This window comes from Streptomyces caatingaensis, assembly GCF_001187435.1.
GTDB classification, from domain to species: domain Bacteria; phylum Actinomycetota; class Actinomycetes; order Streptomycetales; family Streptomycetaceae; genus Streptomyces; species Streptomyces caatingaensis.
This window is the reverse complement of record NZ_LFXA01000007.1, coordinates 283,497-339,240: the sequence shown is the minus strand read 5'-3', so window position 1 is coordinate 339,240 and position 55,744 is coordinate 283,497. Positions and strand designations below refer to the sequence as shown.

At 74.4% G+C, this 55,744-nt stretch carries 51 protein-coding genes (2 of these 51 only partly in view); 30 read left to right on the top strand and 21 right to left on the bottom strand.

What is annotated here, in order from left to right; all coding sequences use genetic code 11:
- Positions 1-635, bottom strand: partial view of an MFS transporter gene (locus tag AC230_RS12670; protein ID WP_049716242.1) — the beginning only. It extends 985 nt beyond the left edge of the window; only the first 635 of its 1,620 coding nucleotides appear in the window; the start codon lies at positions 633-635; its stop codon lies beyond the left edge, outside the window.
- 312 nt (positions 636-947) lie between these two features.
- Between AC230_RS12670 and gndA the strand changes: the two genes are divergently transcribed.
- From gndA to AC230_RS12655, 3 genes are all read left to right on the top strand, one after another.
- On the top strand, positions 948-2,408 hold the full coding sequence (gene gndA, locus AC230_RS12665) for an NADP-dependent phosphogluconate dehydrogenase (RefSeq protein WP_049716241.1): 1,461 nt from the start codon (positions 948-950) through the stop codon (positions 2,406-2,408).
- Positions 2,409-2,438: 30 nt separating this feature from the next.
- Positions 2,439-3,665: a MalY/PatB family protein gene (locus AC230_RS12660; RefSeq protein WP_049716240.1), complete on the top strand. Its 1,227-nt coding sequence runs from the start codon at positions 2,439-2,441 to the stop codon at positions 3,663-3,665.
- A gap of 64 nt (positions 3,666-3,729) precedes the next feature.
- Positions 3,730-4,353, top strand: coding sequence for a 50S ribosomal protein L25/general stress protein Ctc (locus tag AC230_RS12655; RefSeq protein WP_049716239.1), 624 nt, complete (start codon positions 3,730-3,732; stop codon positions 4,351-4,353).
- A gap of 218 nt (positions 4,354-4,571) precedes the next feature.
- Here AC230_RS12655 and AC230_RS12650 read toward each other — a convergent pair whose 3' ends face one another.
- Positions 4,572-4,847: a helix-turn-helix domain-containing protein gene (locus AC230_RS12650; RefSeq protein ID WP_049716238.1), complete on the bottom strand. Its 276-nt coding sequence runs from the start codon at positions 4,845-4,847 to the stop codon at positions 4,572-4,574.
- An 88-nt stretch (positions 4,848-4,935) separates the two neighbouring features.
- Here AC230_RS12650 and map point away from each other — a divergent pair, with 88 nt between their 5' ends.
- Positions 4,936-5,703, top strand: a complete 768-nt coding sequence (gene map, locus AC230_RS12645) for a type I methionyl aminopeptidase (protein ID WP_049716237.1) — start codon at positions 4,936-4,938, stop codon at positions 5,701-5,703.
- On the opposite strand, the gene AC230_RS12640 is transcribed toward map, so the two are convergent.
- Positions 5,690-6,427, bottom strand: a complete 738-nt coding sequence (locus AC230_RS12640) for a Mut7-C RNAse domain-containing protein (RefSeq protein WP_049716236.1) — start codon at positions 6,425-6,427, stop codon at positions 5,690-5,692. The genes map and AC230_RS12640 overlap by 14 nt on opposite strands.
- 152 nt (positions 6,428-6,579) lie before the next feature.
- Here AC230_RS12640 and AC230_RS33670 point away from each other — a divergent pair, with 152 nt between their 5' ends.
- The 4 genes from AC230_RS33670 (at position 6,580) to AC230_RS12620 (ending at position 10,162) form a co-directional block, all read left to right on the top strand.
- A complete protein-coding gene (locus tag AC230_RS33670) occupies positions 6,580-7,125 on the top strand; it encodes a hypothetical protein (RefSeq protein ID WP_049716235.1) in 546 nt (181 codons plus the stop codon).
- Between the two features lie 181 nt (positions 7,126-7,306).
- Positions 7,307-8,494 (top strand): LCP family protein, encoded by a 1,188-nt coding sequence (locus AC230_RS33665; protein ID WP_241833202.1) that lies wholly within the window; start codon positions 7,307-7,309, stop codon positions 8,492-8,494.
- A gap of 77 nt (positions 8,495-8,571) precedes the next feature.
- On the top strand, positions 8,572-9,243 hold the full coding sequence (locus AC230_RS12625; RefSeq protein WP_049716234.1) for a transglycosylase SLT domain-containing protein: 672 nt from the start codon (positions 8,572-8,574) through the stop codon (positions 9,241-9,243).
- A gap of 91 nt (positions 9,244-9,334) precedes the next feature.
- On the top strand, positions 9,335-10,162 hold the full coding sequence (locus AC230_RS12620; RefSeq protein WP_107082123.1) for a Tellurium resistance: 828 nt from the start codon (positions 9,335-9,337) through the stop codon (positions 10,160-10,162).
- Between the two features lie 42 nt (positions 10,163-10,204).
- Here the strand turns inward: AC230_RS12620 and AC230_RS12615 are convergent, their stop codons facing one another.
- The gene (locus AC230_RS12615) at positions 10,205-10,777 is read right to left on the bottom strand and encodes a CGNR zinc finger domain-containing protein (protein WP_049716281.1); all 573 of its coding nucleotides are present in this window, start codon (positions 10,775-10,777) and stop codon (positions 10,205-10,207) included.
- 169 nt (positions 10,778-10,946) lie between these two features.
- On the opposite strand from AC230_RS12615, the gene AC230_RS12610 reads away from it, so the two are divergent.
- Together AC230_RS12610 and AC230_RS12605 are read left to right on the top strand one after the other, a co-directional pair.
- On the top strand, positions 10,947-11,834 hold the full coding sequence (locus tag AC230_RS12610; RefSeq protein WP_049716233.1) for a phosphotriesterase family protein: 888 nt from the start codon (positions 10,947-10,949) through the stop codon (positions 11,832-11,834).
- Between the two features lie 196 nt (positions 11,835-12,030).
- Positions 12,031-13,107, top strand: a complete 1,077-nt coding sequence (locus AC230_RS12605; RefSeq protein WP_049716232.1) for a terpene synthase family protein — start codon at positions 12,031-12,033, stop codon at positions 13,105-13,107.
- Between the two features lie 33 nt (positions 13,108-13,140).
- On the opposite strand, the gene AC230_RS12600 is transcribed toward AC230_RS12605, so the two are convergent.
- The gene (locus AC230_RS12600) at positions 13,141-13,728 is read right to left on the bottom strand and encodes a CAP domain-containing protein (protein ID WP_049716231.1); all 588 of its coding nucleotides are present in this window, start codon (positions 13,726-13,728) and stop codon (positions 13,141-13,143) included.
- 195 nt (positions 13,729-13,923) lie between these two features.
- Between AC230_RS12600 and AC230_RS12595 the strand changes: the two genes are divergently transcribed.
- A complete protein-coding gene (locus tag AC230_RS12595) occupies positions 13,924-14,175 on the top strand; it encodes a hypothetical protein (protein ID WP_157868561.1) in 252 nt (83 codons plus the stop codon).
- A gap of 101 nt (positions 14,176-14,276) precedes the next feature.
- On the opposite strand, the gene AC230_RS12590 is transcribed toward AC230_RS12595, so the two are convergent.
- The 3 genes from AC230_RS12590 to AC230_RS12580 form a co-directional block, all read right to left on the bottom strand.
- Entirely contained in the window at positions 14,277-15,056 is a 780-nt protein-coding gene (locus AC230_RS12590) for an ABC transporter permease (protein ID WP_049716229.1), read from the bottom strand.
- The gene (locus AC230_RS12585) at positions 15,053-15,907 is read right to left on the bottom strand and encodes an ABC transporter ATP-binding protein (protein ID WP_078871199.1); all 855 of its coding nucleotides are present in this window, start codon (positions 15,905-15,907) and stop codon (positions 15,053-15,055) included. Before AC230_RS12585 ends, AC230_RS12590 begins: the two co-directional genes overlap by 4 nt.
- Positions 15,908-16,069: 162 nt before the next feature.
- A complete protein-coding gene (locus tag AC230_RS12580) occupies positions 16,070-17,131 on the bottom strand; it encodes a polyprenyl synthetase family protein (protein WP_049716228.1) in 1,062 nt (353 codons plus the stop codon).
- A gap of 504 nt (positions 17,132-17,635) precedes the next feature.
- Between AC230_RS12580 and AC230_RS12575 the strand changes: the two genes are divergently transcribed.
- Together AC230_RS12575 and AC230_RS30320 are read left to right on the top strand one after the other, a co-directional pair.
- A complete protein-coding gene (locus AC230_RS12575; RefSeq protein ID WP_049716227.1) occupies positions 17,636-18,421 on the top strand; it encodes a hypothetical protein in 786 nt (261 codons plus the stop codon).
- Between the two features lie 186 nt (positions 18,422-18,607).
- Positions 18,608-19,231 carry a DUF4142 domain-containing protein gene (locus AC230_RS30320; protein ID WP_078871182.1) on the top strand — a complete coding sequence of 208 codons (624 nt, stop codon included), beginning with the start codon at positions 18,608-18,610 and terminating at the stop codon, positions 19,229-19,231.
- A gap of 22 nt (positions 19,232-19,253) precedes the next feature.
- Here AC230_RS30320 and AC230_RS12565 read toward each other — a convergent pair whose 3' ends face one another.
- On the bottom strand, positions 19,254-21,017 hold the full coding sequence (locus tag AC230_RS12565; RefSeq protein WP_078871181.1) for an LCP family protein: 1,764 nt from the start codon (positions 21,015-21,017) through the stop codon (positions 19,254-19,256).
- A 279-nt stretch (positions 21,018-21,296) separates the two neighbouring features.
- Here AC230_RS12565 and AC230_RS12560 point away from each other — a divergent pair, with 279 nt between their 5' ends.
- Positions 21,297-22,721: an MFS transporter gene (locus AC230_RS12560; protein WP_049716226.1), complete on the top strand. Its 1,425-nt coding sequence runs from the start codon at positions 21,297-21,299 to the stop codon at positions 22,719-22,721.
- Between the two features lie 137 nt (positions 22,722-22,858).
- Here AC230_RS12560 and AC230_RS12555 read toward each other — a convergent pair whose 3' ends face one another.
- Positions 22,859-23,242, bottom strand: a complete 384-nt coding sequence (locus tag AC230_RS12555; RefSeq protein ID WP_049716225.1) for an RNA-binding S4 domain-containing protein — start codon at positions 23,240-23,242, stop codon at positions 22,859-22,861.
- A 151-nt stretch (positions 23,243-23,393) separates the two neighbouring features.
- Here AC230_RS12555 and AC230_RS12550 point away from each other — a divergent pair, with 151 nt between their 5' ends.
- The 4 genes from AC230_RS12550 (at position 23,394) to AC230_RS12535 (ending at position 27,490) form a co-directional block, all read left to right on the top strand.
- Positions 23,394-24,083: an IclR family transcriptional regulator gene (locus tag AC230_RS12550; protein WP_241833201.1), complete on the top strand. Its 690-nt coding sequence runs from the start codon at positions 23,394-23,396 to the stop codon at positions 24,081-24,083.
- A 78-nt stretch (positions 24,084-24,161) separates the two neighbouring features.
- Positions 24,162-25,271 (top strand): PP2C family protein-serine/threonine phosphatase, encoded by a 1,110-nt coding sequence (locus tag AC230_RS12545; protein ID WP_049716224.1) that lies wholly within the window; start codon positions 24,162-24,164, stop codon positions 25,269-25,271.
- Positions 25,272-25,376: 105 nt separating this feature from the next.
- Positions 25,377-26,855, top strand: a complete 1,479-nt coding sequence (locus AC230_RS12540) for an MFS transporter (RefSeq protein ID WP_078871180.1) — start codon at positions 25,377-25,379, stop codon at positions 26,853-26,855.
- A gap of 176 nt (positions 26,856-27,031) precedes the next feature.
- Positions 27,032-27,490 (top strand): MarR family winged helix-turn-helix transcriptional regulator, encoded by a 459-nt coding sequence (locus AC230_RS12535; protein ID WP_049716275.1) that lies wholly within the window; start codon positions 27,032-27,034, stop codon positions 27,488-27,490.
- Positions 27,491-27,560: 70 nt separating this feature from the next.
- Here AC230_RS12535 and AC230_RS12530 read toward each other — a convergent pair whose 3' ends face one another.
- The gene (locus AC230_RS12530; protein WP_049716223.1) at positions 27,561-28,565 is read right to left on the bottom strand and encodes an NAD-dependent epimerase/dehydratase family protein; all 1,005 of its coding nucleotides are present in this window, start codon (positions 28,563-28,565) and stop codon (positions 27,561-27,563) included.
- A 184-nt stretch (positions 28,566-28,749) separates the two neighbouring features.
- On the opposite strand from AC230_RS12530, the gene AC230_RS12525 reads away from it, so the two are divergent.
- The 3 genes from AC230_RS12525 to AC230_RS12515 all read left to right on the top strand — a co-directional run bounded on the left by AC230_RS12525 (position 28,750) and on the right by AC230_RS12515 (position 32,361).
- Positions 28,750-30,219 (top strand): FAD/NAD(P)-binding protein, encoded by a 1,470-nt coding sequence (locus AC230_RS12525; protein ID WP_198535505.1) that lies wholly within the window; start codon positions 28,750-28,752, stop codon positions 30,217-30,219.
- A 73-nt stretch (positions 30,220-30,292) separates the two neighbouring features.
- Complete coding sequence (locus AC230_RS12520) at positions 30,293-31,270, top strand: hypothetical protein (RefSeq protein ID WP_049716221.1); 978 nt, start codon at positions 30,293-30,295, stop codon at positions 31,268-31,270.
- A gap of 164 nt (positions 31,271-31,434) precedes the next feature.
- Entirely contained in the window at positions 31,435-32,361 is a 927-nt protein-coding gene (locus AC230_RS12515) for an exonuclease domain-containing protein (RefSeq protein ID WP_049716220.1), read from the top strand.
- Between the two features lie 917 nt (positions 32,362-33,278).
- Here the strand turns inward: AC230_RS12515 and AC230_RS12510 are convergent.
- Entirely contained in the window at positions 33,279-34,778 is a 1,500-nt protein-coding gene (locus AC230_RS12510) for an MFS transporter (protein WP_241833200.1), read from the bottom strand.
- A 32-nt stretch (positions 34,779-34,810) separates the two neighbouring features.
- Entirely contained in the window at positions 34,811-35,461 is a 651-nt protein-coding gene (locus AC230_RS12505; RefSeq protein ID WP_049716218.1) for a response regulator, read from the bottom strand.
- 279 nt (positions 35,462-35,740) lie between these two features.
- Here AC230_RS12505 and AC230_RS12500 point away from each other — a divergent pair, with 279 nt between their 5' ends.
- A complete protein-coding gene (locus AC230_RS12500; RefSeq protein ID WP_049716217.1) occupies positions 35,741-36,298 on the top strand; it encodes a universal stress protein in 558 nt (185 codons plus the stop codon).
- A gap of 129 nt (positions 36,299-36,427) precedes the next feature.
- Entirely contained in the window at positions 36,428-36,919 is a 492-nt protein-coding gene (locus tag AC230_RS12495; RefSeq protein ID WP_049716216.1) for a universal stress protein, read from the top strand.
- A gap of 17 nt (positions 36,920-36,936) precedes the next feature.
- On the opposite strand, the gene AC230_RS12490 is transcribed toward AC230_RS12495, so the two are convergent.
- Positions 36,937-38,235, bottom strand: a complete 1,299-nt coding sequence (locus AC230_RS12490; protein ID WP_049716215.1) for a hypothetical protein — start codon at positions 38,233-38,235, stop codon at positions 36,937-36,939.
- Between the two features lie 149 nt (positions 38,236-38,384).
- Here AC230_RS12490 and AC230_RS12485 point away from each other — a divergent pair, with 149 nt between their 5' ends.
- Positions 38,385-39,284, top strand: a complete 900-nt coding sequence (locus AC230_RS12485; RefSeq protein ID WP_049716214.1) for a LysR family transcriptional regulator — start codon at positions 38,385-38,387, stop codon at positions 39,282-39,284.
- A 32-nt stretch (positions 39,285-39,316) separates the two neighbouring features.
- On the opposite strand, the gene AC230_RS12480 is transcribed toward AC230_RS12485, so the two are convergent.
- Positions 39,317-39,541, bottom strand: coding sequence for a hypothetical protein (locus AC230_RS12480; RefSeq protein ID WP_049716213.1), 225 nt, complete (start codon positions 39,539-39,541; stop codon positions 39,317-39,319).
- A 425-nt stretch (positions 39,542-39,966) separates the two neighbouring features.
- Here AC230_RS12480 and AC230_RS12475 point away from each other — a divergent pair, with 425 nt between their 5' ends.
- The 4 genes from AC230_RS12475 to AC230_RS12460 all read left to right on the top strand — a co-directional run bounded on the left by AC230_RS12475 (position 39,967) and on the right by AC230_RS12460 (position 43,488).
- The gene (locus tag AC230_RS12475) at positions 39,967-40,494 is read left to right on the top strand and encodes a universal stress protein (RefSeq protein WP_049716212.1); all 528 of its coding nucleotides are present in this window, start codon (positions 39,967-39,969) and stop codon (positions 40,492-40,494) included.
- Between the two features lie 108 nt (positions 40,495-40,602).
- Positions 40,603-41,289 carry a hypothetical protein gene (locus AC230_RS12470; protein WP_049716211.1) on the top strand — a complete coding sequence of 229 codons (687 nt, stop codon included), beginning with the start codon at positions 40,603-40,605 and terminating at the stop codon, positions 41,287-41,289.
- Entirely contained in the window at positions 41,286-43,295 is a 2,010-nt protein-coding gene (locus AC230_RS12465; protein ID WP_049716210.1) for a SpoIIE family protein phosphatase, read from the top strand. Before AC230_RS12470 ends, AC230_RS12465 begins: the two co-directional genes overlap by 4 nt.
- 10 nt (positions 43,296-43,305) lie before the next feature.
- Complete coding sequence (locus tag AC230_RS12460) at positions 43,306-43,488, top strand: hypothetical protein (RefSeq protein ID WP_049716209.1); 183 nt, start codon at positions 43,306-43,308, stop codon at positions 43,486-43,488.
- 15 nt (positions 43,489-43,503) lie between these two features.
- On the opposite strand, the gene AC230_RS12455 is transcribed toward AC230_RS12460, so the two are convergent.
- A complete protein-coding gene (locus tag AC230_RS12455; protein ID WP_049716208.1) occupies positions 43,504-46,026 on the bottom strand; it encodes a bifunctional lysylphosphatidylglycerol flippase/synthetase MprF in 2,523 nt (840 codons plus the stop codon).
- Positions 46,023-47,354, bottom strand: coding sequence for an alpha/beta hydrolase (locus tag AC230_RS12450; RefSeq protein WP_049716207.1), 1,332 nt, complete (start codon positions 47,352-47,354; stop codon positions 46,023-46,025). The genes AC230_RS12455 and AC230_RS12450 overlap by 4 nt, the downstream gene beginning before the upstream one ends.
- Before the next feature lie 227 nt (positions 47,355-47,581).
- Between AC230_RS12450 and AC230_RS12445 the strand changes: the two genes are divergently transcribed.
- Positions 47,582-49,717, top strand: coding sequence for a beta-galactosidase trimerization domain-containing protein (locus AC230_RS12445; protein ID WP_241833199.1), 2,136 nt, complete (start codon positions 47,582-47,584; stop codon positions 49,715-49,717).
- A gap of 161 nt (positions 49,718-49,878) precedes the next feature.
- On the opposite strand, the gene AC230_RS12440 is transcribed toward AC230_RS12445, so the two are convergent.
- The 4 genes from AC230_RS12440 to AC230_RS12425 all read right to left on the bottom strand — a co-directional run bounded on the left by AC230_RS12440 (position 49,879) and on the right by AC230_RS12425 (position 55,518).
- Positions 49,879-51,546, bottom strand: coding sequence for an FG-GAP-like repeat-containing protein (locus tag AC230_RS12440; protein ID WP_049716206.1), 1,668 nt, complete (start codon positions 51,544-51,546; stop codon positions 49,879-49,881).
- Between the two features lie 151 nt (positions 51,547-51,697).
- On the bottom strand, positions 51,698-52,876 hold the full coding sequence (locus tag AC230_RS34305; RefSeq protein ID WP_049716205.1) for a transglycosylase family protein: 1,179 nt from the start codon (positions 52,874-52,876) through the stop codon (positions 51,698-51,700).
- A gap of 124 nt (positions 52,877-53,000) precedes the next feature.
- Complete coding sequence (locus AC230_RS12430; RefSeq protein ID WP_049716204.1) at positions 53,001-54,338, bottom strand: FG-GAP repeat domain-containing protein; 1,338 nt, start codon at positions 54,336-54,338, stop codon at positions 53,001-53,003.
- A gap of 559 nt (positions 54,339-54,897) precedes the next feature.
- Positions 54,898-55,518: a TetR/AcrR family transcriptional regulator gene (locus AC230_RS12425; RefSeq protein ID WP_049716203.1), complete on the bottom strand. Its 621-nt coding sequence runs from the start codon at positions 55,516-55,518 to the stop codon at positions 54,898-54,900.
- Between the two features lie 167 nt (positions 55,519-55,685).
- Between AC230_RS12425 and AC230_RS12420 the strand changes: the two genes are divergently transcribed.
- Positions 55,686-55,744: the 5' portion of a UDP-N-acetylglucosamine--N-acetylmuramyl-(pentapeptide) pyrophosphoryl-undecaprenol N-acetylglucosamine transferase gene (locus AC230_RS12420; RefSeq protein WP_049716273.1), read on the top strand. 1,108 nt of this gene lie beyond the right edge of the window; the window shows 59 of its 1,167 coding nt (coding positions 1-59); the start codon lies at positions 55,686-55,688; its stop codon lies beyond the right edge, outside the window.

The window sequence follows — 55,744 nt, the reverse complement described above, 5'->3', positions numbered from 1 at the left end:
CCGCCGACGTAGTCGATCCGGCCCATGCCCCCGGCCCTGGACGGCGGCACCAGGAGCAGCGCGCCGATGACGCCGAGGAGCGCGAGGGGGACGTTCATGAGGAAGGTGGAGCCCCAGGCGTGGTCCTCCAGCAGCCAGCCGGCGGCCACCGGCCCGGCGGCGATGGCGAGACCGGAGGTGGCGCTCCAGGCCGTGACGGCCTTGGCGCGCTCCGCCCTGGGGAAGACCGCGACCAGCAGCGACAGGGTGGCCGGCATGACGACGGCCGCACCGACGCCCATGATCGCCCGGGAGATGATCACCAGATTGGTCCCGTCGGCCAGGCCGCCCGTCACCGAACCGCCCGCGAAGATCAGCAGGCCCAGGACGAGTGCGCCGCGGCGGCTGTATTTGTCGCCGATCGCGCCCAGGACGAGCATCAGCGCGGCGTACGGGACGGTGTAGCCGTCGATGACCCACTGCAGGTCACTGCTGGACAGCCCCAGGTCCTTCGTGAGGTCCGGAGCGGCCACGACGAGCGACGTGTTCGCCATGACCACGATCAGCAGGCTCAGGCAGAGCACCAGCAGGGCCCACCAGCGTCGTGGATAGGGCCCGGTCATCTTCTCGGCAGGCGTGTTCACAAAGAGCGGCATCGAAAGCTCCTCGACGGGAGGCGAAGCGGGGGGGCGGATCGGTGTGAGCGGGGCGGCCGTGGACCGGCGAGGCACCGCGAGCAGTTAATTGCCCATTGGCGTGCAGGTTAGTTCATTGCACACCGACGTGCAAGTATCGAGTCCTCGCCCCACCGAGTCGCCCCGTCGACCGACGCGCGCGCCCAGCCACCCTCGAACGCCGCGTGTCACGATGGCCGGGCGATGCCCGGCTGCCCCCGGAAGGTCTCCGGACCCCGTGGTGTTGACGTTCGCACCAGCCTTCGACGCACAGGACAGGAGTGGACCACCGCCATGCCCAGCACACCCGCCACCCAGCCCACCGCCCAGATCGGCGTCACCGGCCTCGCCGTCATGGGCAGCAACCTCGCCCGCAACTTCGCCCGCCACGGCCACACCGTCGCCGTCCACAACCGCACAACCGCCAGGACCACAGCCCTCATCGACGAGCACGGGCACGAAGGAAACTTCGTCCCCGCCGAGATCGCCGAGGAGTTCGTCGCCGCCCTCCAGAAGCCCCGGCGCATCGTCATCATGGTCAAGGCCGGCGACCCGACCGACGCCGTCATCGACGAGTTCGCACCCCTCCTCGACGAAGGGGACATGATCATCGACGGCGGCAACGCCCACTTCCTCGACACCCGCCGCCGCGAGAAGAAGCTCCGCGAGCGCGGCATCCACTTCGTCGGCACCGGCATCAGCGGCGGCGAGGAGGGCGCGCTCCACGGCCCGTCCATCATGCCCGGCGGATCCGCCGAGTCCTACGAAGCCCTCGGCCCCCTCCTCGAATCGATCGCGGCCAAGGCCCCCGACGGGACGCCCTGTTGCACGCACATCGGCCCCGACGCCGCCGGGCACTTCGTCAAGATGGTCCACAACGGCATCGAATACGCCGACATGCAGCTCATCGCCGAGGCGTACGACCTGCTGCGCACCGTCGCGGGGTACGAACCGGCGCGGATCGCCGAGGTCTTCCGCGGCTGGAACACCGGGCGGCTCGACTCCTACCTCATCGAGATCACCGCCGAGGTGCTGGCGCACACCGACGCCGCGACCGGGCGGCCCTTCGTGGACGTCGTCGCGGACGCCGCCGAGCAGAAGGGGACGGGGCGGTGGACCGTGCAGACGGCGCTGGACCTGGGGGTTCCGGTATCGGGGATCGGGGAGGCGGTGTTCGCGCGGTCGTTGTCGGGGAGCACGGGGCTGCGGGCGGCGGCGCGGGGGCTGCCGGGACCGGAGGGGGCGGCGCTGTCGGGCGAGGAGGCCGAGGCGTTCGCGGCGCGGGTGGAGGAGGCGCTGTACGCGTCGAAGGTCGTCTCGTACGCGCAGGGCTGGAACATGATCAGCGCGGCGGGCGCGGAGTACGGCTGGGACATCGACCTGGGTGGGGTGGCGGCGATCTGGCGCGGCGGGTGCATCATCCGGGCCGCGTTCCTGGACCGCATCCGGGCCGCGTTCGCCGCCGATCCGGCGCTGCCGACGCTGCTGGCGGACAAGGGGTTCGCGGAGGAGGTGGGCCGGGCCCAGGACGCCTGGCGCGAGGTGGTGGCGACGGCCGTGCGGCACGGGGTGCCGACGCCGGGGTTCTCGGCGGCGCTCGCCTACTACGACGCGCTGCGCGCCGAGCGGCTGCCGGCCGCGCTGACGCAGGGGCAGCGGGACTTCTTCGGGGCGCACACCTACCGGCGCACCGACCGTGAGGGGTCGTTCCACACGCTGTGGGGCGGTGACCGTTCCGAGGAGCGCACGGCCTGACCTCTCCAACTCCGGTCCGCGCGGCGCACAATGGCCCGTATGCCGTACGAGCAGAACGCGCGGACCGACCCGTTGTGCCGGCTGTCGCTCGCCGAGCTGCGGCTCCGTACGAGCGCGAAGTGGCGCGTCCACCCGCCGGACGTCCTGCCGTTGTGGGTGGCGGAGATGGACGTGCCGCTCGCGGAACCGGTCGTGCGGGCGCTGACGGAGGCGGTGGCGCTCGGGGACGCGGGGTACGCGACGGGCGCCGGGTACGCCGAGGCCATGGCGGACTTCGCGCGGCGGCGCTGGAGTTGGGACGGCGTCGCCGTGGAGCGCACGGCGGTGGTGGCGGACGTGATGACGGGCGCGGCCGAGCTGCTGCGGCTGGTGACGGGGGACGGGGACGCGGTGGTCGTCAACTCGCCCGTGTACCCGCCGTTCTACGCCTTCGTGCGGAACAACCGCCGCCGCGTCGTGGAGGCTCCGCTCGGCGCGGACGGGCGGCTGGACCTCGGTGTGCTGGAGGCGGCGTACGGCCGGGCCGCGGGCGGCGGGCGGCGGGCGGCGCATCTGCTGTGCAGCCCGCAGAATCCGACGGGGGCGGTGCACACGTACGCGGAGCTGACGGCGGTGGCGGCGCTGGCCCGGCGGTACGGGGTGCGGGTGGTGGCGGACGAGGTGCATGCGCCGCTGGTGCTGCCGGGGGCCGCGTTCGTGCCGTATCTGTCGGTGCCGGGCGCGGAGGACGCCTTCGCGCTGCTGTCCGCGTCCAAGGGCTGGAACCTGGCGGGGGTCAAGGCGGCCCTGGCCGTCGCCGGCCCCGCGGCGGCCGGCGACCTGGCCCGGCTGCCGGCGGAGGTGAGCCACGGCCCGAGCCACTTCGGGGTGATCGCGCACACGGCCGCCCTGCGGGAGGGCGGGGGCTGGCTCGACGAGGTGCTCACCGGCCTCGACGCGAACCGGCGGCTGCTCGCGGACCTGCTGGCCCGCCACCTCCCGCGGGTCCGTCACCGGCCGCCGGAGGGGACGTACCTGGCGTGGCTGGACTGCCGGGAGGCCGGGCCGGGCGACGATCCGGCCGCGGTGTTCCTGGAGCGCGGGCGGGTGGCCCTGGCTCCCGGGGCGGCGTTCGGGACGGGCGGGGCCGGACACGTCCGGCTGACGCTGGCGACCTCGCCGGAGGTGCTCGCGGAGGCGGTGCGGCGGATGGCGGGGGCGGCCGGGGACGCCGGGCGGCCCGGCGGGGCCGTTGCTCCACCCGGAGCAGGGCGCTGATCGGCCGCCTCCCCGAGTGGATACCTGTGGCCTGACGACCACAGGACATTCGAGGAGAGCAGTCATGGCCGAGGTCAAGCTGACCGCCGAGTCGCGCACCGAGTTCGGCAAGGGGGCCGCCCGCCGCATCCGCCGGGAGAACAAGGTGCCCGGGGTCATCTACGGCCATGGGGCCGAGCCCAAGCACATCGTCGTCGACGGCCACGCGCTGATGATGGCCCTCAAGACGCCCAACGTGCTGTTGCGGATGGACATCGACGGCAAGGGCGAGCTGGCCATTCCCAAGGAGGTGCAGCGCGATCCGCTCAAGGGCTTCCTCGTGCACGCGGACTTCCTGGCGGTGAAGCGGGGCGAGAAGGTCACCGTCGAGGTGCCGGTGCACACGGAGGGCACGCTCGCCCCGGGCGGGAACCTGCTGGAGTACATCCTCAACGCGCTGCCCGTCGAGGCGGAGGCCACGCACATCCCGGAGGGCTTCACCGTGTCGATCGAGGGCCTGGAGGCCGGGCACACCGTACGGGCGGGGGACATCGAGCTGCCGCGCGGGGTGTCCCTGGCCGTCGAGGACGACGCGGCCGTCCTCCAGGTCGTCACCGCCCAGGCGGAGGCGCTGCCGGAGGAGGAGGAAGCGGAGGAGGCCGCGGAGGCGCCCGCCGCCGAGGGCGGGGCGCCGGCGGGCGAGGGCTGACGGCTCGCGGGGCCGAGGCCGAGCGCCGGCCCCGGGCCGGCGTCCGCTCCAGGCCGCCGCCCGGCCCCCGTACGCCCCGGCCACCGGGCCGGCGTCCGGCGCTCGCGGGCCACTCCCCCGTCACCGCACCCGCCCCAGGGGCGCCAACTCGCCGAGGACAGCGGCGGGTTGACCGCCGGACCGGTCACGGCGAGCCGCCGCCCGAGGCCACGCGCGGCTCAGGCCGTCAGCGGCTCCTGCCAGGAGTCCGCCTCCGAGGCGCAGGTCGCGGCCAGCTCGTCCAGGGAGAGGCCCAGCGCGGCGGCGAGGGCCGCCACGGTGAAGAAGGCCGGGGTCGGGGCCCGGCCGGTTTCGATCTTGCGGAGGGTCTCGGCGGAGACGCCGGCCGCGGCGGCGACCTCCACCATGCTGCGGTCTCCGCGGGCCCGGCGGATCAGGGCGCCGAAGAGCTCGCCGCGCTGCCGCTCCCAGGGGGTCAGAGGGGTCCTCACCATGCCCGCCATCCTAGCCCGCCGGACCGTGATACTAATACCGGTATAAGAATTGGCCCCGCGGAGGGCCCGGCGAGGGGAGCGTCAGCACATGGTGGAGATCAAGACGGACGGGGAGCTGGACGCGATGCGCGAGGCGGGCCGTGTCGTGGCCCGCGCGCTCGCGGCGACACGGAAGGCGGCCGAAGTCGGCGTGCGCCTGCGGGAGTTGGACGAGGTGGCGCGCGGGGTGCTGGACGAGGCGGGGGCCACCTCACCGTTCCTCGGCTACCGCCCGTCCTTCGCCCCCTCCCCGTTCCCCGGCGTCATCTGCGCCTCGGTCAACGACGCGGTCGTGCACGGCATACCCGGCGATTACCGGCTGCGCGACGGCGACCTCGTCAGCGTCGACTGCGGCGCGCGGCTGGACGGCTGGACGGGCGACGCGGCGATCAGCTTCATCGTCGGCACCCCGCGCCCGGCCGACGTCGCCCTGGTGGACGCCACGCGGCGGGCGCTGGACGCCGGCATCGCCGCCGCCCGCGCCGGCCACCGCATGGGGGACGTCTCGCACGCCATCGGCTCGGTCGCGGCGGCGGCGCGCTGCGGCATGCCGGCCGACTTCGGCGGCCACGGCATCGGCCGCACCATGCACGAGGACCCGCACGTCCCCAACCGCGGCCGCCCGGGCCGCGGTTTCCCGCTGCGCCACGGGCTGGTGCTCGCCATCGAGCCGATGCTGATGGCCGGCGGCAGCGACGACTACCGCACCGACGCCGACGGCTGGACGCTGCGCACCGCCGACGGCAGCCGGGCCGCGCACATCGAGCACACCGTGGCGGTCACGGAGGACGGGCCCAGGATCCTCACCCTGCCGTGACGCCGCCGAACTCCCGCAGGGCGTCCTGGACGATGGCCTCCAGGCGGGCGTGGTGGGCGCCGCGCCAGTAGACGCGGTCGCAGGACGCGCACTGGGCGAAGACGTCGTACGTGCTGCGGGTGCCGTGCTCCAGCAGGTCGCCCACCGTGTCCTTGTCGGCGTCGCGGAGCTCCCCGTTGCAGGCGGTGCAGCGCGTCCACGGGGCGAGGACGGGTGCGAACCGGCCCAGGACGTCGCGCAGTTGCTCGTCGGGCTTGTCGCTGTAGACGAAGGCGCCGGCCCACAGCTCGCGGCGGCGCAGCAGGCCGCGGTCGCGGGAGAGCATCACGCGGCGTTCAGCTGCGGAGCGGGCGGCGAGGGCCGGATCCCCGATGTCCTCGCTCTCGTACGCGGCGTCGACGCCGAGCAGGCGCAGCCGGCGCGCCAGCGTCCCGAGGTGGACGTCGAGCAGGAACCGCAGGGGCGCCCCGGGCACGGTCTGCGGCCGCTCGACGGCGCACACCTCGACGGCCTCGCCCTCGGCCGGGACGTGGGCCGCCGGCACCTCACGGCCGTCGACCAGCAGCCGGCCGGCCTCGGTGAGCGGGATGCCGAGCGACTCCACCACGTGTCCGAGGGATGACGATCCGTCGGTCCGGACGGCCAGCCGCCCGGCCCGCCGTTCGGAGGGCAGGAAGATCTGCAGCTCGGGGGCGAAAGTCACGTCGATCACGGGTCCGTTCACCCGTTCAGCATGCCATGGGCCGCCGGGACGCCGTCCGTCGGCCGTGCGTCGGAGCCGCACGGCTTTTCAAAGTTGCGCAATCGTGCAACCAAAAGGGCGTCCGGGCCGTCAAACGGACCAGAGGACCGTACGACGACCGAAGGCACGCAGTCATGGCTGAACACCGGGCAACCGCTCCCGCGGCGTCCCGCATCCCCGCGTCCCGCGCCCGCCTCGCCGGGGGTGGTTCCACCGCCGCGGCGCTCCTGCTCCCGGCCGCGCTCGGCGCGGGCGCGGACGCCGCGCGGGGTGCCGGTCCCGGCTGGGGCATCGCGGTGGGCGCGGTGGCCGGGGCGGTGTGGGCGACCGCCCTCGCGGCGGCGCGCGGCGGGCTCGGCTGGGTGGTCCCGGCGCCGCCCCTGGTGGTGGCCGCGGCGACGGTGGCCGTCTCACCTCCGCCGGGCGACGGCCCGCCGGCGGCGGAGGCGGTGCGCTGGGCGCTGGACGGCTTCCCCGCGATGGCGGCGGCGGAGGGTGCGGTGCTGGCCGTGCTCGCCGCCCGTGCCGTCGCCCGCGCCCTGGCGGGGCGGCGGGCGGGCGCCCGGTCGATGCGCGGGGCGGGCGCCTCGGGCACGTACGAGGCCGGCGCCTCGGGCGAAGTCTGCCCACCCGGCGTCCGCGGGGCACGGCGCACCGGCGGGAAGGACCTCCGTGACTGAGTCCCGCGAGTCCCCCGAGTCCCTTGAGCCCCTTGAGCCCCCGGGGTCCGCCGGTGAGCCCGTTGGATCCGCTGCATCCCCTGAGCCCCGTCGCGCCGGGCGCCCCGGTCGCGCGCGTCACCGCCGGCACCGCCGACGGCGGCAGCGCGCGCCCCTGCCGGTCCGGGCGCTGCGCTCGGCCGTGTGGGCCGCGTCGGCCGTCGTGCTGATCGCCTCGGGCGCCACGTGGGCGGCCTACCGCACCGTCACCGACGGCCTCACCACCTCCGACGCGCTCGACGCGGCGCGCCGGCACGCGCCCCGGCATCTGGACAGCTCGGTCAACCTGCTGCTGATCGGCCTGGATTCGCGCAAGGACATGGACGGGAACGACCTGCCGAAGGAGTTCGTCCAGGACCAACTGCACGCCGGTTCCAGCGAGATCGGCTACTACAACACCAACACGCTGATCCTCATGCACATCCCGGCCGGCGGCGGCAAGGTCACCGCCTTCTCCGTGCCCCGGGACGACTACGTCGAGACCCTCTACGGCGACGGCACCTCGCAGGGCCATCACAAGATCAAGGAGGCGTACTCCTTCGGCTACACCAAGGCCCACGACGCCCTCTCGGCCGAGGGCGTGAAGGGCCCGGAGCTGGAGCACCGCAGCCGGGAGGCGGGACGGGAGGCGACGCTGACGACCGTGCAGCGCTTCCTGGGCGTGCCGGTCGACCACTTCGCCGAGGTCAACCTGCTCGGCTTCTACGACATCGCCAAGGTGCTCCAGCCGGTCGAGGTCTGCCTCAGGCACCCGGTGCGCGACCGGTACTCGGGGGCGGACTTCCCGGCCGGCCCGCAGAAGCTGGACCCGAAGCAGGCGCTCGCGTTCGTACGGCAGCGGCACGGCCTGGACGGCGGCGACCTGGACCGGACCCGCCGTCAGCAGGCGTTCCTCGCGTCGGTGACGCACCGGCTGAAGTCGCGGGGCGTCTTCGACGACCTGGGCAAGCTGCGGGAGCTGTTCGACGTCGTGAAGAAGGACCTCGTCCTGGACAGTTCCTGGGACGTCCTCGACTTCGCCCGGCGGGCGCCCGATCTCACCTCGGGCCACGTGGAGTTCCACACGCTGCCCGTCAGCGGGTTCGCGACGCGCGGCGGCGAGTCGGTGAACCTCGTCGATCCGGAGCGGATCCGGCGCACGGTGGCGGAACTGACCGGTGGCGCCTCCCCGTCCCCGGAGCCCTCGACGTCCGCCGGCGCGAAGCCGCCGGCGACGAGGAAGAAGGACGCTCAGCCCTCCCCCGGCGCACCGGCCGCATCCGGCACGGGCGGCACGTCCGACGCGTCCGACACCCCGGTGACGGCGGGCGGCGTGCCCTGCGTCGACTGACGCGGGGACGGCCGCGTACGGCACGCTGTGTACCGTCGGTCGAGCGCGTCAGGCGCGTCGGTGTCAGGAGGAAGAACGTGAGGAACCAGCGCAGGGCCGCCCCGCGGCTCGCCGCGGCGGTCGCCCTGGCGGCCGTCGCGCTCACCGCGTGCGGAGGCGGCGGCGCGGGCGGCACGGGCGGCGCGGCGGACAAGCCGGCGGCCTCCGGCACCGCGACGCCGCACGCGCCGGGCAGGACCGGTAAGCCGGCCGACGGCTCGTCCGGCAACGACCCGGCCCGCTTCGCCCCGCAGGTGAAGCGGTACGCCCGCGAGGCCGGTGTGGATCCGGTCCTGGTGATGGCGATCCTCTACAACGAGGCGTACAAGCCGCACGACCCGGGGTTCGAGCGCTCCTGGCAGAAGATCAAGCCGGACTCCGCGTTCGGCATCGCCAACATGCACCGGGCCGCCTTCGACGAGACCAAGTCCGGCCGCCCGTTCGCCGACAGGAGCTGGTTCGACCTCCCCGACGATCCGGCGCTGGCCGTCCGGGCGGCGGCCTGGTACCTGCACGACCTCTCCCGGCAGCTCCCGCGGCGGGTGCCCGACGGCTACACCCGCGACGAGCTGCTCGCCCTCGGCTACAACGCCGGCGCGGGCAACATGGCGGCCTTCGCCCGCGGCGTGCGCCCGGGCCCGCAGGCCTCGGCGTACCTGGAGAAACTGCGCGGGAACCGGGACAAGGCCGCGGAGGCGCTCAAAGGCTGAGCCGCGCCCATGACCCCCGGCCGCCCTCCGCCGTTGAGCGGGGTGGGCCCGTCCGTCGGCCCGCCCCGCCGCCGAGAGGGAGTACGCCAGGATGCGCCGACGTCCGCACCGGTCCCGCCGCCCCGAGCAGGACCGTACGACCCCGTCCGCCGGGCTGCCGTCCCCGCGCACGCCCGTGGACGACGGCAGCCTGTGGGCCTATCTGCGCGGCGGGGCGCTCCGCCGCGAGGAGGCCCGGCACGGCTTCGAGTGGGCCACCCCGCACCACAAGCGCCTCTCCAAGGCCCACCCCACCGACTGGCTCACCAACCACGGGACCACCGGCGGCACCCTGCGGGTCAACCTCACCTGGAGCATGCACACCGGCCCGGTCGGGGACCGCCGGGCGGGGCTGCTGCGCACCCTGTTCTCCCCGCTGGGCTCGTCGGTGCAGATGCACGGCCCGGCCGTGGTCTCCGTCGATCTGGACCTGGCCTGTCTCTACGAGCTGACCGACGGCACCAAGGGCGTCGTCCAGCCGCTCGGCGACTTCCACGGGGATCTCTACCGTCCGCCCTACATCTCCCTCAGCGGGGACAGCCGGTTCGGCGGTCCGACGGGCGAGACCCTCTTCATCAACCTGGACAAGCGGGACGAGTTCCGCAGGATGCTGGTCTTCGTCTACAACGTGGACCGCACCCCGGTCTTCGGCCGGATCGACAGCGTCCTGACCTTCTACCTCCCGGACGGCCACCAGTTCGCCGTCGAGCTCAACGAGCGCATGCCGCAGGCCCGTTCGTGTGCCGTGGCGCTCATCGAGAACCGGCACGGGCACCTGACGGTGCGGCGCGAGGCGACGTACGTGTACGGCTACCAGTCGGACCTGGACCGGCTCTACGGGTGGGGGATGCGCTGGGCCCGCGGCCACAAGCGGGGATGACGCCACCGGCAACCCTTGGTGAAGACAGCGTGGGCCCCGCCCTCACCGCTGTCCGGTCCCCGTCCGCCGCCGCTCCCGCAGGGCCCGGACGCGGCCCCGGCTCGCGCACGCCGGCGAGGGGCACCAGCGGCGTCGGCCGGTGGGGTTGGCGAAGACGCCGCGGCAGTCGTGTTCGGGGCAGACGGCGAGCGCCTGCCGTTCGGGGCCGGTGAGGTGGTCGACGGCCTGGCGGACGACGCGGGCCAGGGCGGCGCCCGTGGTGGGCGGCGGTTCGCGCAGCAGCCGGCCGGCGGCGGTGAGGCGGACGGGGTCGGGCTGCGCGTCGAGGAAGCGGGCGATGTCCGCGGCGGCGCGGGCCGGCGGCGGCGCGCCCTCGACGACGGCGAGGGCGAGGGCGCGCAGCGTCTCGCGCAGGGCCACGGCCTGCCGCAGGTCGTCCTCGTCCGGCGGCCGGACGGGCGTCAGTTCGCTGCGGTCCAGCCACTCGGCCAGGCGCTCGGGCGTGGCGATGCGTTCGACCGGGTGCGCGCCGAAGGTGCGGCCGCTGGTCGCGAGCAGGTTGAGCCAGGTCGCTCCGCAGTCGAAGCGGAAGGCGAGGCGTTCGTCGTCACCCATGATCGCCATCGTAACGCCTCATGCGTTACATTGAGCCGGACCGAAGACGTAACGGCTCACCCGTTACAGGCTCACGAAGGGGGACACCGACCATGGATCCGCGGAAGGCGCGGTTCGACCGCGCCACGGAGTGCCGGCCGCTGGAGGAGCTCCGGGACGAGGGGGCACGGTGAGCGGCACGGTACGGACCGTTCTCGGCGAGGTGCCGGTCGCGCGCCTCGGCGTGGTCGACGCGCACGACCACCTCTTCCTGCGCAGCCCCGCCCTGCCCGGCGAGGAGCTGGCCGAACTCCCCCCGGCACAGGCCGAGTTGGCCGCCTTCCGGGAGGCGGGCGGCGGGGCGGTCGTCCAGTGGACGCCGCGCGGCATGGGGCGGCGGCTCGCGGACGTCGTCGCCGCGTCCCGGGCGACGGGCGTCCACGTCGTCGCGGCGACCGGCCTGCACCAGGCGGTGCACTACGAACCCGCCTTCCTGGAACGGACGATGGGCCGGCTCGCCGAGCTCTTCGTCCAGGATCTGACCACCGCTCCCGTCCGCGCCGGCCTCATCAAGGTCGCCAGCGGATTCCACGGCCTCGACGCGCACGCGCGGCACACGATGGCCGCGGCGGCCGAGGCCCACCACGCCACCGGAGCGCCCGTCGCCGTCCATCTGGAGCTGGGAACCGGCGCGTTGGACGTGCTGGACCTGCTCTGCGGCGCCCTCGGGGTACCGTCCCCCTCCGTCGTCCTCGGCCATCTCGGCCGGTCGCCGGACATCCGCGTCCAGCTCGCGGCCGCCCGCTCGGGCGCGTTCCTCGCCTTCGACGGGCCGTCGCGGCGTCACCACGCCACGGACTGGCGGCTGTTCGACCAGCTGACGGCCCTGGTGGAGGCGGGGCACGCGGGGAAGATCCTGCTGGGCGGGGACACGACGACGGCGGGGGCACGGCGTGAGGGCCCCGGACCCGCCTTTCTCGTAGGGGACTTGATGCCGCGCGTCGAGCGGGAGTTCGGGGCGGACGTGGCGCGAGCGGTGTTCGTGGAGAATCCCGGGCGGGCGTTCGGACGGTGGTGAACCCGCGGTCGGGCACCGCCGTGCGCGGCGTCCGCCGTGCCGTCCGGCCGGAAGAACGCTGGGGCTTGCGCGGCGGATCGTCTGCAAATTGATCTTTTCAGGGGTTTTTGCCGCCAACGCAGCGGATGTGCGGAGACGCGGGAAGGCCCGGGTCCGACCATGTGAGGGCTCATCCCCCCAGGAAAAGGACCCGCCCATGGGACTGGCCGTCACCGAGGCCGATCTGCCCGACCTCTACTGCCCCCTGGAGTCAGCGATCAACAGACGGGTGCGGGAGGTCGAACTCGGGGCAGCGCGGTGGATCCGCGACAGCGGCATGTGCGCCTCCGGGGACGAGACCGCCTGGGTGCTGGCCACGCACAGCGGGGACTTCTTCGGCCGGTTCGCCCCGACCGCCGACGAGGACCGCCTCCTGGCCACCTCCCTGTGGGTCTACTGGGGCTTCGCCTTCGACGACGCCCGGTGCGACAACGGCCCGTTGAGCACCCGGCCCGCCCAGTTCAACGCGCTCGCGGGGCGGGTGCAGCGGGCGGCCGAGGCCCCTTCGGCGGACGACAACGGCGAACGGTTCGTCCGCCCGCTGCAGAACATCGTCGGCCTCTTCCGCTCCTTCGGCACACCCACCCAGGTGCGCCGCTTCCTCCACGCCCACCGCGCCTGGCTGTCGGGCGTCGCCTGGCAGATCGGGAACCAGGCGCGGGGCCACATGCCCGGTCTGGACGACTACTTGGCCATGCGGCTCCTGTCCTGCGGCGGCGAACCGACCTTCGCCATGCTGGAGCTGGCCACCGGCGCCGAGGTGGCGGACGGGGAACTGCACCGGCCCGCCGTGCGCGCCCTGACCGAGATGGCCATCATGGTGGCGGGGCTCGACAACGACCGGCACTCCTTGCGCAAGGAGTTGTCCCACGGGCACACGGACCAGAACATCTACAGCGTCCTCATGCACCACCGCCAGATGTCCCTCCAGGAGGCGGTGGAGGAGGCCACCCGGATCAGGGACCGCATCCTGGTCCGCTTCCTGGAACTGCACGACCGGGTGCGGCCCGGCGCCGGCGCGGCGCTGGGCGGATACCTCCAGGGGCTGCGCCACGGCATCCGGGGCAACGCCGAGTGGGGGCTGCGGGTACCGCGCTACCTCAGCCTCGGCCGGCTGCCCGACCCCGCGGAGGACGCCCCGCTGACCTGGGCGCAGGCCCCGTCGGACAGCAGCGCCCGTCCCCTTCCGGGGGCTCCGTCGCTGGCCTGGTGGTGGGACCGCGACCTGGCGTAACCGGGCGGACCGCCCGGCCGCGGCGTCCGGTCGTCAGCGTGGCACGGCCAGCAGCAGCGTCCACCAGGGGCCGCGCGCCCCCTCGCTCCGGCCGACGCCGGCGTCCCGGAAGGCACAGGTCAGCAGGGAACGGCGGTGCGGGGGGCTGCCCATCCAGGCCCGCACGACGCCGCCCGGCGTCCGCGGACCGGCGACGATCTCCTCGCCCGCCCTGCCGAAGCGGTAGCCGGCCCGGGTGATCCGGCGGCCCGGATCCGATCCGGCCCGCCCCGTGTGCGACAGCCGCTGGGCGTGCGCCATGAACGCGCTGTGGTCCTGCGCCGCCCGGTCCAGCGCCCGCCGCCCGTGCACGGCGGGGCAACCGGCGTTGTGCCGTTCCCTGTTGAGCAGTTCGATCAGCGCGCCCCGGAAGCCGCCCCGTTCGCGCGGCCGGCTACCGGGTCCGGGCCGGGCGGGTGCTCCGTTCCCCGGTCCGGGGGACGGCCATTGCGGCACGGCGGACGGGCTCCAGGCGGGCGGCGCCGACGGCGCGTACTGCCACGGGGGCGGCGGTGCGGGGGCGGCGGCCGCCGGGCCGGCGAGCGCCAGGAGAAGAGCGACGGCCGGGACGCTGTGTCTCATGCGGGCACCGTACCGTCGGGGCCGGGAAATCCCGCCCTCTCCGAATTCCTCTTGCGCAGGCCGGTGTTCATTGAACCGCCAAGTGGTCGATGCGCTGCCCTCCTTCGAGGTAACGCACGTATTTCTGAACACGGCCGACATACCGGCTAGTTAGTGTGTGCCGTGTCTCGGATGTCTCCTGGATGGGAGTTAGTGATGTCGTTCCTCCGTCGCGCGATGGTCGTTTCGCTCACGGCAATCGCGCTCGCCGCCGGCGGTGGCTCCGCCGCCGCCGCGCCCCAGGCGCCGTCAGCGGCGGCCTTCCACGACGACGACGGGTTCGAGGGGCACCCGGGTTTCCACCACCGGGCGCGCCCCATCCACTTCGGCCCGTTCGAGATTCCGCACAGCGGAGGGTTCAGCGGCGGTTTCCAATGGGGCACCTCGGGCGGCGGGTTCGGGATGTAGCCGGGGAATTCGCGCCCCCGTACACGACGGCGGGTGGGGTACGGCAGCGGCCGTGCCCCACCCGCCGTCGTGCGGCCGGAATTTCGTCAGCGCTGGAATCCTCAGCGCTTGAACGTGGCGGCGCTCGCCATCAGGACGCCGATGACGCACAGCAGGACCACGACGGCGTCCCGGACGAAGACGCCCGTGACGCCCTCGTGGGTGGCCGCCTCCCGGGCGGCCTGGACGGCGTAGGTCATGGGCATCATCCCGGCCAGGACGTCGAGGGCGCCGCTCATCTCGTCCCTCGGCACGAACAGTCCGCACACCAGGAACTGGGGCAGGATGCCGGCGGGGAGGAACTGGACGGCCTGGAACTCGTTGCGGGCGAAGGCGCTGACGAGCAGGCCCAGGGCCAGGCCGAGCAGGGCGCCCAGCATCGCGACGACCATCAGCAGGAACGCCGGCCCCTTGATGTGCAGCCCGAGCGGGCCGACCGCCAGCAGCGTCGCCAGGACCGCCTGCAGCAGGGCGAGGAAGGCGAAGGCCAGGCTGTAGCCGAGGACGATGTCGAGCCGTTGCACCGGCATCGTCAGCAGCCGCTCGGCGGTTCCCGAGGTGCGCTCGCGCAGGGTGGACACGGACGCCACCAGGTACATGACGACGAGGGGGAAGATCCCGAAGACCTGGGTGCCCACGCGCTCGAAGGTGCTCTCGACGTCCCTGAACATCAGCTTCAGCAGCAGCATGAGCATGCAGGGGATGACGAGCATCAGCGCGGTGCTGCCGTGGTCCCGCGAGATCTGCTGGAGCACGCGGCGCGCGGTGGCCAGGGTGATACCGGGCGAGAAGGGGAGCCGGCGGCCCGTCAGCCGGGGCGCGGCGGTGAAGTCGTGGCTCACAGGCGGGCTTTCGTGGCGAAGTACGACGACCGGCCCTGGTCGGGGAGGACGTCGGTGAGCAGGGGGCCCGGGGCGCGGTCGGCGCGTGCCGGGCGCGGCGCGGCCTCGGCCCTGGCCGCCGCGGTCACCAGGCGCATGAAGGCCTCCTCGACGCTGCCGCAGCCGGTGTGGCAGAGGACCTGGTCGCGGCGGGCCGAGGCGAGCAGCCGGCCGCCGCGCATGAGCAGCAGCCGGTCGCAGCGGTCGGCCTCGTCCATGACGTGGCTGGAGACGAGCAGCGTCGTCCCCTCGTCGGCCAACCTCCGGAAGACTCCCCACAGTTCACGTCGCACGAGGGGGTCGAGGCCGACGGTGGGTTCGTCCATCACCAGCAGCTCGGGCGCGCCGAGCAGCGCGACGGCCAGCGAGACGCGGGAGTACTGGCCGCCGGAGAGGCGGGCGACGTGCTTGTCGGCGTAGTCGGCCAGGTCGACGTCCTTCACCACGCGGACCACGGCGTTCTCCCGCCGCCATCCGCGCAGGCCGAGCGCCGCCGCGAAGTAGTGGAGGTTCTCCAGGACGGTGAGGTCGGGGTAGACCGAGGGGGCCTGGGTGACGTACCCGATCCGGGAGCAGAGGGCGGGGGAACCGGCCGGGAAGCCGAGCACCTGCACGTGGCCCGCCGCGGCGGGCTGGATCCCCAGCACCGACCGCAGCAGCGTGGTCTTCCCGCAGCCGCTGGGGCCCAGCAGTCCGACGATGACGCCCCGGGGGACGGTGAAGGTGATGTCGTGCAGCAGCATGTGCTTCCCGCGGGTCACGTGCAGGCCGTACGCGCTGACGGCCGCCGGGCCGTGGTCCCGCCCGCTCATGTGCAGATCCTCCGGCTTCACGTGCATCGTTCCCGTCGGTGGCGCCGCGGCCCGGCGCGCCGCCGCCCGCTTCTCCGCGGAGAACCTGGTGACGTCCCGATTGGTTACGGGCCCGCCACCGGTCGCGCGGTCGTCGCGCCGGCGCGCGCGTCGGTGCTCGCGTCAGTGGTCGCGGCCGGTGAGCAGGGCGGCGATCTCCTGCATCTGCCGGTAGACCTCCGCGGCGGGCTCGGCCCGTGTCAGGGCGCGCATGGCCGCCGAGGTCTGCCGCTGCACCTGCTGTTCGGTCCGCTCGCGGCCGCCCGCTTCCTCGATCAGCGTTGTCGCCAGCGCGATCTCGGCCTCGCCGAAGGGATCGGCCTGTGCGTACAGGGCGGCGAGGCGGCGGCCGGCCGGGCCGTCGTCGGCCAGGGCCGCGACCACGGGCAGCGACTTCTTGCGCGCCGCCAGGTCGGCCCCCACGGGCTTGCCGCTGCGGCCGCTCGTGCCCCAGATGCCCAGCAGGTCGTCCACGCACTGGAAGGCGACGCCCAGGCAGCGGCCGAAGTCCCGCAGTCCGGCGACCCGGTCTTCCCGGGCCCCGCCCAGCAGTCCCCCGAGGGCGCAGGCGCAGCCCATCAGCGCGCCCGTCTTGCCCTCCGCCATCGCCAGGTACTGCTCGGTGGCCACCCGGCCGGACGTCTCGAACGACACGTCCTGGCTCTGTCCGCGCATCAGCTCCCCGAGCATGCCCAGCGCCTCCCGCACGGCGGCGCCGGCGGCGGAGGAGGGCGCCGCCGCGAGCACTTGCAGCGCGGTCACGAGGAGCGCGTCGCCGGTCAGCACGGCGGCCGGCGTGCCGTACACCGTCCAGGCGGCCGGGCGGTGCCGGCGCAGGGCGTCGCCGTCGATCACGTCGTCGTGCAGCAGGGAGAAGTCGTGGATCAACTCCACGCCCACCGCGCCGGGAACGGCACACGCGGCGGGGGCGCCGACGGCCTTGGCCGCCAGCAGGACGAGTGCGGGACGGACGGCCTTGCCGCCGCCGCGCCCCGAGGAGGCGTCCTCGCGTGCGCCGCCGTCCGCCTCGTGCCAGCCCCGGTGATAGCCGGCGATGCGGGACTCCCGCTCGGGCAGTGCCGTGACGGCGTCCCGCAGGGCGGGTTCCATCAGGTCCCGCGCCCAGTCCAGCAGCGTTCCCACGACGGCGCCGGCCGGGGGGTGCACCGCCGTCAGGCCCGCCATGCGGGACCTCCCGGCGAGTATCGCGATTCAGTGCGCCTGCTGTCGGTCCGTTCGTCAACCATGGCTCCAGCTAAACCGGCCGGTCTGCGGGGATCCGGCTCCGGCACGGACGGCGGCCGAAGATCACCACGCCGGCCCAAGCGGTCGGATTTACGGGTCATCGGCTCTTGTGCGGGCGGTCGGCGTACAGGTCCGCTCGCGGGGGAGGCCGGGTCAACAGCCCTGAAGTTGTTGGGACTTGTGGCCAATGCGCCGGGCGGTGGAGGTGGACCGCCCGTGTCGCGGCGGCCATGCGACCCGTTCGGCGCAGCCGCGCTTGCGGACCCGGTGGAGGGCGCGGGTACGGGTTGTTCCCCGGAATTGACGGGGCGGCAGCTGACGATAGGTCGACATTTCCAGCCGACGGTGCGTCAGTTGGCGTTCGCCCGGCCGCCTCCTCCGATTGCGGGCCGTGGGGAGCGGGCGCAGGGTGGCGTCAAGATCCCCTCTCGCAAGGAGCATCCGATGGACGCACCCCTCCGGACCGGCTTTCTCCTCACCGCCGCCGTCTGCGGCTCGCTCACCCTGGGCACCCTCCCGGCCGCCGCCGACGCCCCGCCCGTGGCCCCCGCGCCCCTGCCGGCGGCACGGCCGCTGACCGCGCCGCCGGCCGCCGCGACCCCCGAGGAGCTGCGCCGGGTCTCCGCCGACGCCGTGCGGGCGCTCGACCGGGACGCCGTCGGCCAGCGGGCCGCCGAGGCGGTCGTCGCCTGCGACTCCCTGAACCGGCCCAGCCGTGAACAGGGCCTGGTCTGCGGCGCGGTGCGCGAGCGGCTCGGCGTGCTGGCCGGCGCCCGCTCCGAGCTCCAGCAGCAGGCCGGTTCACCGGCACCGGACCGTTCGAGGATCGACTGCGCCCGGCAGGACGCCCTGCGGGCCCGGGACGAGCTGGACCCGTCCGACGAACCCGACCCGTACCACTCGTCCGGCCGCGACGATGACGGCCGCTTCGACAGGGACGGCCGGTACGACAGGGACGGCCGGTACGGCCCGGACCGCGAGTCCGACGGCCGCCACGAGTCGGGGTGGCACCAAAGGCCGGACCGGTACGACTCCGGCCGGGAGCACGGTTCCGGTCCGCACCACGGGTCGGGGTGGGACCGCGAGTCCGGCCCGTACCACGGCTCCATCGGCGGCAACGGCGGACTGCTGGGGCTGCTGGGCCGGCTCGGGAACATGACGATCGACCAGGCCAGGGAGGAGATCGGGCGGCTGGCCAGGCTCTTCGGCGTCCCGGCCCCCGGGCGCTGAGCCGCCCCATACCCCCGATCGCCCGAAAAGCACACCGCCATATGGCCGGAGCGGTGGCGTCCGAAGGGTCCCCGGGCCGGGGCCCGGTGCATTGTTCAGCTCCGCGGGGCGCGACCGGCGCCCCTCGGCCGGACGGGCCCGCGCCGCCGCGGCGGCGCGGGCCGACGAAGAACGGAGCAGCGAAAGATGCGTATGCGACACCGGGTCACGACGGCACTGGCCGTTCTCACCCTGGTCACGGGGGCCGCGGGGCCGGCGCTGGCCACCGACTCGCGGGACGACTCCTTCCTGGAGACGGTGCACCAGGGCAACATGGCCGAGATCGCCGCGGGCACCGACGCGCAGAAGAACGCCGTGTCCCCGTGCGTGCGCGAGCTCGGCAGGGTCCTCGTCCGCGACCACACCGAGCTCGACAAGGGCGTCAAGGAACTGGGCGGCAAACTGGACGTGGCCCTGCCGCGGAAGGTCAGCGACGAGCAGGACAAGACCCTCAAGGACCTGCGGAAGAAGGCCGGCACCCCCGCCTACGACAGCCTCTGGCTCCGCACCCAGGACACCGCGCACGTCCTGACGCTGGACCTGCTGAAGGACGAGGCGGCCAACGGCCGCGAGGCCGACGTCCGGGCGGCGGCCAGGCTGGCGCAGCCCATCGTCGCCAAGCACCTCGACCTGGTGCGCGACTGCATGATGACGCGGACGCCGGACCGGCCGGGCACCGTGCCGCGCCGCCCCTCCCGGACGCACCACACCGGCTCCGCCCGCCACGCCGTCCCGGCGCGCACGGAGACGTCGGCGGTGCGCCGCCCGTAATCCGGCGTCGTCCCCCCTCGGTTCAGTCCACGCACGTGATGCCCCCCATCCGCACCGACCGGCCCTGGAAGGCGTCGGACGGCACCCGGGAGTCCGCGCCGGGGGTGGCGGTCGGGTGGGGGGTCGCGGGGGCGGCCGGGCCGGGCGGCGTGAAGCCGGGGCCCAGGGTGACGACGACCCGCCGCGCCGGGACCGTGTCGCTCGGGGACGCGGTCACCCCCAGCCGGGCGGCGATCTGCCGGGCGGCGGCGCCCGCCCCGCGGCCGTGGACGACGCTCGTCACGCCGCCGGGGGCGTTGGCGATGTGCCCGGGGGTGTAGCCGAGGGCGGACAGGGCACGGGACTCGGCCGCCGCGGCGCCGTGGACGCCGGAGGCGTTGTGCACGTCCACGGTGGTCGAGGAGGCGTCGGCGGGGACGGGGGGCGGGGTGGTCGGCGGGGCGGCGGGGGACGCCGAACGGGCGGGGTGCGCGTTGTCGGAGCGACCCTCGTGGCCCGGGTGCCCGATCATCTCCTGGACGAGGCTCCTGACCCGGACCGGGTCGACGAGGTTGACCGCCTCCCCCTTGCGGGTGGCGAAGCCCGCGATGGGCAGGGTGTGGAACTCGGCGTTCCCGCCGGTGAGGTTGGGGGCCTGGCGGGCGAAGTCGAGCAGGTCCCACTGGTCGTCGAGGACGACGTCCTTCTTGACGACGTCGAGCAGCCCCTCCAGCTTGCCCAGGTCGCCCCACGCGCCCTGCGAGGCCAGCTTGTGGACGACCGAGGAGAGGAACGCCTGCTGACGGTGCGTCCGGTCGAGGTCGCCGCCGGCCAGGCCGTGCCGCTGGCGGACGAACGCCAGCGCCTGCCGGGCGTCCAGCTCCTGCCGGCCGGCGGGGAAGTCGGCGCCGGAGAAGCGGTCGTGGACGGCGTGCCGCAGACAGACCGGGACCGGCTGGACGACCTTGGCGATGTCGTAGAAGCCCAGCAGGTTGACCTCGGCGAAGTGGTCGATGGGGACGCCGAGGAAGTCCTGCACGGTGGCCAGTGTGGCCTCGCGGCCAGCCTCCCGGCTGCGGTGCTCCAGTTCGGCGCCCTTGAGCCCCTGGGCGGCCAGCCGGTCCTGGGCCTCGGCCTTGGCCAGCCCGTACGCCTCCTTGATCTTGTGCTCGCCGCGGCCGCCGGCGACCTGGACGTAGTCGTCGCGCGGGATGGAGAACGCGGTCACCTTCCCGCCGTCCGCCGGGATGTGCATGAGGATGAGGGTGTTGGTGTTGTAGCCGCCGATGGCGCTGGAGCCGGCGTGCAGTTCTTCCTGGACGAACTCCCTGGGCAGGTCGTCGCCGTTCATGTCCTTGCGGCTGTCCAGGCCGATCAGCAGCAGGTTGACGGAGCCGTCGAGCTTCCTGGGCGCGCTCCTGCGCAGGGCCTCCAGCGCCTTGGAGGTGGTGAGGCCCTTGGTGAGCCAGTGGCCCGCCAGCCAGCCCGTCCCGGCGATCGCCAGGATCACCGCCGAGGCGAGGCAGACCGCGATCCGGGCGAGGTGGCCCGGGCCGCGCCGGGGGGTCTCCCGCAGCGGCCCGCGGGGGGCGGCCGTCCCGGTGGGGGGCCTCGGGGGTCTCCGGGCGGCGCCCTGGGCGGAACGCTTCGCCTTCGCGGGCCCGTTGACCCTCGCGGGGGCCTTGCCCCGCGCCGGGCCCCCGACCCGCGCGGACCCCTTGACCGCCGTCGCGGAACCCCGGACGGAGCCCCTGACGGCGCCCTTCCCGGTGCCCTGCTGTCCGTCCCTGCCGCGGGGGTCGCGCATCGCCCGCCCTTCCTGCCTTGCCCGTTCCCGGCGGGCGGACCCGAGGGCCCCTCCCCGCCGGTGCGCTCAACGAGCCACGGCGGGCGCGGTGACGGGGGCGGGGCGAGAAGGGCCGTGGCCGGGGACGATCCGGCAGGTCTCGCGGGGGCCGCGCTCGCGGACGTCCTCCGTCCGGGCTAGCTTCGGAGACGGCGCCGGTCCGGGGAACGGCGGTGCCGGAGTGTGCGCTCAGGGGGGCACCGGCGGGCCGCCCCCGGGCGACGTGCGGAGGAGGAGCCCATGTCCCGACGTCCGGCCGCCCACCCGTCCCGCCCGCGGGTGTGGCCGGCGGCGCTGACCCGGGAGCGGGCCCGGCCGCGGGCGGTGCGCGAGCGGCCCGGCGCCTGGCGGCTGGCCGTGGGCACGGTGTGCTTCGGGGCGTTCATGGGACAGCTGGACGCCAGCATCGTCACCCTCACGTACCGCGATCTGAGCCGCGAGTTCCACGCCTCGATGGCGGCGGTGGAGTGGGTGTCGCTCTCCTATCTGCTGACGCTCGTCGCGCTCCTCGTGCCCGTGGGGCGGATCTCGGACGCCCGCGGCCGCAAGCTCCTCTACCTCTACGGCTTCGCCCTGTTCACCGCCGCCTCGGCGGCCTGCGGGCTCGCCCCCTCGCTGGCCGCGCTGGTCGGCGCCCGCGTCGTGCAGGCGGCCGGGGCCGCGATGATGCAGTCCAACAGCGTGGCGCTGGTGACCACCAGCGCGCCGCGCGGCCGGATGCGGGCCGCGCTCGGGGTCCAGGCGGCGGCCCAGGCGCTGGGGCTGGCGCTCGGTCCGACGGTCGGCGGGGCGCTGGTGTCGGCGGCCGGCTGGCGCTGGGTGTTCGCCGTCAACGTGCCGGTGGGCGTCGTCGCCCTCGTGGCGGGTCACTACCTGCTGCCCCGCACCCGCAGCCGGACCGCCGCCGCCCGCTTCGACCGCACGGGCCTCGCGCTCCTCGCCACCACGACCACCGCGCTGCTGCTGGGGCTCTCCGGCGCCTCCGGCCTGCCGTTCCCGTGGTGGGCGGTCGTCGTGCTCCTCGCCCTGGCCGGGGCGGCGGGCGCCGCGCTGTGGCGGCACCTCGTGCGCGGCGCACAGCCGCTGCTGGATCCGGCGCTGCTGCGGTGCCGGCCGGTGGCGGCGGGGCTGGGCGGCGCGCTCTGCTCCTACCTCGTGCTCTTCGGGCCGCTGGTCCTGGTGCCGACGGCCCTCACGGCCGAGGGGTCCTCGGAGCTCGTCGCCGGCTGCGTCCTCACGTCCCTGCCGGTCGGCTTCGCGCTCGGCGCGACCTGTGCCGACCGCGTGCTGCCGCGCGGTCTGACGGACCGCGCGCGCTGTCTGCTGGGCGCGGGCACGTGCGTGGGTGCGCTGGCGCTCATGGCCTCCCTGCCGACCGCCGCCCCCGTGCTGGTGCCGGCGCTCGTCCTGCTCGGGCTGGGGCTGGGCGTCTACACGCCCGCGAACAACGCCGTCGTCATGACGGCGATCCCGGCGAGTTCGTCCGGGACCGGGGGTGGTCTCGTCAACATGGCGCGGGGGCTGGGGACGGCGTTGGGGATCGCGGTGGTGACGCTCGCCCTGCATCTCGCGGGGGCCGCGGGGGTGGAGGGGGTGCGGTGGGGGGTGGGGGCGTTGATGCCGTTCGCGGTGCTGGCGGTGGTGGCGGTGGGGCGCCGCCGGTAGGGGGGTTCTCCCCGCCCCGCCCTTTCCCCCGGAGGGGGTGCCCCCAGTTTCTGCGCGCTGCCGCGCGGGGCAACGCGGCTGCGCCGCGTTCGTCCTCACGCGCCGGACGGGCTGATTCAGCCCGTCCGGCGGAGAGCTCACACCCCCGAAACGCCCCGCAAGCGCTCGATCTCCCGGCGGTCCCGCTTCGTGGGGCGGCCCGCGCCGCGGTCGCGGACGCCGACCGCTGCCGCGACCTCCCGCGGCGGCACCGGGGGGCTGTTGTCGACGAAGCATTCGGCCGCGACGGGGGCGCCGACCCGCTTGCGGACCAGCCGCGAGACGACGACGACCCGCTCGCGCCCGGCGTGGAAGAGCCGTACCTCGTCGCCCGGCCGGAGCGTCTGCGCCGGCTTGGCGCGCTCTCCGTTGACGCGGACGTGACCGGCGCGGCAGGCCGCGGCGGCCAGCGAGCGGGTCTTCGTCAGCCGCACGGACCAGATCCAGCTGTCGACACGTACGGGGCTTTCGTCCTCAACCATGGTCCCGACTCTAGCCAGGGAGCCGGGGGACGTACGCGTCCCCCGGCCGTTCCCCCGGTCGGGGGACCGCCGGTCCACCGTCCCCTTTCTAGCCTGGGGAGCCCGTGACCGAGGCCGGCCGACGGCCCTGGACCAGAACGGAGAACCGCAGATGCCCGAGCACCGAGCCCCCGTCGGCAGCACGGCCGCCGTGCTGAAGCTCCTGGCCCGGCAACCGGACCGGGGCGTGACCTTCCAGGAGCTCACCGCCTCCCTGGGACTGCCCGACCGCGCCGTCGGCGACCTGCTGAGCGGACTGCGCGCGGAAGGACTGGTCGAGTACGAGGCCGGCTCCGGGGTGTGCCGCCCCGGCGGTCCCCTCCGCTCGCTCCCCCGCTCCGGCGGCCGGCCGGACTGCAACGACGTCCGGTCCGCGGCCATGCCGTGGGCGGACACCCTCGCCGCGCACAGCGGCATGAGCGTCCTGCTGGCCGTGGCACACCCGCGCGGGGCCCAGATCATCCACCACGTCTTCCGCCCGGACAACTCGCCCCAGCGGCTGGTCACCGGCGACATCGTCCCCGCCGGCAGCGCCCTGGCGCGGGCCCTGCGCGAACCCTGCGACGGACGCTGCGTCCATGTCGCCGACGACGGCGGGGACGACGGAGGGGGCGGGGGCACCGCCTCGCTGGCCACGGCCGTCCTCGACCCGGACGGCGGCCGGCCCGTCGCCGCCCTGGCCCTGACCGGTCCGCGTACCGCCCTGCGCGCCACGGGCGAACGGGCGCACGGCAACGAGGAGTTGCTGCTCGACGCCGCGCGCGCCGTCTCCTCGGCGCTGGAGGCGGCCCCGGTGCGCTGACGGGCCGCGGCCCCGCGGGGCCGCGGCCGGGCGCTCCGGTTGCGGGTCCCCCGGCCGTCCCTAGGGTGGAGAGCAGCCATGAAGCGCGCTCCCCGCCCCGACGGACCGGCGCAGTCGCCGGCCCTTCCCCGCCCGGCCCGCGGGCTCGTCGTCGCCGCGTGGGCGCTGCTGGCCGCGGCCATCGCCACGGACCTCGCCGTCAACCCCCGGGTGACGCTCTCCCCCGCGCTGGGGACCGCGCCCGTCCTCGCCAGCACCGGCACCCGGCGGGCCCGGGTGCCCCTGCTGGCGGGGCTGCTGGCGCTGGTCCTCGTCGTGCCGCTGGCCTTCGCCGACCCGGAGGTCCCGGCCGCGATCCATGTGACGTCGGCGTTCACGGTCCTGGCGATCACCTGCATCAGCACCGCGAACGTGGTGCTCGTGGCGACGCGGGAACGCGAACTGCTGCGGTCCCGCTCGGTGGCCTCGGCCGCGCAGCAGGCGCTGCTGCGCCCGGTGCCCGAGCGGGTCGGCGGGCTGCGGGTGGCCGTGCGCTACCTCGCCGCCGCGGCGGACGCCCGCGTGGGCGGCGACCTGTACGAGGTGCTGGAGACGCCGTTCGGGGTGCGGCTGCTCATCGGGGACGTGCGGGGGAAGGGGCTCGGCGCCGTCGAGACGGCGTCCGACGTGCTCGGCACGTTCCGGGAGGCGGCCCAGGTGGAGGCCGATCTGCGGGCGGTGGCCCGGCGGCTGGACGCGACCGTGCGCCGGCGCGGGATTGGCGAGGAGTTCGTCACCGCGGCGCTGGTCGGCGTCCCGCGCCCGGCCGGCGGGCCGCTGGAGCTGGTGAACTGCGGGCACCTGCCGCCGCTGGTGCGCTCCGGCGGCGAGGTGACCGCGGTCGAGGTGCGGGGGGACGAAGGGGCGGATCCGCCGCTCGCGCTGCGGGAGCTGGCCGCCGGGCCGTACCGCTCCGGGGTCTTCCCCCTCGGCAGGGGGGACGTCCTGCTGCTGTACACCGACGGCGTGACGGAGGCGCGGGACGCCTCCGGCCTCTTCTACCCGCTGGAGCGGCGGTTCGCGGCCTTTCCCGAGGGCTCGCCGGCGGCGCTGGCCGACCGGCTCGTCGCCGATCTGCTGGCGCACGCGGGCGGGGAGCTGGCGGACGACGCGGCGCTGCTGGTCGTCCGCCGGGAGCAGGGGGGTTGACGGGGGTGCGGAGCCACTAGCAAGGAAGCCTTGCAAGGTTTCCTTTTTAGAAGCTAACCTTTCTTTCTGTGGGGTGCGGGCGCGCCCCGGAAAGGAAGGCCGCTCATGAGCCACGACGTCGGTGAGCCCGTCGCCACCGGTACGGGCGGGACGGGTGAGGGGGCGGATGAGGGGCCGGGAGGGGGAGCGGGCGACGGGCCCGGCTTCGGGGCCCGGTTCGTCGCGGCCGTGATGGTCGGTTCGATGCTCAACCCGGTCAACTCGACCATGATCTCCACGGCCCTCGTCCCCATCGGCCGGCACTTCGGCACCGGCGCGGCGGCCACCGTGTGGCTCGTCGCGGGCCTCTATCTGGCCAGCGCGGTCGCCCAGCCCGCCCTCGGCCGGGTCGCCGACCGGCTGGGCGCCCGCCGCGTCTACGCCACGGGCCTGATCCTCGTCGGCCTGTCGGGAGTCGCCGGACTGCTCGCGGACTCGCTGGGCCAGCTGATCGCCGTCCGCGTGCTGACCGGCGTCGGCACGTCGGCCGCCTACCCCGCGGCCATGGCCATGATCCGCGCCCGGGCCGCCGGAGCGGCCGGCCGGGCCCCGGGCGGCGCCCTCGGCGCGCTGACCGTCGCCGCCCTGGGCAGCGCCGCCGTCGGCCCGGCCCTGGGCGGCCTGCTCACGGGCCTGCTCGGCTGGCGGGCGGTCTTCGCGGTCAACATCCCGCTCGCGGTGGCGGGTCTCCTCATGGCGCTCGCCTGGCTGCCGGCCGACGGGCCGCGGGACGCGGACGGCGAGCGGGAAGGACTGTGGACGGCCCTCGACCCGCCGGGCGTCCTCCTGTTCGCGGCCGCTCTCCTGCCCGCGATGTTCTTCCTCACCGGCCTCGACGGCCGGCCCGACTGGCCGCTGCTCGCCGTCGCCGCGGCCGCCGGCGCCGCCCTCGCGGTACGGGAGCGGCGCGCCCGGCGGCCCTTCATCGACCTGCGGATGCTCGCCGCCAACCGGCCGCTGGTGCGCACGTACGCCCGCTACGGCGCCTCGTACCTCGTCATCTACTGCGTCCTGTACGGCTTCACGCAGTGGCTGGAGGAGGAGCGCGGCTACTCCTCCTCCGTCACCGGCGTCCTCCTGCTGCCCATGTGCGCGGTGGCGGCGGTCAGTTCCTGGGCGGGCTCGCGGCGCGGGACCGTCCGCGGCCCGCTCCTCGCCGGGACGGCCGCGATGGTCGCGGCCGCGGCGGCCCTCGCCGTCACCGGCCCGTCCACCCCCGTCGCCGTCCTCGTCCTCATCGGCGCCGTCTTCGGCCTCCCCAACGGCCTCAACTCCGTGGCCAACCAGACCGCCCTCTACTCCCAGACCCCGCCCGCCCACACCGGCACGGCCGCCGGGCTCTTCCGCACGGCCCAGTACGTCGGCGCCGTCGCCTCCACCAGCCTCATCGGCCTGGTGTACGGGGAGCGCGCCACGACGGGCGGCTTGCACACGGCGGCGACGGTGCTGTGCGGCCTGGGCGTCCTGCTGCTCCTGGCGACGGTGCTGGACCGTGGACTACCCGGCGGGGACGGGGGAGGCGCGCGGTCCGGAGGAGGGCGGTGAGCGGCCGGGCCGGGGGTGCGGACCCCGGCCCGGCGGACACCGGCGGACCGTGGCGCGCGGCGGGCGCGGACGGTCCGCGGGCCGCGCCGTCGCCGGCGCCGCCGCGGGGCCGGAGCAGGGCTCCGACCAGCGGCGGTCCGGAGGGCGGCGGGACGGCCGCCGGGTACTCTGGCCCGGTGACGGCCCACGAACACCAGCCCCCCTCCCCCGACGAGCTGCGCGAGGCGGCGTCGAAGATCCGTGCCCTCGCCGGGCAGTTGACCCGCCGGCTGCGCGAGGCGTCCGAGGGCGCGGACGTGACGATGTCCCAGGCCGCCGTCCTCAGCCGGCTCGACCGCCGGGGACCGGCCACGACCGTCGAACTGGCCCGCGCCGAACGGGTCCGGCCGCAGTCCATGGGCGCGACCCTCGCCGCCCTGGAGGACGCCGGTCTCGTCGAGCGCTCGCCCCACCCGACGGACCGCCGTCAGGCGCTCATCTCCCTGACGGCGGAGGGCCGTCGGCAGGTGGAGGAGGTCCGCCGCACGCGCGAGGGGTGGATCGCGAAGGCGCTGCGGGAGGAACTGGACGACCGGGAGCGGGCGGTGGTCGTGGAGGCGGTGGGGTTGCTGGCGCGGCTGGTCGAGGAGGAGTGAGGCCGGCCCGGCGGGCGCCTCGGGGGCGCGCGCTGCGCGGGAACGGGCCGGGGCGGGGCGGACGCACCCCTCACTCGCCGGCGGCACCGCCCGCGGCGGCCAGCAGCCGCGCCTCCGTCTCCTCCCCCATCCCCGGCCCGGGCAGGCCGTCCCGCAGGGGCGCCCGCCCGCCCACCGACCGCAGCCACGCCCACGTGTCGGCGACCGTCTCCTCGACGGGCCGGCACCGCAGCCCGGCGGCGTGGGCCAGTTCGGCGTTCCCCTCGTAGATCCCCTCGCGGACGGGCCCGTCCGGGAGCCACAGCGGCAGGCCGGTCCACGGCTCGACGCCGGCCGAGAGGAACGTCCCGGGCGGCGTCCAGAGCGGCTCGGCGTCCGAGCCGGTGACGCGGACGCAGGCGTCGAACAGTCCCTCCATCGTCGTGTGCCGGGGCCGGCTGATGAGGTTGTACGGCCCGCCGAGGCCGCGGGCGGCCGCGTCCAGGCTCCAGGACGCGAGGTCGCGGACGTCGATGTACTGAAGACCCGCGTCGCGCGGCTCCGGCACCGGCACCGGCCCGCCGCGCGCGACGCGCAGCAGCCACCAGGGGAGCCGGCCGACGTTCTCCCACGGTCCGAGGACGACCCCCGCGCGCAGCAGCAGGGCACGGTCGCCGAAGGCGTCCAGCGCGGCGAGTTCGCCGCCGCGCTTGGCCTGCGGGTAGGGCATGTCGCCGGCGTCGGGCGACGACTCGACGACCGGCGCGTCCTCCGCCGCCCCCGCCGGGACGGGCTCGCCGTGGACGGAGCGCGTGGAGACGTACGCGTAGCGGCCCGCCCGGCCGGCCAGCAGCCGCGCCGTGTCGCGGACGGCGCGCGGGGCGCCCGACCAGGTGTCCGCCACGACGTCCCACTCGCCGTGGGCGAGCGCGGCGAGCCCGCCCTCGGCCGTGCGGTCGCCGTGCAGCACGCCGGCGCCCCCGGGGGCCGGGTGGCGGCCGCGGTGGAAGACCGTCACCTCCCAGCCCCGCGCGAGCGCGTCCTCGGCCAGGGCCCGGCCCACGAATTCCGTTCCACCCAGTATCAGTAGCCTCATGCCTCACGACCTTGCACGACGGGACCGTCCCGGCGGAAGATCCGCATGCTCAGGGCGAAATCGGGGAGTTCGCACATCGGGAGCCACCGGGAGCCACCGGGAGCCACCGGGAGTCATCGGAAGTCACCGGAAGTCGTCGGAGTGGACAGGGTCGTCGGATGCTTCGGGAGAAGGGGCGGGAAGCGTGACGGAACGACGCGTGGTCGTGATCGTGGGGGCGGGCGTCGCCGGGACGGGGGTGTTCCGGCACCTCGTGGACGCGCTGCGCGAGGCGCCGGGGCGGCCGCCGGTCGGCGCGATCGTCGTCGCGGACCCCTCCCCCGCCGGCCGGGGCCTGGCCTTCGGCGAGGACGAGCCCCTGCTGATGTGCAACAGCGCCGCCGACGCCAACTCCCTTCTCCCCGACCGCCCCCACGACTTCGTCGGCCACCTGCGCGGGCGCGGCTGGACGGGTGCGCCGGACTCCTGCGTCCCCCGGGCGCGGATGGCCGACTACTGCCACGACCTCTGGACGCGGGCGCGCGAGCTCGCCGAGGAGCGGGGCGTCGCCGTCCGGCACGTGCGGGCGTCCGTCCGGTCGGTCCGCCTCGGCCCCCGCCCCGCCGTCCTGCTGGACACCGGCGAGCGGGTCGCGGCGGACGACGTCGTCGTCGCGACCGGCGTCCACCGGCCGCGCGTTCCCGACGGCTTCGCGGAGTTCACGGCGCACCCCCGCTACCTCGACAGCCCCTATCCCGCCGCGCGGCTCCGCGCACGACTGGGCACGGGGCGCCGCGTGCTGGTGCTCGGCACCCGCCAATCCGCCGTGGACGCCGCCCTGTTGCTGTGCCGGGACGGCCACCGTACGACGATGACGTCGCGGTCCGGCGTCCTGCCCGCCGTACGGACCTCCCTGCACGCGCCGCCCCGGGCGTTCCCTCCGCTGGAGCGCCTGGCCCGGCTCGACGCCGCGGACCCGCTGCTGGAGGAGCGGATGACGCGCCACGTCGTGGAGGCCGTCCGGCTGCTGGGGAACGCCCCGCTGCGCCGGCAGACGTCCCGGGCCGCCGACCCCGTCCGGCGCCTGGCCGAGGAGACGGCCCTGGCCGAGGCCGGGGCCTGCGCCTGGGCGGGCGTCGCCGCGGCCGTGATCGAGGCGTTCACGGCCTTCGCGGACGGCCTGCCCCTGGAGCGGCGGCGGGCGCTGACGGACCGCTTCGCGTGGTTCGTCGACCGCTACGTGACGGCGCTGGCCGCGGTCAACGCGCGCCGCCTGCTGGACCAACTGCGCTCCGGCTCCCTGGAGCTGGCCCCCTCCTACCCGCGGTCGGCGGCCTTCGACGACGGAGCGTGGCGGGTGGTGTGGCCCGACGCCACCGCCTCCACGTTCGACCACGTCGTCAACGCGACCGGCTTCGAGCCTCCCGAGCTGTGGTGGGCGGACGACGGGAACGAACTGCGCCTGACACCCTCGGCGGGCGCACCCGTACGGCACTTGACGCCGTCCCTGCGCGTCCGCCGGGCGCCCGGGGCGCCGCCCGAGCGGGTCTGGGTGGCCGGCGTCGGCACGCACCCGCGCATCCCCTTCGCCAACCACCTGCGCACGGTGGCCCGGCAGACGCGCGCGGTCGCCCGGGACGTGGCGTCCGGGAGTGGCGCGTTCGCGTCCTTGTGAAGCCGGCCGCGGGCCGTTGGATACTGGCGCCGCGATCCGGTGCACCCGGTGCTGCCCATGGAGGAGACGACTCATGGCGATGATCCGGACACGAGGCGGCGGAAGCGGTACGGCCCGGGGCGGCGTCCTCAACCTGCCGCGCACGGCGACCGGCGTCGATCAGCTCCTCCACGCCGTACGGGCCAGGAGGCCCCGGCGCGGGCCCGGACAGTCCGGCGAACCGCGCTGGCGCGGCGACTACGTCGTCCGGGACGCGGCGGGGCCCCGGGTCTCCCTCCAGGAGTTCGGCTACGCCTCGCGCGAACTGGGGCGCGCGCACGGGCGGGTGGACGACACGGCGCTCGTCGGTCCCTTCCAGCTGCTGACCCCCGAGGGGCTCGACTGCCTCGCCGAGGTCTGCGACCGCCTCGAACCGGCCGCCGGCACCAGCCGGTTCATCGCCACGCGGCGCGTGCGCAGCGCGGACCTGATGTCCCCCTTCATCAACAACATGATCCGCGACCGGGCCTTCCTGCTCACCTGCTCCCGCATCGTGGGCGTCCCGCTGATCCCCCATCCCCTGCGGATCCCCACGGTGCAGATCAACTACTCCGAGGGCCACGGCCGTCCGGAGATCGTCCGCTGGCACCACGACGGCATGGACTACGTCTTCACCATCCAGCTCAGCGACGGCGACTGCTACGACGGCGGCCGCTTCACCTACTTCCAGGGCCGCACCGGCGAGTTCGACGACGTCACCGAGCACGACCCCCGCATCCGCGAGGCCGACTGCCGCGCCCGCGGCGCGACCCTCTTCCTCCACGGCAGCCGCATCTTCCACGCGGTGACCCCCGTGACCCGCGGCCGCCGCGTCACCCTCGTCGTCTCCCTGTTCTGCCCCTACTTCGCCCGCCGCGACTCCAACACCTTCTGGCACCTCGCCGGCGACGACGGCATCCTCGCCACCCTCCCCAACTGGCTGCGCCTCAAGTGGCCCGTCGAGGACGCCGCGATGGACTTCGCCCTGCGGGCGGGGAGTCCGGTGGTGACGTGGGAGGACGTGCGGGGGTAGGGCCGGGTGGCCGCTCTGGCCCCTCCTTCCCCCGGAACGATTTCGCTCAGTTAAGCTGCTCGCGATCCGGAGGTCATGACACCGCCGGACCTGAGCGAAAGATCCAGGCCGGAAGGGCACCCGCCTCTTGCCTCGAGATCGGCTGAAGGGGAAGGGTGAACAGCATGTCTTCCAGCTGGGTGGCCATCGACTTCGAGACCGCGAACGCGCACCGGGGCAGCCCGTGCGCCGTAGGCATGGCGAAGGTCGTCAACGGTCGCATCACCGACACATGGGGCACGCTGATCCAGCCGCCCGCCGCTCTGAGCCACTTCAGCGCCTTCAACATCGGTATCCACGGAATCACGCCGGACATGCTGACGGGCGCGCCCGACTGGAAGGCCGCACTGAGCGAGATCCTCGCCTTCGCCGACGACCTCCCGTTGGTGGCGCACAACGCCGGGTTCGACATGGGCGTCATACGAGCCGCCTGCAGCGCCGACGGCCTGTCCTGGCCCGAGCTGCGGTTCACCTGCTCGCAGGTCATAGCGCGCCGCACCTGGAAGCTGCTCTCGTACGGCCTGCCGTACTGCGCCGACGCCGCCGGAATCGTCCTCGACAAGCACCACGACGCCGGCGCGGACGCGACCGCGTCGGCCGAGGTGATGCTTGCCGCGATGGGCGCCGCCGAAGCTGATTCTCTCGACATGCTCCTGACGGCCCATCAGGTTCGTTGGGGCTGGATGACGCAGGCGGGTCAATGGCAGGGCAGCCACTACAAGGGCCGCGGCGCGAGGGCCCGCACGCCGCTGCCCGATGCCGATCCGGATGCCGACCCGGACGGCGAGCTCTACGGAGCGGCCGTGTGCATCACCGGCACGCTCGCATCGATGACCCGCGACGAGGCACACCGCAGGCTCGCCGAGGCCGGAGCCCAGCCGGAGAAGAACGTCACCAAGAGGACGACCATCCTCGTCTCGGCCTCCCAGACTCAGCTCAAGCCCGGCGACACCCTGAGCGGCAAGGCCAGGAAGGCCCAGGCGCTCCTGGAATCCGGCCAGGAGATCGAGGTCCTGGACGAAGACGAGTTCCTGCGCCGCCTGGGCGGATGATCCCCGCCGCCCGGCAGCCGCCGGCACCCCTGATCGCATCTCAGCTCCGGCGCAGCCACCATGCGGCGGTGGTGACGACAGCCGCCCCCGCCGCGCTCGCCGCACCCTTGAGGACTTGCGTGGCGATGAGCCTGCTGTAGCGACGCCCCGCGCGCTTCCAGGTCCGCCTGGCGCGCGGCCGAGTACGGTGCGAGGGAGAGGGGCCGGAGTCGGCAACCACGATGCCTTCCTTCCTGGGCGGGATGTGCGTTCATGAGCAGGGAGAGCCATGGCCCGACCGCCAGAAGCAGGCCGGCGAAGCCCTCCCGTGCTCAATTCCGAGAGTAAGCAGCACAATTGCTGTCGGAGAGCTGGAGACGGCCTCGGGCGGGAACCGAAGCGGTGTAATTTCCAACGCGTGAACCCATGGAGCGAGATCACAGAGCCTGGCACGATCGATGATCTCGTCGCCGACGCCCGTGCGGCAGGCCATCAGGCGACGGCCCGCCGGGTACACGACTGGGTTGCCTTGGGCCTGTTGGACAAACCAACCCGTAGACCGAAAGGGAGACTGGGTTCGGACAAGGCCCTCCATGCCGCCCATCAGCGCACGTTGTTCCTGCTGCTCCTCGAGAAGCGCCGGCAGATGCCGAAGATCCCCAGCCTTGCCTTGATTCCGCTGTACTTGTGGCTTCATGTCGGGACGGGTACCTACCGGCCCGACAGGCCGTCAAGGCGCTCCGTACCTGGCTGAGAGACGGATCCCGCAACAAGAACGACCGCTTCGGAGTCACTGACGGCCGCCTTCGCCGAGCCGGAGCCGGGCGACGAAGTCAACAACTGCGGACGGGAGTTGTTGACCCTCATCGGGTGCGAGACCTTGCGCGCCGAAGGCCGCTTCCCGCACGCGGCGTGAGGACGCGCCGCGCGCCGCGTCGTCAGTGGCCGCCCGTCACCCTCAACCCCCGCGGCACCAGCCACACCACCAGGCACGTCACGACGACCACGATGCCGGCGGAGACGAAGGCGGTGGTCGTGAGGGCGGCGTCGAAGGCGGAGCGGGCGGTGGTGAGGATGGCGGGGCCGGTGGGGGCGGGGGTGTGGGCGGCGAGGTCGACGGCGGCGCCGATGGAGGAGCGGGCGGTGGCCGCGTCGGGGCCGGGGAGGGGGAGGCGGGTCATGTGGCGGGTGTAGGCGGCGGCGTGGATGCTGCCGAGGAGGGCGACGCCGAGGCCGACGCCGAGTTCGTAGGCGGTCTCGGAGACGGCGCCGGCCTGGCCGGCGCGGGGGGCCGGGACGGAGGCGACGAGGACGGACGCGGCGGCGGTCATGGCCAGGCCGTCGCCGAGGCCGAGGAGGGCGAGGACGGCGGCGACGACGGGATAGGTGGTCGGCTGCGGCGTGAGGGCGAGGAGGAGGAAGGCCGCGACCAGCGCGCCGAGGCCGAGCGCCAGCACCGTGCGGACGCCCAGGCGGTGCATGACCCAGGGGGAGCAGAGGGAACCGGTCAGCATCGCCGCCGCCGACGGCAGGGTGCGCAGGCCCGCCTGCGAGGGCGAGTAGCCGTGGACGTACTGGAGCCACAGGGAGAGCAGGAACAGCGCGGAGCCGATGGCGAGCATCGCGAGCAGGGTGGCCAGGGCGGCGGCCAGGAACGGGCCGTTGCGGAAGAGGCGCACGTCCAGCAGGGGGTCGTGCGCGGACAGCTGGCGGCGGGCGAAGAACGCCAGCAGGGCCAGGCCAAGGAGCAGGATCGCCACGTCCGCGACGGAAGGGCCGCCCTTGGCCACGTGCTTGATGCCCCAGGCGAGGGCCACGATCCCGGCGACGGAGAGCAGGGCGCCCGGCCAGTCGAGCGGTCCGGTCTGCGGGGCGCGGTACTCCGGCAGGAGGCGCAGGCCCGCGAGGACGGTGACGACGACGACCGGGACGTTGACCCAGAACGCGGCGGCCCAGCCGAACCGTTCGACGAGGACCCCGCCGACCAGCGGCCCCACACAGGCTCCGGCGCCGGCGACCGCGGCCCAGATGCCGATGGCCAGGGCCCGTTCGCGGGGGTCGGTGAAGACGGTGCGGATCAGCGACAGCGTCGAGGGCATCACCATCGCCCCGCCGATCCCCAACAGGACGCGTCCGGCGATGAGTTGCACGGAGCTGTCGGAGGTGGCGGCGAGCACGGAGGCGGCGCCGAAGAGCACGAAGCCGGTCAGGAAGAGGGCCTTGCGGCCGAAGCGGTCGCCGACCGCGCCGCAGGTGACCAGCAGGCCGCCGAGGACGAGGCCGTAGATGTCGATGATCCACAACTGGGCCATGCCGCCCGGCCGCAGGTCGGCGATGAGCGAGGGCAGGGCCACGTTGAGGATCGTGGCGTCCATGGCGACCAGCAGGAGGCTGGCGCAGAGGACGGCGAGCACCGCCCAGCGGCCGGCTCCCCGCACGGGAGCGGTCGTGGGGCCCGGGGAAGCCGCCGTCATTCCAGCAGGCCGCGGCGCATCGCCTCGGCGACGGCGGCCGCCCGGTCGGAGACCCCGAGCTTCTCGTAGAGCCGCTGGGTGTGGGTCTTGACGGTGCTGGCGCCCAGATAGAGCTCCGAGGCCAGCTGCGGAATGCTCTTGCCCTCGGCGAAACCGCGCAGCACCTGCCGCTCGCGCTCGGAGAGGACCGCCTCGTCGCGGTCGGCGCGCAGCCGGATCTCGTCGACCAGCCCGTCGGAGAGGTCCTCGGAGACGATGCGCTTGCCCCGGGCGACCTTCAGCACCGCGTCCACGATCTCCGAGCGCTTGGCGTCCTTGGCCAGATAGCCCGCGGCGCCCTCCTGGACGGCCCGGTAGACCACGGCGCCGTCCGTCGTCGCCGACAGCAGGATCGTCCGGGTCGGCAGCCCGTCGCGGACGGTGGCGTGGATGACGGCGATCCCGTCCATCGTGGGGATCCGGTAGTCGATCAGCGCCACCTGCGGCCGGTGCTCCCGGATGGCCTCCAGGGCCGCCGCGCCGTCCTCGACCTCGGCGACGACCTTGATCCGCCCGCTGAGCTGAAGGCCCCGGGTGATGCCCTCGCGGTAGATGGGGTGGTCGTCGGCCACGACGACGGTCACCTGCGTTCCGGAATCGGACTCCATGTCCTCGTCACTTCCGTTGGTCCGCTTGGTCCCCTTATCCCCCTTGTCACTCCTTTTATCGAGCATAGGTGCGTTCGCCCGTACGGGCCGCTCCGGGCGGCGGGCCGCCCTCTCCCCCGGCGCTCCGGCCGAAAGGGGGATCCGGCCGGCGCCCCGCTCCTCCTAGCGTGGGGGTTCTGTGCGTACCACCCCTGTGCGTACCACTTCTGCGCGTACCACTTCTGCGCGTTCCCCCGTTTTCTGTGCGTTCCCCCGTTTTCCCAGGTGGGAGGTGTCGTCATGACCGATCTCAGGGCCGGCGGGACGCCCCGCGTCGTCGTCGGCGTCGACGGTTCACCGGGCAGCGTCGTCGCCCTGCGCGCCGCGCTGGCCGAGGCCCGCCGCCGGGCGGCGGAGCTCCACGTGGTCACCGCGTACCTGCCGGTGGACGGCGGGTGGGCCATGGGCCCCGGCGGGGACTTCGAGCCGGACCGCCGCAGGGCCGCGGCCGCCCTGGAGAAAACCTGCCGCACGGCCCTGGGCACCGGCCCCGAGGCCGCGCCCTGCGCGGCCGCCGTCGTGCGGGGCCCGGCCCGGTACGTCCTGACCGGCCTGGCCGGCCGGCCGGACGACCTGCTGGTCGTCGGCACGGGCCGGCAGGGGCCGCTCCGGCGGCTGCTGCGGCCCTCCGTGGCGCGGGACTGCCTCCGGCTCGCCCGCTGCCCGTTGCTGCTCGTCCCGCCGGGCGGCCTCGCCCGCGACTACCGCAAGGGGCTGCGCCGCTGGAACGGCTGGGTCGGACGGCAGGCGGACGCGATGGTGCGCACCGCCCTGGACGGGGGCGCGGCCCACGGCTGAGCACCGGCCGGTGGACGCGGCCGTCCCCCGGACGCCCGTCCGCCCGCCCGATCCCGGGCGGGGAGCGGCGCGGCCACGCTGGCGGGTGGAGCGATCGAGAGAGCCGATGAGGGATGAGGAGTGAGCGGGATGTCGGAGACGGTCGAGCGGGTCGTCGTGGGAGTGGACGGCTCGGCGGGCAGCGTCGCGGCCCTCAGGCAGGGCGCGCGCGAGGCCGCCCGCCATGGAGCGGTCCTGTGCCCGGTGCTCGCGTGGTCGCCGCCCGGCGGGGAGGCCGCGGACGCGGTCAGCCCGGCGCCGGCCGACGTACGCGCCCACTGGGAGCGGGCCGCGGAGGCGGTGCTGCACCGCACGTGCGAGGCGGCGCTCGGACCCGGTCCGGACGCCGCGCGGGCCCGGACCCGGACCGTGCGCGCGGACGCCGGGCCCGCGTTGGTGGCCCTCAGCCGGCACCCCACGGACCTGCTGGTCATGGGGGCCGGCCGCCACGGCCCGCTGCACCGCTTCCTCCACGGCTCGGTGACCCGGCACTGCCTCCGGCACGCGTCCTGCCCCGTCCTGGTCGTCCGGCCCGACGCGGCGGACGGCCGGGCCCTCGCCGCGGCGGGGCCGGGGCGATGACCCGGCCCCGCCGGCGGTCAGGACCCGCTGCCGGCCAGCTTGTGCTCGTAGGAGACCTTCGGGAACTCCCAGGTCTTGTCGAGCACCTTCATCCCGAAGACGCCGAGCTCGGCGAAGAAGGAGCCGGTGAGCTCGCCTCCGCCGTACAGGGCCCGGTCGGCCTTCGTGTCGCCGGTGCCGGCCGTGCCGTGGACCGTGGCCTTGAGGTACGGCATGACGTCGGCGGCGACGCCGGCCGAGCCGTAGAGGCCCAGTTCGGCGTGGGTGCCGACGCCGCCCTTGGCCGTGGCCGAGCCCTCGACGCGGGCCGGGGTGGCCGTGGTGGTGGGCTCGGGGCCCGAGAGCGCGCTCCAGCCGCGGCCGGCGTCGTAGGTGGCGCCGACCTCCAGGTGCCCCTTGGTGTCCTGTTCGGCGTCGAGCGTGATCCTGCCGTCGGCCGAGACGTCGTAGAAGTAGGTCACCTTGAGGTTGAGCACGACGGGCACCGGGCCCAGCCAGACGGTCTTGTCGACGTCGACCTCGGCGGCCGGGATGTGCAGCGGCCTGCGCCCGGTGTCGTACGAGGCGGTGCCCTCGGCGTGGGCGGCGAAGCCGTAGTCGTAGTCGGCGGCCATGCCGATGGTCGCCCTGGACGGCTGGACCGAGTACCAGTGGGCCCGCTCGTAGGAGAACAGCATCTCCGGCTCGAGGGCCAAGTGGCCCCTGAGCGCGGAGGAGTGGCCCGGGGTGGGCTTGACGCCGGACGGCATCGGCACGTCCACGTCGAAGCGGACGCCCTGCCCGCCGCCCCGGCCCTCGGTCACCTTCCCGCCGTCGCCGCCGGGCTTGACCTTGAGGTCGGCCGCGGTGAGCGGGACGCGGACGTCGGCCTTGCCGTCGCCGAGCGCGTCGGCGAGGGTCGCCGGCTCGGTGTCGACGGAGACCGGTCCGCCCGGCCGCGGGTGCACCGCCTTGACCTTCAGCAGGGCGCCCCGCGGGGTCACGGACGTCGCGGGACCGGCGATCACGTCGCCGGCGCGGAGCTGTCCGGACGTACCACCCTTGAGGCCGCCGCCCCCGGACGACAGCACGGCGTGCCCTCCGGACGCGTCGTACTGCGTCAACTCGGCTCCCGTTACCGGGACTTGTTCCGTCCTCCCGTCGGCCGAGGGCCGGACGACGGTCACGGACTGCCGGTCGGACGGGCCGGCGCCGAGCGACAGCGACGGCGGGGTCTGCCGCCCTCCGTCGGCGGCCGACGCGGGAAGCGCGGCCAGCGGGACGGCCGTCCCGGCCAGGAGCACGGGCAGCAGCAGCGAACGGCGGGAGAATCTCATGGACTTCCTTCCGGGAGGGGCCGTCGCGAGCACCACCCCCGGATCCCGCCGTCTCCTCGCGGGACCGCCCCTCGGCCACCGGCTCACTGAACCCCGGCGGCCGGGCGCGGATCAAGAAGAATTCACCGAAGCACAGATAGGCAAGGGCTATGGCACAGGTCACGGAACCGGAGCGCGGCGCGAGCGCCCTCTCCCTGCGCCAGCTGGAATACCTGGTGACCGTGGTGCACGAGGGCCGGCTGACGCGGGCCGCCGAGCGGCTGCACGTGACGGAGCCCACGGTCTCCCAGCAACTGCGCACCCTGGAACGGGCGGTCGGCACCGTCCTCCTGGAGCGCCGCCCCGAGGGCGTGCGCCCCACGGAGGCGGGCGCGGCCTTCCTGCCCTACGCGCGCACGACCCTGCGCTGCGCGCAGGAGGCGACGTCGGCGGCGCGTTCGGCGGCGCGCGGCAGACGGCGGGCGCTGCGCATCGGCACGGTGCACGCGGCGCTGCCCGCCGCGCTGCTGCCGGGGGTGCGGCGGTGGACGCTGGCCCACCCGGCCGCTCCGGTGTGCGTCCGGCCGCACGGCAGCCGGTCCCAGCTCCAGGACTCCGTCGCCGCGGGCGCGGTGGACCTGGGTGTGGGACCGCGGCCGGTCGGCTGGGACGGCCGCGTGCTCTCCCTCGGCACGGAGGAACTCGTGATCGTCTGCCCCGAGGGCGACGAACTGTGCGGCCGCACGGCCCACTTGGAGGACCTCTCCGGCCGTCGCTGGATCGGCCACCAGGGGCACGGGCCCGGCGAGGCGTTCGCCGAGGCGTTCCGGGCGGCCGGCTTCCACCCGCGGATCGCCGTGGAGGTGCCGCAGGCCGAGGCGGCCGTGGCGCTGGCCCGGGAGGGCGTGGGCCTCACCCTCGTCCCCGCCGGCGGACTGCCCCCCGATCTGCGCAGGACGGCGGCCCGCCCCGTGCCCCGGCTGCTGCGCGAACTCACGGTCTACACCGCGGCGCACCCGCGGGACGAGGCGCTCGCCTGCGCGACGGCGCTGGCGGAGGGCGCGGACTGAGCCGGGCCCGTGGCCGGTCCGGGCCCGCGGTCTCATTTCCTGCCGATCTCCCCCTGACCGACCGAGAAGATGGGCATCTGGAGCCCGAACAGGGCGTAGTTTCCCTGCCCGTTGGCGTTGCCGTTCCCGTTCCTCCCGCCGTTCTGCCCTCCGAGGAGGTTCCTGACGGGGTCCCCCTCGTGGGCACCGGCGGGGCCCGAGAAGACGGCGAGGAGCGCGGCGGCTCCGAGGAGGACGGCGGCGATGCGGCGGCGCATGAACGCCCCTTCCCTGGTGAGGTCGTTGGTTCGGCAGCACCCTTTCCCGGGCTCCCGTGCCGCATGCGCCGGTTCCCTCCTGTGGGGGGCGAGGTAACGATCCGCCGTTCCCGCGTTCGGAGTTGCCGCCGGGGAAGACCCCCGCGCACCGCCGTCGGCGCCCTCCGGTGCCACCGCCCGGCCCGGGGCGCGGCGGCCACGGACCGGCCGTCGTGCCGGGGGGCGCCGTGCGGTCCGCTGGACCCGGCCGCGACCGGAAGGACCGGCCGGCGTTCCCCCGATCGGCCGAGGCCCTCCCCCGGCACGACGGCCGAAGGAGGGATCCGCAGGTGAGCCGCGTCTCCCTAGCGTGGTGAGCACGGCCCGCGCCGGCGGGCCGGATCCGGCAGCGGAACATCCGCAGCGCAACGAGGAAGGACCGGGAGATGAACCACTCCGTACGACGTGTCGTGGTGGGGGTCGACGGCTCCGCGAGCAGCCTCGCCGCGTTCCGGCAGGCCGTGAGCGAGGCCCGCCGGCACGGCGCCGAACTGCGTCCGGTCTTCATCTACTCCTCGCCCCAGGGCGACTACGTCGACATGCTGTGGCCGCCGGACGAGGAGACCGCCCGCGAACTCGCCCACCAGGCCCGCGAGGACCTGCACGACGCGTGTGTCTGCGCCCTCGGCGGCGAGCCGGACGGCGTGCGCTGCTCGCCGGCCGTGGTCCGCGGCCAGGCCGGCCCGGCGCTGGTGGCGAGCGCGGCCGAGGACGGCGATCTGCTCGTCGTCGGCGGCGGGTCGCACGGGGCGGTGCACCGGTTCCTCACGGGGTCGGTGAGCCGTTACTGCGTGCGGCACGCGCACGCGCCGGTCCTCGTCGTCCCGGCGGCGGGCGCGGCCCGGCACCGGGCGCGCGACCGGGCCCCGGAGCGGCGGCGGACCCCGGCCGGGACGGCGTCCCGGGAGGGCTGACGCGCGGGGGCGTCCCCGCACGGAACGCGCCCCCCGCACGGAACGCCCCCCGCACGGAACCGTCCGGCACCCCCTACGGAACCCCCAGTTGGAAGGACGTGGATCCCCATGCGTCGCATCCTCCGCGCGGCAGCGACCGGTTCCGCTCTCGTCCTCGGCGGAGCCCTGGCCGCGGCCCCGGCCGCCCTGGCCGACCCGTCGCCCGCCCCGGACCCCGTCGTGGGCGCCGCCGTCATCGGCATCAGCCCCCACGAGACGGTCCACGGGAGGACGGTCTCGATCAGCGGGGCCTGCGCGCCCTACCCGGGGGCGAGCGTGACGTCCGTGTCCTCCCCGGCGGGTACCGTCGGCCTCACCGACGTCCGGCCGCAGCACATCCGCGGCACGCTCCGCGTCACGGCGGGGCAGGGCGCCTACCCCGTCAGCCTGGTGTGCAGCAACGGCGGCGCCCGGACGCAGCTGCGGGTCGACGCCCCGCCGCCCCGCCCCGGCCCGCGCCCCGCCCCCGCGCCGCGGCCCCCCGCTCCCCCCGCGCACCACGGCCGGGCCCCCGACCGCGGCCTCGTCCCCGTGCACCGGCCGGCGGGACACGCCGGGCAGGCCGGCCGGGCCGTCGCCGCGGACCCCGCGCACCCCGCCGCCGTCCCGCAGGGCGCCCCGCGCAGCGGCGCGCCCGCTGCGAACGGTGACTCCCGGGACACGGGACTGTTCCTGGGCGGCGTCGCGGTCGCCGTCGTGGCAGGCGTGATCGTCATGACCGTCCGCCGTCCGTCCCGCCGGGGCGGCGTCCGATGACGGCCCCCGTCACGGCCCGCCCGTTCCCCGGGGCCCGCACGGCCCGGGGAACGGCGGACGGCCGCGGCCGCCCGCCCGCCGACACCGTCGGGACGCTGGCGGAGGTGTTCCTCGACGCCCCGGTGGGCCTCGCCGTGCTCGACGCGGACGGGATCGAGTGGGCCGCGAACGCCCGCTGGGAACAGCTCCTGGGCGGGCACCGCACCGAGGGCGCGACGGTCCCCTGGACCGACCGGCTGCCCGTGGCGGACCGCGAACGGGCCTCCCGCGCCCTCGCCGAGGCCCTCGGCCTCCCCGGCCGGGACGCCGTGCGCGAACACCTCACCGGCCTGCGGCTGGCCGTCCGCGCGCTGGCCGCGCCCGGGCTGTGCGTGGCGGCCGCCGAGGCGGACGAGGGCGGCTGCACCGAGCGGGAGATCCAGCTCCGGCTGGCGCTGGAGGTCGCCGGACTGGGGGCCTGGAGCGTCGACACGGAGACCCGGCGGGAGCGGTGGTTCGCGGGGTCCGAGCGGTTCCTGGGGCTGCCCTTCCGGCCCGGCCCCAGGGGCGAGGGCTTCGCGGACGCCATCGCCCCCGAGGACCGGGAGGCCGTGACCGCGGACTTCCAGCGCGCCCTGGACGGCGGCGGGCCCCTGGACGCGTGCTTCCGCCTGCGCACCGGGGACGGGCCCGACCGCTGGATGAAGTCCATGGGCCGGCTGCACCTCCTCGGCGACCCGCCCCGCCCCACCCTCGTCGGCGTCATCCGCGACGTCACCGACGCCGTCACCCACCAGGAACGGCTGCGGGAGCGGGCCGACACCGCCGCCGACCGCGCCGACCGCATCCAGGAGCTGGCCGCCGCGCTGCTGTCCGCCACCACCACCGACGAGGTGGCCCGCGCCGTGGCCGACCACTTCTGCGACTCGACGGACGCCATCGGCGCGCTCGTCGTCGTCCCCGAGGAGGGCCGGCTCCGCACGGTGGCCGGTTCCGGCACCGGGGTGCGCATGGGCGCCCTGCTGGACGGCACGCCGCTGGCCGAGGCCGCGCTCCCGGACCGCGTCATGCGCGAGGGCAGGCCGCTCTACGTCCGCTCGCGCGCCGAGATGTCCGCGCTGCTGCACGGCGACCCGCACGACTGGCTGTCGCGGACGCGGGCGCACTCGTGGGCGCTGCTCCCGCTCGCCCGCGGGGCCCTCCTCTTCGGGTACGCCCGCGAGCACGACTTCCCCGTCGCCGAGCGCACCCTCCTCCTCGCGCTCGCCGGGCTCACCAGCCAGGCCATGGAGCGCTGCGGTCTCGTCCAGGCCCGCATCGAGCTGGCCCGCGCCGTCCAGCGCACGCTGCTGCCCGAGGAGCTGCCCCGCCTGCCCGGGCTGCGGCTGGCCGCCCGCTACGTGCCGGCGCGGGACGGGGTCACCGTCGGCGGCGACTGGTACGACGCGGTCCGCCTGCCGGACGGCCGCTGCGCGCTGGTCATCGGCGACGTGGAGGGACACGACGTGGAGTCCGCCGCGACGATGGGACAGGTGCGCACCGCCGTACGGGCGTACGCGCGGACCCGCCTCGAACCGAGCGCGGTCCTCGCCCACGCCAACGCCCTGCTCTGCTCCCTCGACACGTCCCTCTTCACGACCTGCACCTACCTCGTCGTCGACCGCGGGCGCGGCGAACTGACCGCCGCCACCGCCGGGCACGTCCCCGCCCTCCTCGGCCTCGCCGACGGCACGACGCGCGCCCTGGCGCCCCCGCCCGGCCCGCCCCTGGGCATCCTGCCCACCGCCACGTACCCGGCCGTGCGCGTCCCCCTGTCCGACGTCCGCTGGTGCGCCCTCGTCACGGACGGCCTCCTGGAGGGCCCCGACCTCGAACTCGACGCGGGCGTGGACCACTTGTGCCGCTCCGTGACCACCGCCGACGACCCCTCCGCCCTGGCCGACGCCCTGCTCCGCGCCGCCGCCTCCACCGGCCACCGCGACGACGCCGCCGTCCTCACCGCCTGCCTCGCCCCGCCCCCGCCCTGAGGAGCCCCGCATGCCCCGCCACCACCACACCCGCGACGGTGTCGCCGCCCTCTCCGTCGTCGTCCTCGTCGTGCTCGAGGCGGTCGCGCTGCGCGTGACCCCCGCGCGGGACTGGCCCCTGGTCACGGTGGTGCTGGTCGCGGCGCTGGCCGGGGCGGCGCTGGTGATCGCCCTGGCCGGCCGCCGGGGCTAGGGGGCGGCGGGCCGCCTACGACGAGAACTGCCGCATCAGGCGCACCCCTTGGCCCGCCGTCATGTGCGGCAGATACGCCTTGCCGATCGCCCGCGTGATCATCGGCAGTCCGGCCGGATCGGGGTACGTCATGTACATCGGCCGGTACTCGGGCTGGAACTTGGCCTTGAAGTGGAGCAGCGACCGGAAGCCGTAGACCGGTTCGAGCACCTTGCCCGCGTAGTCCAGCATCCGTTGCAGCGCCGCGGGGGGTTCCTGCGTGGCGGTGCGGGCCAGGGGTGCGCCGGAGAGGCTGAGGAAGCGGGCGCCCTCGTCCTTGAAGCCCAGTGCGGCGGAGGCGATGAGGAATTCCATGGAGCCGCGGAAGCCGCCGGCGCGGCGGCGCATGAAGTCGAGGGTCCAGCCGACGGGGCGGCCCGCCTCGTGGACGGGCATCCAGCTGGTGACGCCGTGGACGGTGCGGTCGGCGTCGACGGCGATGAGGCAGCGGACGGCGGGGTCGTCGAGTTCGTCCAGGCCGCCGAGGGTGAAGCCCATCTCGGGGAGGCCCTTGTCGGCGACCCATTCCTCGCTGATGCCGCGGATCTGGTCGGTGAGGGCGACGGGGGCGTCGCGGAAGGCCCACCACTCCGCCGTGATGCCTTCCTTGCGCGCCTTGTTGAGGGCGGTGCGGACGTCCTGCCACTTCTTGCCGGTGAAGGCGAGGTCCGGCAGGGGGACGACGGTGTCCTCGGCGACCTGGACGGAGCGCCAGCCGAGCCGTTCGGCGGCGGCCCGCGTCTCCTCGCCGACGCTGTAGAAGCAGGGTGTCCAGCCGTGTTCGTCGCAGAAGCGGGAGAATCCGGCGACGGCGTCGGCGCGGGCGTCGGCGGCGCCGAAGGGGTCGGTCGTGGTGAGGGCGACGGTGGCGACGACGCGGTAGGCGACGGCGGCGCGGCCGGGGCCGTCGAACCAGTAGGAGTTGCCGTCCCAGGTGGTGATGAAGCCGAGGCTGGACGGGCTGCCCTCCGCCACCAGCAGCTCCCGTGCCCGCACGGCCGCGTCGGCGTCGGTGTGCAGCCGGGGCCGGCGGAGGGTGACCAGGAGGGCGACGAGGGTCACGAGCCAGAACAGCAGCCCGCAGTACTGGCCGAGCGCCTTCGCCGTCCCCCCGACGGGCACCGGCCATTCGGCGAAGTAGCCGATGAACGCGGGCGGGAGGAACGCGGAGACCAGCCCGCCGAGGAGGGCGCCCGCCGTCGCCGGGGGCGCGTACTGGTCGCGGACGGCCAGCCCGACGCCCACGTACACCGCGCAGGCGGCCAGCAGCGTCCCGCCCACGACCGCGCCGAGCTTGCGCACCGCGCACCGCGGCAGCCGCAGGTCGAAGCGGGCGCGGGTGACGAGCAGCAGCACCAGGACGAGGACCGGCAGCAGCATCTGCTCGGCGAAGTACTGGACGAAGTCGGCGTGTTCGGCGGGCAGGGCCCCGTAGGCGGTCGGGTTGGCGAGGAAGTCGTGCAGCCAGTACGCGAAGAGGGCCGTCCACGCGAGCTGGAGGAGCACCGCGAGGACCCAGGCGAGGCGCCGTCCGCGGCGCAGCCCCTCGGCGAGGACGAGGAGGAGGGCGGGGACGAGGACGGCGAGGGCGGCGGCGGGCGAGTCGTAGAAGTCCCGCAGGGCGTGCACGGCGTCGCAGTCGAGCGCGGACTGGGCGCAGGCCTCGCGGACGTCGTCGGCGCCTGGCCGGGTGGAGACGTAGACGTCGTTGAAGGTGCTGAACGGGCCGTAGGCGTCCCGGTAGAGGATGGCGACCATCGGTCCGATCGCGGAGGCGGCGACGACGAGGGCGACGAGGACGCGGGCCTCGGTGTGCGAGGCGTTGCGCGGCCACAGGGGTCCGCGCCGCCGGTGGAGGGCGGCGCCGATCGCGAGCCCGACGACCGCGCCGCCGAGCCGCAGGACGCCCTGGAGGTGCCCGACGTACAGCGACATCACGAGGGCGAAGGCGACGATGCCGAGGCGGGTGCGGCGGCGCCACAGGGCGGTGAGCCGGTAGCTGAGGACGCCGCCGACGGCGAGGGTGCCGACGGTGGGGGTGACGGTGAGGTCCTCGGTGAGGCTGGCGAGCCACTGTTCCCCGGCGGCGGAGCCGAGTTCGACCATGCCGATGCCGAGGAGGGTGCCGAGGATCTGCCCGCCGAGCAGGGTGGTGGCGGTGCGGGCGACGCCCATGCGGCGCTCGGCGGGGGTGACGAGGAGCAGGACGAGGGCGGTGGCGCCGAGGTAGCCGCCGAGGCCGGGGCACCAGAGCAGGGAGCTCGCGGGCGTCCACCAGCGGCCGTGTGTCAGGGCGGGCACGCCGGCGCCGACGCTCTCCATCCGGTGCCGGCTCGGCCCGGAGCCCAGGGAGTGGGTGACGGCGCCGACGATCCACAGGACGGCGAGGAAGGCGAGGGTGAAGGGGGCGTGGCGGACGGGGACGAGGGCCCGGTCGAGGGTGATGCGCCAGCGGTGCCGGCGGTCGCCGGCGACGGGCGTCCCCGCGGCGGCGCTCATGGGATCAGCCCCGTCTGCCGTGCGATCCAGGGGAGTTGGCGTTCCAGTCCGGGCCGCCAGACCTGCCAGCTGTGGCCGCCGGGGAGTTCGACCCACTCGGCCCTCATCCCGGCGGCGCGCGCGGCCTCGTAGACCGTGCGCTGCTGCGGCCGGTAGGTGTCGTCGGAGCGGCCGGCGACGAACGCGGCCCGGGTGTCGGGGAAGCGCTCGCGGGCCATGACGTCGAGGGGCGCGACGCGTGCGAAGGCGGCCGCGTCGCCGCCGAACGCCTTGTCGATCGTCTTCTTCCGGCTGCCGAGGGTCGGGGCCTCCTGCCCGGAGATGTCGTTGACCACCCCGTACACGCGGGGGGCGTTGACGCCGAGCTGGAGGGAGCAGGTGCCGCCGAAGGAGATCCCGGAGACCGCCCAGGAGGTGCGGGCGGCGGCGACCTGGAGGTGGGCGCGGATCCAGTCGGGGACGTCGGTGGCGAGGTACGTCTGGACGTTGCCCAGGCGGGAGTCCAGGCAGAGGGTGTTGGCGAACTGCGAGCCGAGCGGGTCGGCGACGACGACCACGGGCGCCAGTCCGCGGTGCGCGGCGGCGAAGGCGTTCATCATGCCCACCAGGCGGCCGGAGTTGATCCAGTCGTCCGGCGAGCCGGGCTGTCCGGCCATGAGGACGATCACCGGCAGCAGGGGGCGCGGGCTCGCCCGGTAGGCGGGCGGCAGGTAGACGTACGCGTCGCGGGCGCGGAAGCCCGATCTCGCCCCCGGGACGGGGGACTTGGAGAGGGTGCCGTCCTTGGGCAGGTCCGGTGGCGGGCGCCAGACGTCGGAGAGCGCCTTGCCCGGCGGTACGGGGAGGGTGGGTTCGGCGGTGCCGGTGGCGTCGGCGAGCGTGGTGGTTCTGATCAGCCAGGTGTTGAGGGCGGAACGGGCCGTCGGGTACTGGTCGAAGTGCCGGTTGATCTGCGCGGCGCCGAGCAGCACGACGAGCAGCCCGCACAGCGCGGCGCCGGCCCAGTGGCGGGGCCGCAGCAGCGGGATGCGGAAGAGGGTCAGGCAGACGCCGAGGACGGCGACGCCCGTCCAGGCCACGACGTCCGGGGGCAGCGGGTCGGGGAAGGGCTGCAACCAGTCGTCCACGGCCCAGCGCAGGGCCAGGGTGACCAGCACGGCGAGGAGTACGGCGGCGGGTGCCCAGCGGGTCCACCACCGGCGCCGGCGGGAGAAGAGGAGCACCGCCAGGGCGGCGAGCCCCAGGACGGTCAGGGCGGCCGGAATCCATCCGGTCACCAGCGACCAGTCGAGGGGGCCCGCCGCGATCACCGCGTGCGTGATCACCATGTCAGGCAAAATGCTACGGACCGGGGCATGAGCGGCAACTCGGCCGCCCCGTGCGAGCCGTCCGCCCCGGCCGAAAACGGCCGTTCCCGCCCGCCGGAAAACCGCCGGAAGCCTTCCGTCCAGCCGGGTTCCCGACAGAATCGCCGCATCGCCCGAACCACGGGAATCCCGGACACCAGGGGGGAAGCATGGGACGCGACGGACGGCACGACGGGAGACGCGGCGGAATGAGCCGCAGGGGCGTGCTGCGCGCCGGGCTGGGCATCGGCGGCGCGGCCTGGGCGGCGGGCGCGCTGCCCGTGCCGCCCCCGCCGGAGCCGCTGCGGATCGACCGGGCCGCCTGGGCGGCGCCCGCCGTCCGGCAGGGGGTCTTCCCGGACTGGGCGCGCTTCGCCCGGATCGCGGACGGCACCTTCGACGAGGACGCCGACGCCGCGCAGATGAAGCCGGTGATCAACGCGCTCAAGGCGCAGAACGTCAGCGTGATCGAGCTCGACACCGTCCTGTCGAACTGGCTGACCCGCGCCGAGTTCGACGACCACATGAGGCGGGTCAGGACCTTCACGGGGCTGGCGCACACGGCCGGGATGCGCGTGGTCATGTACTACCCGTCCCTCGAACTCATCAGCGTGGGCGGCGAGAACGGCCGGTCGTTCTACAAGAACGACCACGGCAAGGAGTGGGTGCAGCGCTCCCTCGACGGCCAGGACAACGTCTTCTACGGCAGCCTCGTCGTCTGGGTGGACCCCGGCGACGAGAGCTGCTGGCTCAGCCCCAACTCCCCCTGGCGGGACTACTACCTGGACCGGGTCAAGTCCCTGGCCGCCACCGGCGTGGACGCCGTCTGGCCGGACGTGCCCATCTACTTCGACGGCAAGGCCAGTTGGTGCGACGCGTCCCCCTGGGCGGCCGCCGCCTTCAAGGCCGACACCGGGCTGCCGCTGCCGAAGAAGGCGGACTTCGGCGACAGCACGTTCCGCCGGTTCGTCGAGTGGCGCCACCGCAACCTGCACCTGTGGCAGCTGGACATCGCCGCCGCCGGGCGGTCCGTCAACAAGGACCTGGTCACCTTCGTCGAGACCGTCAGCATGGACTACCAGTACGCCACCTCCATCGGGCTCGACGGCGCGTACCTGCGGGGCGTCGAGGGCGTCAGCCACGCCTGGGAGGTCGACATCCTCGGCAACTACGACGGCATGCGGCACGCCACCGCGTCCGACTGGACGTGCCTCATCTCCATGTACAAATACGCGCGGGCCGCGAGCGGCACCAAGCCCGCCTGGGCGTTCTCCTACGGCTGGAAGGCGGACGACGCCTCGCTGGTGATGGCCCAGCTGCTGGCCGCGGGCTGCAACCCCTACGAGGTGAAGAGCCCCTTCAAGAACTCCACCACCGACGCCAAGATGCGCACCCGCATGTACGGCTTCGTCGCCGCCCACCAGGAGAAGCTCTTCGGCGCCGCCTCCGCCGCCGAGGTCGCTGTCTACCACTCCTCCGCCTCGCGCGACTTCGTCAGCCCCCGGGCCGGCACGGGCATGTACGTCAACAACAAGAAGCCGTCCGGGGTCAAGGAGTGGTGGAGCGAGAGCACGCCCGAGGACAGCTGCACCACGATGCCGTGGCTCGGCGAGTTCCGCGGCACGGTGAAGGCGCTGGTGTACGGCCACGTCCCGTTCAACACCGTCGTCAGCGTCGGGCTCGCCGCCGCCGACCTCGCCCCGTACAAGGTCGTGATGCTCCCCAATCTCCAGGCGGTCTCGGACACCGAGGCGGAGGTGCTGCGGGGGTACGTGGCGGGCGGCGGAACGGTTGTCGTCACCGGGCCGGCGCCGACGGGCCTGGACGAACTCGGGGCGGCGCGTTCGGAGTTCGCCCTCGCCGATGTCCTCGGCTTCCGCAGGAAGGACCCCGTCCCGGCCACGAACCAGAACCGCTTCGGCTCCGGCACCTGCTGGTACTTCAAGGACCTTCTCGGCAAGTCCTTCCTCTCGGCCACGGGCCAGGCCGACGCGACCCAACTCCTGGCCCCCGTACGGTCCGTGGCCCCTCCGAAGGTCACCCTGTCCTCCGGAGACGACCGCCGCGTCTACCTGGAGGCGGGCCGCCTCGGCAACGACATCGTCGTCCAACTGGTCAACTTCACCTGCTTCGGCGACAAGCCGACGGCGTTCGCGACGGCCCCGGCCACGTGTTCGGTGACGGTGGCCGTCCCGGACGGCCGCCGCGTCACGGCCGCGACCGTCGCCTCCCCGGACGGTACGTCCCCGGCGCCGCAGCCGGTGACGTGGACGACGTCGGGGGCCACGGCGACGGTGGCCTTGACGGTCGCGCAGTACGCGGTGCTGACGGTGACGGTCGAGTAGGTCTGCGACACGGCCCGGCTCAGGGGCCGGGGATCTCCCGTCCCCTGTTCGCGCCACGAAGGCCGCCCAGGCGGGACGCAGGCAGGCGCCGCGAGTCGGCCGCCGTCGCGGCGGCGGGGTCGACGTCCCGGATCCCTTCGCCCCCGAGCCGAAACGCCCGCTCAGAGGATCAGCTCTCCCTTGGGGTAGCCGTTGCCGATCTTCTTGCGAGGGCTGTAGCCGCCCTTGCCGTCGCCCTGGTAGAACCACAGGTCACCGGCCTCGTCGCGGCCGGCCAGGTCGGGCCGGCCGTCGCCGTCGAGGTCGCCCGGGCCGGTCAGGGCCGTGTAGGTCTGCCAGCCGTTGCCGATCTTCTGCCTGGGGGCGTAGCCGCCGCTGCCGTCGCCCTTGTACAGCCACAGATCGCCGGCCGCGTCCCGCCCGATCAGGTCGGGGCGACCGTCCCCGGTGAAGTCGCCCGGCGCCACGAGAGCGGTGTAGATCTGCCAGCGGTTGCCGATCTTGACCGGAGAGGCGTAGCCGCCGTCGGCCGAGCCCCGGTACAGCCATAGGTCGCCGTCCGCATCCCGGCCGATGACGTCGGGGCGGCCGTCCCCGGAGAAGTCACCCGGCGCGAGGAGGGTGTTCATCGTCTGCCAGCCGCTGGAGACCTGGACCCGGGTGTCGCCCGAGTAGGTGCCCGTGTCGGGGTCGGCCGGGTAGCGCCACAGGGCTCCGGCCTCGTCGGCGGCGATCACGGTGTTCCCGTCGCGCGCGGCCAGCCGCATGGTGTTCCAGCCGGTGCCCACCTTGCACGCGCCGGTGACCGTGCCGCCCGGTCGGCCCGCGTAGCGGAAGAGGCCGCCCGCCGCGTCCCTGCGGAGGACGGTGCCCGTCCACGGGTCGAGCGGGCCGCAGTCGGCCCAGTACGCCGCGCCGCGCAGCAACCGGTGGTCGGAGACCTTGGTGTCCAGGGGGAGCACATCGGCCTTGACGCCCTTGAAGTCGCGGGAGGAGAGGAAGAGATAGTCGATCTTCCGCTTGCCGAAGGTGGCGTCGCCGGAGCGGCAGCGGCTCCTGGAGGGTGCGCAGACGGTAGCGAAGCGGTCCTTGTCGGTCTCGTCGGCCTCCAGGAACGCGCCCTGGCCGCCGTCGCCGATGCCGGTGTCGTAGAACGCGGAGAGCGAGGCCGACCGGGGCTGGTCGTTGAAGTCACCGCCGAGGACGACGGGGATTCCGGCGTTCTGCCACTCGGCGGCCTGGGCCGCGAGTTTACGGGCCTCGGCCTTGCGGCGGGTGTCGCCGGACTCCCAGTAGAGGTGCACCGAGCACGCCCAATTGACCCGGCTCTGGACGTAGTTCTTCACGCAGGGGCTTCTGATGGGCTCGTTCTCTCCGCCCACGGTCAGGTCCAGGACCTTCGTTTCGGTGACCGGTCCCTTGGCGAGGACGGCCATTCCGTAGTCCGCGCCGCCGCACACCGCCTCCTCGCCGGCCGTCGCGCCGCGGCCGGGAAGCGTCGCCGTGTACAGGCCGTGGAAGCCGAGCGGGGCCAGCTTCTTCTCGATGGCGTCGTACTGCGGGCGGCACACCTCCTGGAGGAAGATCTGGTCGGCACCCCATGTGCCGGCCGTGGCCTCGTCGACCACCGTGTCGATGCGGCGTCGGTCGTCGTATCCCTTGGCGGCGGTGCACATGTTGCCGCAGATGTTGTAGCTGACGAACCGCAGGGGCGGGGCGTTCCCGGCGGAAACGTCGTCCGCCCGGGCGGCCGTCGCGGTCATGAGCCCGCCGGCGCACATCGCCAGCAAGGAACCGGCGGTGACCGCGAGGGAGGTGATGCGTCGCACTGGCAACTCCTGTGGGACGGAGGGGTGATGGAGGGGGAAGGGAGAGCGGACGGAAGGGGGGACGGAGGGCGGACCGGAAGGGGGACGGAGGGCGGACGAAAAGGGAAAGGCCCGGGCCAGGAGAAGGCCCGGGCCAAGGAAGGGCCGCTTCCTACCAGTTGGTGCCGATCTGCACCCGGGAGCCGCCGGTGAAGCCGGGTCCGGCGTAGCGGTAGAGCTTGTGGTCGGAGGGGTCGATGGCGAGCAGGTCGGGCACGCCGTCACCGGTGACGTCGCCGACGGCCGTGATGCCGGTCATGCCGTCCCAGCTCGTCCCGATCTTGACCTTGGTGCCGCCGTTGTAGTTCGGGCCCGAGTAGCGGTACAGGTCGCCCGTCCTCTTCTCCACCGCGATGATGTCGGCCACGCCGTCACCCGTCAGGTCGCCGACGCCCACGATCGAGGAGTAGACGTTCCAGCCGTTGCCGATCTTGACCTTCGAACCACCGTTGTAGTTCGGGCCCGAGTAGCGGTACAGGTCGCCCGTCTTCTTCTCCACCGCGATGATGTCCGGCACTCCGTCGCCCGTCAGGTCGCCGACCGCGGTGACGTTGGACATCGAGTCCCAGCTGGAGCCGATCTTGGCCTTCGAACCACCGTTGTAGCTCGGGCCCGAGTAGCGGTACAGGTCGCCGCTCTCCTTGTCGACGGCCAGGATGTCGGCCACGCCGTCGCCGGTCAGGTCGCCGACGCCGACGATGTCGCTCATACCGTTCCAGCCGTAGCCGAGCTTGACGCGCGATCCGCCGCCGAACGAGGGGCCCGAGTAGCGGTAGAGGTCACCGGTCTTCTTCTCCACCGCGATGACGTCGGGCACGCCGTCACCGGTCAGGTCGCCGACCGGGGTGAGGTGGGCCATGTTGGACTGGGGGGCGGGGGGCTCCGCCGGGAACGGATCGGCGTGGTCGCCGGCGAGGCCGGCCCCGGCGCCGCAGCTCCCCCAGGCGCCGGCACCCTGCGTGGCGAGGATCTTCTCCGCGATCCGTATCTGCTGTTCCTTGGTGGCCTGGTGGGGGTACGCGGCGTACTGCGTGCCGCCGAAGGCGTCCCAGGTCGGCTTCCAGATCTGCAGGCCACCGTAGTAGCCGTTCCCGGTGTTGATGCTCCAGTTGTCGGTGGACTCGCAGTTCGCGACCTTGTCCCAGGTGGCGACGGAGGCGGCGGCGGCCGGCTGCGCGGCGAGCAGGGAGACGCCGAGCGCGGCGGCGGGGACGGCCGCCAGGACGGCCCGCAGGGACGTGCGGAGGGACCGGCGCCGTGGCTGTGCGGGCGTGGGCGACTGTGCGGACAAGGTGAACCTCGGTTCTGTGTCGGGGTGAAGAGGGGAAACGGGGTGAGGCGTGCCGCGTTCCGTCCGGCGGTGGACGGCCGTCTGCCGCCGGACGGAACGCTGCGGCGAAAGGGTGGTACGACTGTTACCAGTTGGTGCCGATCTGCACCCGGGAGCCGCCGGTGAAGTCGGGGCCGGAGTAACGGAACAGCTTCTGGGTCGACTGCTCGACGGCGATCAGGTCCGGGATCTTGTCACCGTTCAGGTCGCCGACCCCCGCCATGTTGATCATGGAGTCCCACTTGGCACCGATCTTGACCTTGGTGCCGCCGTTGTAGTTCGGGCCCGAGTACCGGTACAGGTCGCCGGTCTCGTTGTCGACGGCGATGATGTCGGCCACGCCGTCACCCGTCAGGTCGCCGACGCCCACGATCGTGGAGTAGACGTTCCAGCCGTTGCCGATCTTGACCTTGGAGCCACCGTTGTAGTTCGGGCCCGAGTAGCGGTACAGATCGCCCGTCTTCGTCTCGACCGCGATGATGTCGGGCACGCCGTCGCCCGTCAGGTCGCCGACCGCGGTGACGTTGGACATCGAGTCCCAGCCGTTGCCGATCTTGACCTTCGAGCCACCGTTGTAGTTCGGGCCCGAGTAGCGGTAGAGGTCGCCCGTCCCGGCGTCCACGGCGATGATGTCGGGCACGCCGTCGCCGGTCAGGTCGCCGACACCGACGATGCTGCTGATCGAGTCCCAGCCGTATCCGATCTTCACCCGGGCGGAACCACCGGTGTAGTCGGGGCCCGAGTAGCGGTAGAGATCGCCCGTCGAGGTCTCCACCGCGATGACGTCGGTGATCCCGTCGCCGGTCAGGTCGCCGACCGCGGTGACGTTCGTCATGCCCTTGTCGGGCACGGTCACCGGCGTTTCGAGGACGCGGTTGTAACGGTAGGGCTTGAAGCCCTTGCTGTTGATGTAGTTGCGGGAGTAGGAGGCTTTGCGGGCCTTGGTGCCCGGCTTGGCGTGCTCCATGATGGTGGCCGTCGTGTGGCTCGCGTCCGTCCAGCCCGTGAAGAGCATCACGTGGCTGTCGATGTCGTTCAGCGCGTCGCCGGGCTGGAGGTCGTCCAGACCGCCGAGCCGGGTGGAGTACTGCGGAAGCGTCCACGTGGTCGCGCTGGTGGGCAGGTGCCAGGCCATGGACACCAGCCCCGAGCAGTCGGTGCGGTAGTTGCGCCCCTGAAGGTCCGGGTAGTAACCGGACTGGCTGTAGGGGACGCCCTTGTCGATCCAGTACTGCACCCGCTGGATCATCTCGGTGCGGCTTATCTCACCGCCGACCTGCGAGGGGGCCGCCGCAGCCTTCACCGCCGCCGTCCGCGGAGCCGGCACGGCCTGGGAGGGGACGGCGACGCCCAGGACAACGGCACCGAGCGCCGCGGCCAGCAGAGCCGAGCGGACAGCGGGGCGTCGTACGAATGCGGACATGCGGGGGCTCCTTGATGACTGGCTGATGACCGGAAGAGGCGCGCGCTTCCTCTCACTGACGGCACGTCAGGACGGGCGCCGCTGTCGGCCGCCGCCCTCTCGAACCGGGCTGCCTTCAGCGACGGACAGATCCTTAATGCGCGACGAGTGAACATTAGGGGGGAGGGCGGGGGCGCCACAAGTCACGCCACATTCCGGCCCATACGCCGAAAACCCGAACAAAACGTACTGATCGACAAGGGATGGGAACGGCGGGGGACGTCGAGGCGGCACGGGCTCGGGCAGCCTTGACCGGGGAAGCAGAATCAGGTCAACCCGGCCGATTCATGGGGGAGTTGGCGCTCCGGCCAGGAGGAGATCACCCCGCGGCCCGCCGACTGACGCGGAGTGCGCCCGTCCGCTGTTGCCCGGACGGCGGGGCGGCGCGCCAGGGGCGGTGGCGATGGAAAGCTTGTGATGCCCTCGTGACCTAATCCGGAATCACTGACTCCGCGTCAAGTCCGCGAAGGCCACCACTGGTACGGGCCGGCGCTTCGCCTACACGGAGCGGCCTTCGGCCTCAGGGGCCGGAAGGGGGCGGGACGAACACTCCGCCACGCGCCGCGTGGTAGGCCGCTTCCGCGCTGGTGTGGACGAGACGGTCGTCGGCAGTGCCGCGGAGGACCAGGAGCCGGTAGTAGAAGGGCGCGCTCAGGGCGGCGATCACCTCACGCGCGTCCACGTCCGGTGACAGTTCACCGCGGGCGACGGCCCTGGTGACGATGCAGGTCACCTGCTCCGTGCGGGCGGTGAAGGCGTCCCGGACGATGTCGGAGACCTGAGGGTTGTGGGCGGCCGCGACAATGGTCGCTTCGATGAAGTTGCGACTGCGCGGTGAGGCGTGGTAGTCGGCGATGGCCCGGGCGAGCTCGTGCAGGTCCTGGCGGAGGTCACCGGTGTCGGGGGTGGGGAGCGATCCGCTGTGCTGGGCCAGCAGATCGATGATGACGCCCTGGACCGAGCGCCAGCGCCGTCGGATGGTCGCGGCGTGGACGCCGGACCGCTGGGCGATCCTGTCCACGGTGAGGGCGGCGTATCCGTGAACGCCGAGCTCTTCGAGGGCGGCGGCCAGCACGGCCTCCCGCGTCCGGGCCGTACGCCCGCCGGGTCGGGCCGTACCGTGCGGTGGTCGCTCTGTCATCGTGGAGTCGCCATGTTCCTGGGGTGGGAGGGACGTGGGAAGGTATTCAATCTAGCCCCGCGCCCACTGCCGACCGGCCCCGCGCCCGCTGCCGGCGACGCCGGCGCGAACAAGGCCCGCATAACACCTCTTAAAACCCTCTTAGGACATTTCTCCACGCTGTGGCCATGGCTACAGCACACGACACCACCCTCTCGGTGGTCATCGGGGCGGGCGGCACCGGCGG

What these genes read in the sequence shown, in the direction of transcription:
- gndA (WP_049716241.1), top strand. Translation starts at nt 948, where the DNA reads ATGCCCAGCACACCCGCCACCCAGCCCACCGCCCAGATCGGCGTCACC.
- AC230_RS12660 (WP_049716240.1), top strand. Translation starts at nt 2,439, where the DNA reads ATGGCCCGTATGCCGTACGAGCAGAACGCGCGGACCGACCCGTTGTGC.
- AC230_RS12655 (WP_049716239.1), top strand. Translation starts at nt 3,730, where the DNA reads ATGGCCGAGGTCAAGCTGACCGCCGAGTCGCGCACCGAGTTCGGCAAG.
- AC230_RS12650 (WP_049716238.1), bottom strand. Translation starts at nt 4,847, where the DNA reads ATGGTGAGGACCCCTCTGACCCCCTGGGAGCGGCAGCGCGGCGAGCTC.
- map (WP_049716237.1), top strand. Translation starts at nt 4,936, where the DNA reads ATGGTGGAGATCAAGACGGACGGGGAGCTGGACGCGATGCGCGAGGCG.
- AC230_RS33670 (WP_049716235.1), top strand. Translation starts at nt 6,580, where the DNA reads ATGGCTGAACACCGGGCAACCGCTCCCGCGGCGTCCCGCATCCCCGCG.
- AC230_RS12620 (WP_107082123.1), top strand. Translation starts at nt 9,335, where the DNA reads ATGCGCCGACGTCCGCACCGGTCCCGCCGCCCCGAGCAGGACCGTACG.
- AC230_RS12615 (WP_049716281.1), bottom strand. Translation starts at nt 10,777, where the DNA reads ATGGGTGACGACGAACGCCTCGCCTTCCGCTTCGACTGCGGAGCGACC.
- AC230_RS12605 (WP_049716232.1), top strand. Translation starts at nt 12,031, where the DNA reads ATGGGACTGGCCGTCACCGAGGCCGATCTGCCCGACCTCTACTGCCCC.
- AC230_RS12600 (WP_049716231.1), bottom strand. Translation starts at nt 13,728, where the DNA reads ATGAGACACAGCGTCCCGGCCGTCGCTCTTCTCCTGGCGCTCGCCGGC.
- AC230_RS12595 (WP_157868561.1), top strand. Translation starts at nt 13,924, where the DNA reads ATGTCGTTCCTCCGTCGCGCGATGGTCGTTTCGCTCACGGCAATCGCG.
- AC230_RS12585 (WP_078871199.1), bottom strand. Translation starts at nt 15,907, where the DNA reads ATGAGCGGGCGGGACCACGGCCCGGCGGCCGTCAGCGCGTACGGCCTG.
- AC230_RS12580 (WP_049716228.1), bottom strand. Translation starts at nt 17,131, where the DNA reads ATGGCGGGCCTGACGGCGGTGCACCCCCCGGCCGGCGCCGTCGTGGGA.
- AC230_RS12575 (WP_049716227.1), top strand. Translation starts at nt 17,636, where the DNA reads ATGGACGCACCCCTCCGGACCGGCTTTCTCCTCACCGCCGCCGTCTGC.
- AC230_RS30320 (WP_078871182.1), top strand. Translation starts at nt 18,608, where the DNA reads ATGCGTATGCGACACCGGGTCACGACGGCACTGGCCGTTCTCACCCTG.
- AC230_RS12565 (WP_078871181.1), bottom strand. Translation starts at nt 21,017, where the DNA reads ATGCGCGACCCCCGCGGCAGGGACGGACAGCAGGGCACCGGGAAGGGC.
- AC230_RS12560 (WP_049716226.1), top strand. Translation starts at nt 21,297, where the DNA reads ATGTCCCGACGTCCGGCCGCCCACCCGTCCCGCCCGCGGGTGTGGCCG.
- AC230_RS12555 (WP_049716225.1), bottom strand. Translation starts at nt 23,242, where the DNA reads ATGGTTGAGGACGAAAGCCCCGTACGTGTCGACAGCTGGATCTGGTCC.
- AC230_RS12550 (WP_241833201.1), top strand. Translation starts at nt 23,394, where the DNA reads ATGCCCGAGCACCGAGCCCCCGTCGGCAGCACGGCCGCCGTGCTGAAG.
- AC230_RS12545 (WP_049716224.1), top strand. Translation starts at nt 24,162, where the DNA reads ATGAAGCGCGCTCCCCGCCCCGACGGACCGGCGCAGTCGCCGGCCCTT.
- AC230_RS12540 (WP_078871180.1), top strand. Translation starts at nt 25,377, where the DNA reads ATGAGCCACGACGTCGGTGAGCCCGTCGCCACCGGTACGGGCGGGACG.
- AC230_RS12530 (WP_049716223.1), bottom strand. Translation starts at nt 28,565, where the DNA reads ATGAGGCTACTGATACTGGGTGGAACGGAATTCGTGGGCCGGGCCCTG.
- AC230_RS12520 (WP_049716221.1), top strand. Translation starts at nt 30,293, where the DNA reads ATGGCGATGATCCGGACACGAGGCGGCGGAAGCGGTACGGCCCGGGGC.
- AC230_RS12515 (WP_049716220.1), top strand. Translation starts at nt 31,435, where the DNA reads ATGTCTTCCAGCTGGGTGGCCATCGACTTCGAGACCGCGAACGCGCAC.
- AC230_RS12505 (WP_049716218.1), bottom strand. Translation starts at nt 35,461, where the DNA reads ATGGAGTCCGATTCCGGAACGCAGGTGACCGTCGTCGTGGCCGACGAC.
- AC230_RS12500 (WP_049716217.1), top strand. Translation starts at nt 35,741, where the DNA reads ATGACCGATCTCAGGGCCGGCGGGACGCCCCGCGTCGTCGTCGGCGTC.
- AC230_RS12495 (WP_049716216.1), top strand. Translation starts at nt 36,428, where the DNA reads ATGTCGGAGACGGTCGAGCGGGTCGTCGTGGGAGTGGACGGCTCGGCG.
- AC230_RS12490 (WP_049716215.1), bottom strand. Translation starts at nt 38,235, where the DNA reads ATGAGATTCTCCCGCCGTTCGCTGCTGCTGCCCGTGCTCCTGGCCGGG.
- AC230_RS12485 (WP_049716214.1), top strand. Translation starts at nt 38,385, where the DNA reads ATGGCACAGGTCACGGAACCGGAGCGCGGCGCGAGCGCCCTCTCCCTG.
- AC230_RS12480 (WP_049716213.1), bottom strand. Translation starts at nt 39,541, where the DNA reads ATGCGCCGCCGCATCGCCGCCGTCCTCCTCGGAGCCGCCGCGCTCCTC.
- AC230_RS12475 (WP_049716212.1), top strand. Translation starts at nt 39,967, where the DNA reads ATGAACCACTCCGTACGACGTGTCGTGGTGGGGGTCGACGGCTCCGCG.
- AC230_RS12470 (WP_049716211.1), top strand. Translation starts at nt 40,603, where the DNA reads ATGCGTCGCATCCTCCGCGCGGCAGCGACCGGTTCCGCTCTCGTCCTC.
- AC230_RS12465 (WP_049716210.1), top strand. Translation starts at nt 41,286, where the DNA reads ATGACGGCCCCCGTCACGGCCCGCCCGTTCCCCGGGGCCCGCACGGCC.
- AC230_RS12460 (WP_049716209.1), top strand. Translation starts at nt 43,306, where the DNA reads ATGCCCCGCCACCACCACACCCGCGACGGTGTCGCCGCCCTCTCCGTC.
- AC230_RS12455 (WP_049716208.1), bottom strand. Translation starts at nt 46,026, where the DNA reads ATGAGCGCCGCCGCGGGGACGCCCGTCGCCGGCGACCGCCGGCACCGC.
- AC230_RS12450 (WP_049716207.1), bottom strand. Translation starts at nt 47,354, where the DNA reads ATGGTGATCACGCACGCGGTGATCGCGGCGGGCCCCCTCGACTGGTCG.
- AC230_RS12445 (WP_241833199.1), top strand. Translation starts at nt 47,582, where the DNA reads ATGAGCCGCAGGGGCGTGCTGCGCGCCGGGCTGGGCATCGGCGGCGCG.
- AC230_RS12430 (WP_049716204.1), bottom strand. Translation starts at nt 54,338, where the DNA reads ATGTCCGCATTCGTACGACGCCCCGCTGTCCGCTCGGCTCTGCTGGCC.
- AC230_RS12425 (WP_049716203.1), bottom strand. Translation starts at nt 55,518, where the DNA reads ATGACAGAGCGACCACCGCACGGTACGGCCCGACCCGGCGGGCGTACG.